The organism is Streptomyces sp. NPDC059852, from assembly GCF_042731455.1.
In the GTDB taxonomy this organism is placed as follows: Bacteria; Actinomycetota; Actinomycetes; order Streptomycetales; family Streptomycetaceae; genus Streptomyces.
Genome location: NZ_JBHWJK010000029.1, coordinates 1 through 57,269, shown reverse-complemented (window position 1 = coordinate 57,269; position 57,269 = coordinate 1). Strand labels below are relative to the sequence as shown.

The 57,269-nt window shown below is 73.1% G+C and carries 49 protein-coding genes (1 of these 49 running past the window's edge); 23 read left to right on the top strand and 26 right to left on the bottom strand.

Annotated features, from left to right (window positions below):
- A protein-coding gene (gene acnA, locus ACFV46_RS28660; RefSeq protein WP_376728987.1) for an aconitate hydratase AcnA crosses the window boundary here: on the bottom strand, positions 1-707 show its 5' portion. It extends 2,011 nt beyond the left edge of the window; the window shows 707 of its 2,718 coding nt (coding positions 1-707); the start codon lies at positions 705-707; its stop codon lies beyond the left edge, outside the window.
- 271 nt (positions 708-978) lie between these two features.
- On the opposite strand from acnA, the gene argG reads away from it, so the two are divergent.
- The 3 genes from argG to ACFV46_RS28645 all read left to right on the top strand — a co-directional run bounded on the left by argG (position 979) and on the right by ACFV46_RS28645 (position 4,397).
- Positions 979-2,433, top strand: coding sequence for an argininosuccinate synthase (argG, locus tag ACFV46_RS28655; protein WP_361927695.1), 1,455 nt, complete (start codon positions 979-981; stop codon positions 2,431-2,433).
- A gap of 171 nt (positions 2,434-2,604) precedes the next feature.
- Positions 2,605-2,802, top strand: coding sequence for a DUF4236 domain-containing protein (locus ACFV46_RS28650; RefSeq protein WP_361927692.1), 198 nt, complete (start codon positions 2,605-2,607; stop codon positions 2,800-2,802).
- Between the two features lie 65 nt (positions 2,803-2,867).
- Positions 2,868-4,397: a UDP-N-acetylglucosamine 1-carboxyvinyltransferase gene (locus tag ACFV46_RS28645; RefSeq protein ID WP_361927689.1), complete on the top strand. Its 1,530-nt coding sequence runs from the start codon at positions 2,868-2,870 to the stop codon at positions 4,395-4,397.
- A gap of 28 nt (positions 4,398-4,425) precedes the next feature.
- On the opposite strand, the gene ACFV46_RS28640 is transcribed toward ACFV46_RS28645, so the two are convergent.
- On the bottom strand, positions 4,426-4,629 hold the full coding sequence (locus tag ACFV46_RS28640) for a DUF6480 family protein (RefSeq protein ID WP_385500392.1): 204 nt from the start codon (positions 4,627-4,629) through the stop codon (positions 4,426-4,428).
- 444 nt (positions 4,630-5,073) lie between these two features.
- On the opposite strand from ACFV46_RS28640, the gene ACFV46_RS28635 reads away from it, so the two are divergent.
- Positions 5,074-5,913 (top strand): DUF4397 domain-containing protein, encoded by an 840-nt coding sequence (locus tag ACFV46_RS28635; protein WP_385500391.1) that lies wholly within the window; start codon positions 5,074-5,076, stop codon positions 5,911-5,913.
- On the top strand, positions 5,906-6,547 hold the full coding sequence (locus ACFV46_RS28630) for a class F sortase (protein WP_385500390.1): 642 nt from the start codon (positions 5,906-5,908) through the stop codon (positions 6,545-6,547). Before ACFV46_RS28635 ends, ACFV46_RS28630 begins: the two co-directional genes overlap by 8 nt.
- Positions 6,548-7,010: 463 nt before the next feature.
- Here the strand turns inward: ACFV46_RS28630 and ACFV46_RS28625 are convergent, their stop codons facing one another.
- The 4 genes from ACFV46_RS28625 to ACFV46_RS28610 form a co-directional block, all read right to left on the bottom strand.
- Positions 7,011-7,940: a hypothetical protein gene (locus ACFV46_RS28625; RefSeq protein WP_385500388.1), complete on the bottom strand. Its 930-nt coding sequence runs from the start codon at positions 7,938-7,940 to the stop codon at positions 7,011-7,013.
- A gap of 350 nt (positions 7,941-8,290) precedes the next feature.
- Positions 8,291-9,616, bottom strand: coding sequence for a hypothetical protein (locus tag ACFV46_RS28620; RefSeq protein ID WP_385500387.1), 1,326 nt, complete (start codon positions 9,614-9,616; stop codon positions 8,291-8,293).
- Positions 9,617-9,956: 340 nt separating this feature from the next.
- A complete protein-coding gene (locus tag ACFV46_RS28615) occupies positions 9,957-12,098 on the bottom strand; it encodes a SpoIIE family protein phosphatase (RefSeq protein ID WP_385500386.1) in 2,142 nt (713 codons plus the stop codon).
- Between the two features lie 385 nt (positions 12,099-12,483).
- Positions 12,484-12,939, bottom strand: a complete 456-nt coding sequence (locus ACFV46_RS28610; protein ID WP_361927672.1) for a DUF6299 family protein — start codon at positions 12,937-12,939, stop codon at positions 12,484-12,486.
- Positions 12,940-13,176: 237 nt separating this feature from the next.
- Between ACFV46_RS28610 and ACFV46_RS28605 the strand changes: the two genes are divergently transcribed.
- Positions 13,177-13,401: a DUF5999 family protein gene (locus tag ACFV46_RS28605; RefSeq protein WP_385500384.1), complete on the top strand. Its 225-nt coding sequence runs from the start codon at positions 13,177-13,179 to the stop codon at positions 13,399-13,401.
- Positions 13,402-13,471: 70 nt separating this feature from the next.
- On the opposite strand, the gene ACFV46_RS28600 is transcribed toward ACFV46_RS28605, so the two are convergent.
- Positions 13,472-13,870: a RidA family protein gene (locus ACFV46_RS28600; RefSeq protein ID WP_361927667.1), complete on the bottom strand. Its 399-nt coding sequence runs from the start codon at positions 13,868-13,870 to the stop codon at positions 13,472-13,474.
- Positions 13,867-15,048, bottom strand: coding sequence for an acyl-CoA dehydrogenase family protein (locus ACFV46_RS28595; protein WP_385500382.1), 1,182 nt, complete (start codon positions 15,046-15,048; stop codon positions 13,867-13,869). The genes ACFV46_RS28600 and ACFV46_RS28595 overlap by 4 nt, the downstream gene beginning before the upstream one ends.
- Positions 15,049-15,181: 133 nt before the next feature.
- On the opposite strand from ACFV46_RS28595, the gene ACFV46_RS28590 reads away from it, so the two are divergent.
- Positions 15,182-16,828 carry an AMP-binding protein gene (locus ACFV46_RS28590; protein ID WP_385500381.1) on the top strand — a complete coding sequence of 549 codons (1,647 nt, stop codon included), beginning with the start codon at positions 15,182-15,184 and terminating at the stop codon, positions 16,826-16,828.
- Between the two features lie 15 nt (positions 16,829-16,843).
- Positions 16,844-17,656 (top strand): PaaX family transcriptional regulator C-terminal domain-containing protein, encoded by an 813-nt coding sequence (locus tag ACFV46_RS28585; RefSeq protein ID WP_361927660.1) that lies wholly within the window; start codon positions 16,844-16,846, stop codon positions 17,654-17,656.
- Positions 17,657-17,668: 12 nt separating this feature from the next.
- Here the strand turns inward: ACFV46_RS28585 and ACFV46_RS28580 are convergent, their stop codons facing one another.
- Both ACFV46_RS28580 and ACFV46_RS28575 read right to left on the bottom strand, forming a co-directional pair.
- On the bottom strand, positions 17,669-20,011 hold the full coding sequence (locus tag ACFV46_RS28580) for a bifunctional salicylyl-CoA 5-hydroxylase/oxidoreductase (RefSeq protein WP_385500379.1): 2,343 nt from the start codon (positions 20,009-20,011) through the stop codon (positions 17,669-17,671).
- 2 nt (positions 20,012-20,013) lie between these two features.
- Complete coding sequence (locus ACFV46_RS28575) at positions 20,014-20,841, bottom strand: enoyl-CoA hydratase family protein (protein ID WP_361927654.1); 828 nt, start codon at positions 20,839-20,841, stop codon at positions 20,014-20,016.
- Between the two features lie 335 nt (positions 20,842-21,176).
- Between ACFV46_RS28575 and ACFV46_RS28570 the strand changes: the two genes are divergently transcribed.
- Positions 21,177-21,629 carry an ATP-binding protein gene (locus ACFV46_RS28570; protein WP_361927651.1) on the top strand — a complete coding sequence of 151 codons (453 nt, stop codon included), beginning with the start codon at positions 21,177-21,179 and terminating at the stop codon, positions 21,627-21,629.
- Between the two features lie 10 nt (positions 21,630-21,639).
- Here ACFV46_RS28570 and argF read toward each other — a convergent pair whose 3' ends face one another.
- Together argF and ACFV46_RS28560 are read right to left on the bottom strand one after the other, a co-directional pair.
- Positions 21,640-22,647 (bottom strand): ornithine carbamoyltransferase, encoded by a 1,008-nt coding sequence (gene argF, locus ACFV46_RS28565; protein WP_385500378.1) that lies wholly within the window; start codon positions 22,645-22,647, stop codon positions 21,640-21,642.
- A 133-nt stretch (positions 22,648-22,780) separates the two neighbouring features.
- Entirely contained in the window at positions 22,781-24,004 is a 1,224-nt protein-coding gene (locus ACFV46_RS28560) for an arginine deiminase (protein WP_361927646.1), read from the bottom strand.
- A gap of 135 nt (positions 24,005-24,139) precedes the next feature.
- Between ACFV46_RS28560 and ACFV46_RS28555 the strand changes: the two genes are divergently transcribed.
- Both ACFV46_RS28555 and ACFV46_RS28550 read left to right on the top strand, forming a co-directional pair.
- On the top strand, positions 24,140-25,204 hold the full coding sequence (locus ACFV46_RS28555) for an SPFH domain-containing protein (protein ID WP_361927644.1): 1,065 nt from the start codon (positions 24,140-24,142) through the stop codon (positions 25,202-25,204).
- Positions 25,201-26,100, top strand: coding sequence for a hypothetical protein (locus ACFV46_RS28550; protein ID WP_361927641.1), 900 nt, complete (start codon positions 25,201-25,203; stop codon positions 26,098-26,100). The genes ACFV46_RS28555 and ACFV46_RS28550 overlap by 4 nt, the downstream gene beginning before the upstream one ends.
- A 3-nt stretch (positions 26,101-26,103) precedes the next feature.
- Here ACFV46_RS28550 and ACFV46_RS28545 read toward each other — a convergent pair whose 3' ends face one another.
- The 3 genes from ACFV46_RS28545 to ACFV46_RS28535 all read right to left on the bottom strand — a co-directional run bounded on the left by ACFV46_RS28545 (position 26,104) and on the right by ACFV46_RS28535 (position 31,199).
- Positions 26,104-28,659, bottom strand: a complete 2,556-nt coding sequence (locus tag ACFV46_RS28545) for a polynucleotide kinase-phosphatase (RefSeq protein WP_385500375.1) — start codon at positions 28,657-28,659, stop codon at positions 26,104-26,106.
- On the bottom strand, positions 28,656-30,128 hold the full coding sequence (locus ACFV46_RS28540; RefSeq protein ID WP_385500374.1) for a 3' terminal RNA ribose 2'-O-methyltransferase Hen1: 1,473 nt from the start codon (positions 30,126-30,128) through the stop codon (positions 28,656-28,658). The genes ACFV46_RS28545 and ACFV46_RS28540 overlap by 4 nt, the downstream gene beginning before the upstream one ends.
- Before the next feature lie 147 nt (positions 30,129-30,275).
- Positions 30,276-31,199 (bottom strand): LLM class F420-dependent oxidoreductase, encoded by a 924-nt coding sequence (locus tag ACFV46_RS28535; protein ID WP_361927633.1) that lies wholly within the window; start codon positions 31,197-31,199, stop codon positions 30,276-30,278.
- A 241-nt stretch (positions 31,200-31,440) separates the two neighbouring features.
- Between ACFV46_RS28535 and ACFV46_RS28530 the strand changes: the two genes are divergently transcribed.
- The gene (locus ACFV46_RS28530; protein ID WP_361927630.1) at positions 31,441-31,623 is read left to right on the top strand and encodes a hypothetical protein; all 183 of its coding nucleotides are present in this window, start codon (positions 31,441-31,443) and stop codon (positions 31,621-31,623) included.
- Between the two features lie 101 nt (positions 31,624-31,724).
- Here ACFV46_RS28530 and ACFV46_RS28525 read toward each other — a convergent pair whose 3' ends face one another.
- From ACFV46_RS28525 to ACFV46_RS28510, 4 genes are all read right to left on the bottom strand, one after another.
- On the bottom strand, positions 31,725-32,195 hold the full coding sequence (locus tag ACFV46_RS28525) for a DUF6099 family protein (protein WP_062670367.1): 471 nt from the start codon (positions 32,193-32,195) through the stop codon (positions 31,725-31,727).
- Positions 32,196-32,367: 172 nt separating this feature from the next.
- Positions 32,368-32,721: a nucleotide pyrophosphohydrolase gene (locus ACFV46_RS28520; protein WP_361927628.1), complete on the bottom strand. Its 354-nt coding sequence runs from the start codon at positions 32,719-32,721 to the stop codon at positions 32,368-32,370.
- Positions 32,705-33,964 (bottom strand): ATP-binding protein, encoded by a 1,260-nt coding sequence (locus tag ACFV46_RS28515; RefSeq protein WP_385500372.1) that lies wholly within the window; start codon positions 33,962-33,964, stop codon positions 32,705-32,707. Before ACFV46_RS28515 ends, ACFV46_RS28520 begins: the two co-directional genes overlap by 17 nt.
- Before the next feature lie 95 nt (positions 33,965-34,059).
- Positions 34,060-34,449, bottom strand: coding sequence for a cell division protein SepF (locus ACFV46_RS28510; RefSeq protein ID WP_192806243.1), 390 nt, complete (start codon positions 34,447-34,449; stop codon positions 34,060-34,062).
- Positions 34,450-34,802: 353 nt separating this feature from the next.
- Here ACFV46_RS28510 and ACFV46_RS28505 point away from each other — a divergent pair, with 353 nt between their 5' ends.
- Both ACFV46_RS28505 and ACFV46_RS28500 read left to right on the top strand, forming a co-directional pair.
- A complete protein-coding gene (locus ACFV46_RS28505) occupies positions 34,803-35,567 on the top strand; it encodes an SDR family oxidoreductase (RefSeq protein WP_361927624.1) in 765 nt (254 codons plus the stop codon).
- A gap of 80 nt (positions 35,568-35,647) precedes the next feature.
- A complete protein-coding gene (locus tag ACFV46_RS28500; RefSeq protein WP_385500370.1) occupies positions 35,648-36,265 on the top strand; it encodes a VOC family protein in 618 nt (205 codons plus the stop codon).
- A 20-nt stretch (positions 36,266-36,285) separates the two neighbouring features.
- Here the strand turns inward: ACFV46_RS28500 and ACFV46_RS28495 are convergent, their stop codons facing one another.
- The 3 genes from ACFV46_RS28495 to ACFV46_RS28485 form a co-directional block, all read right to left on the bottom strand.
- Positions 36,286-37,296, bottom strand: a complete 1,011-nt coding sequence (locus ACFV46_RS28495) for a HEAT repeat domain-containing protein (RefSeq protein WP_385500369.1) — start codon at positions 37,294-37,296, stop codon at positions 36,286-36,288.
- Entirely contained in the window at positions 37,290-38,015 is a 726-nt protein-coding gene (locus ACFV46_RS28490) for a HEAT repeat domain-containing protein (RefSeq protein WP_385500367.1), read from the bottom strand. Before ACFV46_RS28490 ends, ACFV46_RS28495 begins: the two co-directional genes overlap by 7 nt.
- A 135-nt stretch (positions 38,016-38,150) precedes the next feature.
- Positions 38,151-39,077: a LysR family transcriptional regulator gene (locus ACFV46_RS28485; protein WP_385500365.1), complete on the bottom strand. Its 927-nt coding sequence runs from the start codon at positions 39,075-39,077 to the stop codon at positions 38,151-38,153.
- Between the two features lie 134 nt (positions 39,078-39,211).
- On the opposite strand from ACFV46_RS28485, the gene ACFV46_RS28480 reads away from it, so the two are divergent.
- The 7 genes from ACFV46_RS28480 to ACFV46_RS28450 all read left to right on the top strand — a co-directional run bounded on the left by ACFV46_RS28480 (position 39,212) and on the right by ACFV46_RS28450 (position 47,708).
- Complete coding sequence (locus ACFV46_RS28480) at positions 39,212-39,877, top strand: MSMEG_1061 family FMN-dependent PPOX-type flavoprotein (protein WP_385500364.1); 666 nt, start codon at positions 39,212-39,214, stop codon at positions 39,875-39,877.
- A gap of 191 nt (positions 39,878-40,068) precedes the next feature.
- Positions 40,069-40,977, top strand: a complete 909-nt coding sequence (locus tag ACFV46_RS28475; RefSeq protein ID WP_385500362.1) for a PDR/VanB family oxidoreductase — start codon at positions 40,069-40,071, stop codon at positions 40,975-40,977.
- 28 nt (positions 40,978-41,005) lie between these two features.
- A complete protein-coding gene (locus ACFV46_RS28470; RefSeq protein ID WP_385500360.1) occupies positions 41,006-41,269 on the top strand; it encodes a DUF3253 domain-containing protein in 264 nt (87 codons plus the stop codon).
- Between the two features lie 214 nt (positions 41,270-41,483).
- Positions 41,484-42,638 carry a DUF3103 family protein gene (locus tag ACFV46_RS28465; protein WP_385500359.1) on the top strand — a complete coding sequence of 385 codons (1,155 nt, stop codon included), beginning with the start codon at positions 41,484-41,486 and terminating at the stop codon, positions 42,636-42,638.
- A gap of 314 nt (positions 42,639-42,952) precedes the next feature.
- The gene (locus tag ACFV46_RS28460; protein WP_385500358.1) at positions 42,953-44,797 is read left to right on the top strand and encodes a thiamine pyrophosphate-requiring protein; all 1,845 of its coding nucleotides are present in this window, start codon (positions 42,953-42,955) and stop codon (positions 44,795-44,797) included.
- Positions 44,794-45,930, top strand: a complete 1,137-nt coding sequence (locus tag ACFV46_RS28455) for an enolase C-terminal domain-like protein (RefSeq protein ID WP_376729011.1) — start codon at positions 44,794-44,796, stop codon at positions 45,928-45,930. The genes ACFV46_RS28460 and ACFV46_RS28455 overlap by 4 nt, the downstream gene beginning before the upstream one ends.
- Positions 45,927-47,708, top strand: a complete 1,782-nt coding sequence (locus ACFV46_RS28450; protein WP_385500356.1) for a glycoside hydrolase family 15 protein — start codon at positions 45,927-45,929, stop codon at positions 47,706-47,708. Before ACFV46_RS28455 ends, ACFV46_RS28450 begins: the two co-directional genes overlap by 4 nt.
- A gap of 3 nt (positions 47,709-47,711) precedes the next feature.
- On the opposite strand, the gene ACFV46_RS28445 is transcribed toward ACFV46_RS28450, so the two are convergent.
- The 4 genes from ACFV46_RS28445 to ACFV46_RS28430 form a co-directional block, all read right to left on the bottom strand.
- A complete protein-coding gene (locus ACFV46_RS28445) occupies positions 47,712-50,762 on the bottom strand; it encodes an FAD-binding and (Fe-S)-binding domain-containing protein (RefSeq protein ID WP_385500355.1) in 3,051 nt (1,016 codons plus the stop codon).
- 106 nt (positions 50,763-50,868) lie between these two features.
- A complete protein-coding gene (locus ACFV46_RS28440; protein WP_385500353.1) occupies positions 50,869-51,879 on the bottom strand; it encodes an SDR family oxidoreductase in 1,011 nt (336 codons plus the stop codon).
- Positions 51,880-52,055: 176 nt separating this feature from the next.
- Positions 52,056-53,384 carry a class I SAM-dependent RNA methyltransferase gene (locus tag ACFV46_RS28435; protein WP_385500351.1) on the bottom strand — a complete coding sequence of 443 codons (1,329 nt, stop codon included), beginning with the start codon at positions 53,382-53,384 and terminating at the stop codon, positions 52,056-52,058.
- Between the two features lie 113 nt (positions 53,385-53,497).
- Complete coding sequence (locus ACFV46_RS28430) at positions 53,498-55,546, bottom strand: APC family permease (protein ID WP_361927580.1); 2,049 nt, start codon at positions 55,544-55,546, stop codon at positions 53,498-53,500.
- Positions 55,547-55,875: 329 nt separating this feature from the next.
- On the opposite strand from ACFV46_RS28430, the gene ACFV46_RS28425 reads away from it, so the two are divergent.
- Together ACFV46_RS28425 and ACFV46_RS28420 are read left to right on the top strand one after the other, a co-directional pair.
- Entirely contained in the window at positions 55,876-56,547 is a 672-nt protein-coding gene (locus ACFV46_RS28425) for a TrkA family potassium uptake protein (RefSeq protein ID WP_361927577.1), read from the top strand.
- Positions 56,547-57,224, top strand: a complete 678-nt coding sequence (locus ACFV46_RS28420; protein ID WP_151786317.1) for a TrkA family potassium uptake protein — start codon at positions 56,547-56,549, stop codon at positions 57,222-57,224. Before ACFV46_RS28425 ends, ACFV46_RS28420 begins: the two co-directional genes overlap by 1 nt.
- Positions 57,225-57,269: the final 45 nt, after the last annotated feature.

Below are 57,269 nucleotides of genomic sequence, written 5' to 3'. Positions count from 1 at the left end.
AGCATGGAGACCGGCTGGCCGAGCATGGCGGCCTCGGCCTCGATGCCGCCGACGCCCCAGCCGAGGACGCCGAGGCCGTTGACCATGGTGGTGTGCGAGTCGGTGCCGACGAGGGTGTCGGGGTACGCCTGGCCGCCTCGGACCATGACCGTACGGGCCAGGTGCTCGATGTTCACCTGGTGGACGATGCCGGTGCCCGGGGGGACGACCTTGAAGTCGTCGAAGGCGGTCTGGCCCCAGCGCAGGAACTGGTAGCGCTCCTTGTTGCGGCCGTACTCCAGGTCGACGTTCTGCTTGAAGGCGTCCGACGTGCCGAACTTGTCCGCGATGACGGAGTGGTCGATGACCATCTCGGCCGGCGAGAGCGGGTTGACCTTGGATGGGTCGCCACCGAGGGCCTTCACGGCCTCACGCATGGTCGCGAGGTCCACGACACAGGGCACGCCGGTGAAGTCCTGCATGATCACGCGGGCCGGCGTGAACTGGATCTCCTGCGACGGCTGGGCCTGGGAGTCCCAGCCGCCCAGGGCGCGGATGTGGTCGGCGGTGATGTTCGCGCCGTCCTCGGTGCGGAGGAGGTTCTCCAGCAGCACCTTCAGGCTGTAAGGGAGGCGCGCGGAGCCCTCGACCTTGTCCAGCCGGAAGATCTCGTACGACTCGTCGCCCACCTGCAGCGTGCTGCGGGCGTCGAAGCTGTTCGCCGACACGACAGTCTCCTTCATTGATGTGCGCGTACCACCACGATCCTGCCGCGACGGCCTACCGGCCGGTCCGCTAAGGTAAGGCTAAGTTAGGCAACCCTTACCGTCAGACCGGTCGCGCCGTACGGCTGCGGTGCACCTCGGCAGATATCTCGATGTCGAGATAACTCTAGTACATGAGGCCGGGATGGTCATGCCCGGGGCGCGGCGAGCCCGCGCGCCCCAGGTCACATGGGTCTGCATTGCATGATCATGCGAGATGATGCATACTCTTCCTATGTCCAAGGTCCTCACCTCCCTGCCCACCGGCGAACGGGTCGGCATCGCCTTCTCCGGCGGTCTCGACACCTCGGTCGCGGTCGCCTGGATGCGCGACAAGGGCGCCGTCCCGTGCACCTACACCGCCGACATCGGCCAGTACGACGAGCCCGACATCGCGTCGGTGCCCGGCCGCGCCAAGACCTACGGCGCCGAGGTCGCGCGCCTGGTCGACTGCCGTGCGGCCCTCGTCGAGGAGGGGCTGGCCGCGCTCACCTGCGGCGCGTTCCACATCCGCTCCGGCGGGCGCGCGTACTTCAACACGACGCCCCTGGGCCGTGCCGTCACCGGCACCCTGCTGGTGCGCGCGATGCTGGAGGACGACGTCCAGATCTGGGGCGACGGCTCGACCTACAAGGGCAACGACATCGAGCGGTTCTACCGCTACGGCCTGCTCGCCAACCCGCATCTGCGCATCTACAAGCCCTGGCTGGACGCGGACTTCGTGACCGAGCTCGGCGGCCGCAAGGAGATGTCGGAGTGGCTGGTCGCCCACGGCCTGCCGTACCGGGACGCGACCGAGAAGGCGTACTCCACCGACGCCAACATCTGGGGCGCCACCCACGAGGCCAAGACCCTGGAGCACCTGGACACCGGCATCGAGACGGTCGAGCCGATCATGGGCGTCCGGTTCTGGGACCCGTCGGTGGACATCGCCCCCGAGGACGTGACGATCGGCTTCGAGCAGGGCCGCCCGGTCACCGTCAACGGCAAGGAGTTCGCCTCCCCCGTCGACCTGGTGATGGAGGCCAACGCCATCGGCGGCCGCCACGGCCTGGGCATGTCCGACCAGATCGAGAACCGGATCATCGAGGCCAAGAGCCGCGGCATCTACGAGGCGCCGGGCATGGCCCTGCTGCACGCCGCCTACGAGCGCCTGGTCAACGCGATCCACAACGAGGACACCCTCGCCCAGTACCACAACGAGGGCCGGCGCCTCGGCCGGCTGATGTACGAGGGCCGCTGGCTGGACCCGCAGGCGCTGATGATCCGCGAGTCGCTCCAGCGCTGGGTCGGCGCCGCGATCACCGGCGAGGTGACGCTGCGGCTGCGGCGCGGCGAGGACTACTCGATCCTCGACACCACGGGCCCGGCGTTCTCCTACCACCCGGACAAGCTCTCCATGGAGCGCACCGAGGACTCGGCCTTCGGCCCCGTCGACCGCATCGGCCAGCTGACCATGCGCAACCTCGACATCGCCGACTCGCGCGCCAAGCTGGAGCAGTACGCGGGCCTCGGGCTGATCGGCACCGGCAGCCCCACCATCGGCGCCTCCCAGGCCGCCGCGACCGGCCTCATCGGCACCATGCCGGAGCTGCCCCAGGGCGGCGCCGAGGCCATCGCGTCGCGCGGCGAGGTGTCCGAGGAGGACGCGCTGCTGGACCGCGCGGCGATGGAGTCCGGCACGGACTGACGGCTTCACCGGAGGACGGACCTCGAAGGGGCCCGGTACGGCGCACGGCGCGTCGCACCGGGCCCCTTCGCGTGCGCGCCTTCTCCGCACTCGACATGCCTCAGCGCGCGGAGTCGGGGTAAGCGGATGAGCACCTGACCGACTGGAGACCGACTGGAAAGGGAGGCACGCATGCCCCTCACGTTCCGCAAGAGCTTCCGGATCCTCCCCGGCGTGACGCTCAACATCAACCGCCGCTCCTGGTCCATCACCACGGGTGGCAAGAACGGCCCGCGCCACACCCACAGCAGCACCGGACGTCGTACGACATCGATGGATTTGCCCGGGCCTTTCGGATGGCGGCGCACCCGTACCAGCAGGGGGCGTTGACAACCCGTCACCCGAATGGACCCCCCTGAGGGGCGCCATCTCATATGTGAGATAGCCTCAGCCTCATGGCAGACGACTACCTCGTACGTATCGGCAGGCTCATCCGTGACGCCCGGCAACACCGTGGCTGGACACAGACGCAGCTCGCCGAGGCGCTCGGCACCTCTCAGAGCGCCGTCAATCGCATCGAGCGCGGCAACCAGAACATCAGCCTTGAGATGATCGCCCGTATCGGCGAGGCCCTGGACAGCGAGATCGTGTCCCTGGGATACGCCGGTCCGATGCATCTCCGGGTCGTCGGCGGACGTCGGCTGTCGGGTTCCATCGACGTCAAGACGAGCAAGAACGCCTGTGTGGCGCTGCTGTGCGCCTCTCTGCTCAACAAGGGGCGCACAGTACTGCGCCGGGTCGCCCGGATCGAGGAGGTCTACCGCCTCCTCGAGGTCCTCAACTCCATCGGCGTCCGCACCCGTTGGATCAACGGCGGCGTCGACCTGGAGCTCGTGCCGCCCGCCGAGCTGGACATGGGCGCGATCGACGCCGAGGCCGCCGTGCGCACCCGGTCGATCATCATGTTCCTCGGCCCGCTGCTGCACCGCATGAACCACTTCAAGCTGCCCTACGCGGGCGGTTGCGACCTCGGTACGCGCACCATCGAGCCGCACATGATCGCGCTGCGCCGCTTCGGTCTGGACGTGGCGGCGACCGAGGGCCAGTACCACGCCGTGGTCGACCGGTCCGTACGGCCCGACCGGCCGATCGTGCTGACCGAGCGCGGAGACACCGTGACGGAGAACGCGCTGCTGGCCGCCGCGCGGCACGACGGCGTCACCGTCATCCGCAACGCCTCCTCCAACTACATGGTCCAGGACCTGTGTTTCTTCCTGGAGGCGCTCGGCGTCCGCGTGGAGGGCATCGGCACCACGACGCTGACCGTGCACGGCGTCCCGACGATCGACGTCGACGTCGACTACTCCCCCTCGGAGGACCCGGTCGAGGCGATGAGCCTGCTGGCCGCAGCCGTCGTCACCGAGTCCGAACTGACGGTGCGCCGGGTGCCGATCGAGTTCCTGGAGATCGAGCTGGCGGTCCTGGAGGAGATGGGCCTCGACCACGACCGCACCCCCGAGTACTTCGCCGACAACGGCCGTACCCGGCTGGTCGACCTGACGGTCCGTCCCTCCAAGCTGGAGGCGCCGATCGACAAGATCCACCCGATGCCGTTCCCCGGCCTGAACATCGACAACGTGCCGTTCTTCGCGGCCATCGCGGCGGCCGCGTCCGGCAAGACCCTCATCCACGACTGGGTCTACGACAACCGCGCCATCTACCTGACCGACCTCAACCGCCTCGGCGGCCGCCTCCAGCTCCTGGACCCGCACCGCGTCCTGGTGGAGGGCCCGACCCGCTGGCGCGCCGCCGAGATGATGTGCCCGCCGGCCCTGCGCCCCGCCGTGGTCGTCCTGCTGGCGATGATGGCGGCGGACGGCACGTCCGTGCTGCGGAACGTGTATGTCATCAACCGCGGTTACGAGGACCTGGCGGAGCGGCTGAACTCGATCGGGGCGCAGATCGAGATCTTCCGGGACATCTGAGCCCTCAGAACACCGGTGCCGTCAGATCTCAGAACACCGGTGCCGTCAGATCGAGGAAGCGGAGCAGGAAGAACACGGCGATGATCAGGGATCCGGCCACGACCAGCCCCAGCCAGAAGTAGGGGTGCTCCCAGACACCGCCGTCCGGACGTTCTTCGTGCGCCTCGGCAGTCGAGCCCTCCGCGGGAGGCGTCTCGGTCGGCCTGCTGAGTGGTTCGGTCACGTCGCTCATCGCTTCCTCTCGTGGGCGGGCGCCATGCGGGCGCCCGCCCGTCGCCGGCACCCTCGGGACGCCGCGTGACAGGCAGCGGGTGCCGCATCCGTCCGGAGTCCGGGAGGGCGGCGGCCGCCTCGCGTTCGCGTGCCGCCTGCTGCGGGTGCCGGCGCTGCCAGTACGGGTTGTCGTGGGACAGCTTGCTGGACAAGAGCGCGCCGACCGTCATGGTGAGGGCGGGCCGTTCGCCCTTGAGCTTCACAACCCTGTTTCGGCCGATATGTCGGCTTTGGATGCGGCGAGGGTCCTGCGGACCGGCGGATCTGTCCCTCGGCGGACGGCTCTCCTCGTCCCCGTACGCACGGCGGGGAAAGTGGTCGCGCCGGCGCATCCGGAGCACCCCCCGGCAGCGAAGCCCCTGTGAGACCCAGCAGACATAGGGCCCATGAAGGGATGATCCGCATGACCTCCCGGACCACCATCGCCGTCGCCGCTTCGGCCGGGGCCTGCGCTCTGGCCCTCGGTGTGACCGCACCCGCCGCCATGGCCGCTCCCCGACAGGCGCAGGACACCGGCATGGTGTCCGTCTTCCACGGCATTCCCGGCATGACGGTCGACGTCTACGCCAACGGCGACAAGCTGCTCGGCGACTTCAAGCCCGGCACGGTGACCGATCCACAGTCCCTGAAGGCGGGGACCTACGACATCAAGATCTTCGAAGCCGGTCAGAGCCCCGACGGCACCCCCGCCCTGGAGAAGCAGGTGAAGGTGTCCGAAGGCGGCAACGCCACGGTCGCAGCGCACCTCTCCTCCGACGGCACGCCGCAGTTGACGGCGTTCGCCAACGACGTCTCGAAGGTGGACGCGGGCAAGGCGCGCCTGACCGTTCGCCATGTCGCGGCCGCGCCCGCCGTCGACGTACGGGCCGGAGGACAGCCCGTCTTCACCGACCTGACCAACCCGAACCAGGACACCGCGGCCGTCGACGCGGGCACCGTGAACGCCGACGTCGTCCTCGCCGGCACGGACACCGTCGCCATCGGCCCGGCCGACCTCGACCTCAAGGAGGGCACGAGCAACGTCGTCTACGCCTGGGGCAGCGCCAAGGACAAGAACCTGGCCCTGGCGACCCAGACCTTCAGCGGTATGGAGACGATGCCCAACGGGGCGAGTGCCGGCGTCAGCGGTGCCGCCGTCACGCCGAACTCCTCCGACCAGTGGCTCGCCTGGGCCGCAGCCGCCGGAGCGATCACACTGACGGGCGTCATGGTGGCCCGCCGGGTGGCCGGCCGGCGTGGCTGACGCCCCGCGACGGCTGACCGCGCTGACGATGTCGGCTGCCGCTCTGACAGCCGTCCTCGCCGTATCGGGTACGCCGTCGGAGCAGGCGGCCGCGCCGCCCGACTTCGGGTCCGCACCCACGGGCCAGCGGGCGGTGACGGCCCCGGCGCCCCGCGGCACCGAGTCACCACCCGGCACCGCCGCGGCCGCGCCGCCCGAGCGCGTCCGGATTCGCGATGCGAGCCTCGACGCCCGCGTACGGCCGGTCGGTGTGACCGAGCGCGGAGACATGGCCGTCCCGGACGACCCCTCCGTGGCCGGGTGGTACCGCTTCGGCCCGGCGCCCGGCAGCCCCGAGGGGTCGGCCGTGCTCGTCGGGCACGTGGACGGCGAGACGGGCGCCCTCGGCGAGTTCGCCGCACTCTACGACGTACGGCGCGGCGATCGCGTCGAGGTCCGCCGGGCGAAGGCCGCGCCGGTCGTCTACCGCGTCGTCTCGCGCACCACCGTGCCCAAGGACGAGTTGCCGCCCTCGGCGTTCCGCCGAACCGGCGATCCCGTCCTCACCCTGATCACGTGTGCACCGCCGTTCGAGCCCGAGCGCGGAGGCTACCTGGCCAACCTCGTCGTCACGGCGGAGCCGGTGCGCGAGTGACGGCGTCGCCTCATGTGCGAAGGGCTCGTGTTGCGGCACGTCGTGTCGTGTCCAGGCTGTCGCCGTGAACTGAACCCGATGATCCGCGTGGTGGCCGCCGCGCGCGGTGCCCAGACCTCGGACCTGCCAGCGGCGCCGCCCGAGCGGGTGTGGGGGCACATCACGCGGGAGGTCCTGCACGAGTCCGACGGATTCCCGGCCCCCAGGTGGCACCCGGGCCGCCCGTCTCCCGTTCGGAGGGCATCCGTGCGACGAAGCGCCCGGTCGGCGCCGGAGCTCGCGACGGCTTCCTCGTGCTCGTCCTGGCCACCGGCGTCCCGCTCGTCTGGTGGTTGCGGGCAGGGCAGGCCGAGGGCCCGCCCTGCGGCGCCGGTCCGCCTACCACGCGTAACAGCCCCCATGCGCTCTGTACGGGGTCCGGCTCGTGCCTGAGCCCGTTCACGTCCGCCCTGGAGCGGGCCGTTCACTGGATCAGGTCGGTGTGCGGGTGCTCGGGGGAGGCCGGGCAGACGTAGAGCTGCATGTTGTCGGCGCTGCCCACCTCCACCCTCGTGGGCTGCGCGGGGGACAGACCGGCGATGTGGGCGCCTGCATGGGCGGCGGCCCGGTCCTCGTACGGGGCCCAGCCGCGCGTACTGCCGTCCCACTCGAAGGAGGCGATGGTCAGCAGCGGGACCATCCGCGCTTCGCAGACGGCACAGGACCGGGGGTACGGGTCGGTGCGGCCCCACGGCGGCCAGCCGCCGGCCTTCCAGCCGGGGGCGTCGGCCAGGTCGCTGTCGTAGAACTCCACCGGACACTCCTCGTAGGAGTCGTCCAGGTCCGCGCCGGCGGCCTGCCATCTGCTCCAGTCCCCCACCGCCTCCCTCAGCTCCGGGCTCAGATCGAGGCTGTCGGGATACTCGGTGATCGCCTCCGGTGCCAGCAGGCACGGCTCCGGCACGTAGCCCGGGTAGTTGGCCTCGTACGGTTCCGGTGGCGCGTCGAGGACGTCGACGACCGAGGCTGCGGACCGCCAGAACAGCGCGGTCGCGGGCTTCCAGTTCGGCTCGTGGTCATAGGGACACCAGAGGATTTGGAGCAGATCGGCCCCTGCGGGCGGCCGCAGCAGGGGCACGTCGCGCAGATACAGCTGGCCCAGGGGCAGCAGGGGGACCGGGCACTCCTCGGGCGCTGGCGGGCCGGCTTCCAGCCGCTCCGCGAGCCGCGCAGCCTTCCGCTCCAGGGCCGCCACCTCCTCGGGCGTGAACGAGGGACCGTAGGGGTCGTCATACCGCTGGGCCCGCCGGTACCTGTCGAGCCGTATCTCTGCCGGTGACTCGCGGAATCCGCTGTCACCGTGCAGGTGCGCGTCCTCGCAGTGCGGCCAGGGTTCCCCGGCCGGCCACAGCAACGGGCCCCCGACCGAGCTGTCCCGGACCGAAGGCGACCCCGGGCGGGGATGTAGCCGGACGGCGGGACGGGCCAGCGGAGCCAGTTCTGGAAAGACCGCGGTCACGTCGACAGGCCGGGGCGGAGTAGTCCGTTCGAACGCCATGCCGGTGATCCTGCCACCCACCACTGACAGCCCCCGCCCCTTCGCGTCTCCCGCCTCCACCGGCTCCACATCGAGGTCAGCGACGCCCTCCGCCTCCCTGCCGGGCGGAGCCCGACCCGCTCCCCACCGGCGGACGGAGCCTGCCCCTCGTCACCGCGCTCGCCGGCGGCAAGACCGTCCGGGCGGCCCTGTTCGACATCACGGGTCTACAGCTGGACGGGCAGCGCCGGGAACACCACCACCGAGCCGTCCCGCTCGCGGGCAATCTCGATCTCCAGGTCTGTCGGGCGGCCGTCGAGTGCGACGCCGTCGCCCAGGCTGCGGATCTGGTACGCCGCGCGCAGGAGCCGGTCGACCTCACCGGTCGTGAAAACGGGGCGCTTGCCGCTCGGGCGTGCCAGTTCCAGGGACGACAGGCGCAACAGGAGGCCGGCGATGCCGGTTTCCAGCTCGTTGAGACGCTGCTCGTCGTCCTTGAGGGCGCGAGTGAAGTTCTCGAACAGGTTGTCGGGCTCGCTCTGGGCTCGTTCAACTGCTTGGAGAACGTTGACGCGTCGCTTCAACGCAACGGCAAGTGAGGCGAGTTGCAGGTGCGTGCGGAAGATGCCGCCGGGCTCGTCCACGCCGGGGAACGACTCGCTCAGGGTGCCGATCTCGACGGATCCGCCGTCGGGCAGTTTGCCGAGCGCGGCGCGCCAACGGGTCAGACGGATGTCGGCCTTGCTGAGCGCCGTGTCGATGGTGTGCACCGCTGAGTCGAGTCCCAGTGAGACGCCGAGCCTGCCCTGGTCGAGCAGGATGGCCGTGGCCTTGTCGATGGCGGCACGGCAGCCGTTCAGCGCACTGTGCTCGTCGTCGAGCCTATCGGCCTGGATCTGCTCCAGCAGGTTGGTGATACGTTCGATGGCCTGCTGCTGTTTGCGGTCGGCGTGCGCGCTCACCCCGACGGCCACCGCCATCAGCACGAGCGGCGCGGCTACGGTGAGCAGCGTTCCACCGGCCGCCGCGGCACCGGCGGTCGCACCCGCACCGCCGACCGTGCCCGCCGCTGCCGCTCCGCTGACCGGCACGAGGATCGGTTTGGCGGCGATCTGGCCCGTCGTCGAGTGCACGAGAGCGCCGTAGAACCCGCTCCCCGTCGACGCCTTGGGCACCATCCAGCGAACCAGCCCCTGCCCGAACTCCTCGGCGACCTTGGCCGGGACCACCACGCGGCACAGGAACTCGCCGGAAGCCGTCGCCTTGGAGGCCACGGAGGAGGCCTTCGCCGACTCGGTGATGAGCTGCGACAGGTGCTGCGCCAACGGGCTGGCGGCGTCGAGCGGGATGCCCTGGCTGCGGTCGAGCCTGTCCGGCAGCGGGTGCGCCTCGAGCGTCGCGATTGGTTGCTCGGCCAACGCGGCCAGCGCGCCCCGGAGTTCGGCCAGCCGCTCGGCTGTCATCGGCCCGCCTCCGATCACCGCGGGCACCTGGACATCACGTGTCGCCAGCGTCCAGACCGGAATATGTGTTTTCTTGCGATAGTCGATCATCGTCCCCCCTCAATCAATCCACGCCAGCCCACGGCTGACGTCCAACAGAACGGTAGATCCTCGCGCTCTCACACCGCAGCATGCGCAGGCCACTCACGACACATCGGGCCGTGAGGGATTCGGGTACTCACTCCGCCCGCCGGCGATGGCGCCGGCTGTCGCGTCACCCTCTGCATCCACGCGTCCAGCCTCTCCAGGTGCCGCGGCATCCGGCTCCACTGTCGGCCCACGACCAGCCGCTCCCGCGCGCGGGTGATCATCACGTAGCAGGCCGTGCGCAGGGTCGCCGCCGTCAGGTCGGTGGCCGAGTCGGACGCCTCTGCGTGGCGCCTGATTTTGACTACAGGATCGGCAGCGGCAGTTCCGCCGACTCGCTCAGTTGGGCCCAGACCGTCTTGCCGCGGCGGGCGTGGCGGGTGCCCCACTGTTCGGCGAGTTGGGCGACCAGGAGCAGGCCGCGGCCCCCCTCGTCGAACACGCGGGCGCGGCGCAGGTGCGGGGTGGTGCTGCTGGCGTCGGAGACCTCGAGCAGCAGGGCGCGGTCGTGGATGAGGCGCAGGCTGATCGGGGGGCGGCCGTAGCGGATGGCGTTGGTGACCAGTTCGCTGACGACCAGTTCGGCGATGAAGTCGATGTCGCCCAGTCCCCAGGCGGCGAGTTGGCGTGAGACCTCTCCGCGTACGCGTCCGACCTCCGCGGGGTCGGGTTCGAGGTCCCAGGTGGCGACGCGGTCGGCGCCGAGGGCGCGCGTGCGGGCGAGGAGCAGGGCGATGTCGTCGTCCGGCTTGGTGGAGGGCAGCAGGGCCTCCAGGACGGTGTCGCAGGCCGCGTCCAGGCTGGGCGCGGGCCGGGCGAGGACCTCCCGCAGAGCGGTGAGCCCGCCCTCGATGTCGTGGGCGCGGGCCTCGATCAGGCCGTCGGTGTAGAGGGCGATGAGGCTGCCCTCCGGCAGGTCGATCTCGGCCGTCTCGAACGGCAGGCCGCCGAGGCCCAGCGGCGGGCCGGGCGGCAGGTCGAGCAGTTCCGCCCGGCCGTCGCGGACCACCACGGCTGGGGGCACATGGCCGGCCCGGGCCAGGGTGCAGCGGCGGGAGACCGGGTCGTAGACCGCGTACAGGCAGGTGGCGCCGATGTCGCCGTCGTTGGAGCCGTCGCCGGGGCCGTCCTGGTCGCCGGACTCCTCGGCGGACAGGCGCAGCACGACGTCGTCCAGATGCGTGAGAAGTTCGTCGGGCGGCAGGTCGATGTCGGCCAGGGTGCGCACGGCGGTCCGCAGCCGGCCCATGGTGGCGGCGGCGCGGATGCCGTGGCCGACCACGTCCCCGACGACCAGGGCCACCCGCGCGCCGGACAGCGGGATGACGTCGTACCAGTCGCCGCCGACCCCGGCGTCCGAGCCGGCCGGCAGATAGCGGTAGGCGACGTCCACGGCCGACTGCAGGGGCGCGTTGCGCGGGAGGAGGCTGCGCTGGAGCGTGAGGGCGGTGGCGCGGGCGTTGGTGTAGCGGCGGGCGTTGTCGACGGCGACGGCGGCCCGGGCGGCGATCTCCTCGGCGAGGAGGAGGTCCTCGTCGTCGTAGCGGGCGGGGGTGCCGCAGCGGTGGAACTCGGCGAGACCCAGCGTGGTGCCCCGGGCGCGCAGCGGCACCACCATCGTGGAGTGGATGCTCCGCGGGTCCTCGGACCGGTCGTGCTGCTGCCGGGAGGGCCGCCCCGTGACGAGGGCGCGCTCGGTGGCGGAGCCGTCGTGACAGCGGTGGACCTCCTGCGGCCGGACGGCCGGATCCGGGCCCTCGGCGTCGGAGGGCCCTTGGGCCATCCGGCGGAGCACGAAGGGCGTCTCCACGACGGCGTCCTCGCCGCGCAGCAGCGGGTCGAGGAGGTCCACGGTGACGAAGTCGGCGAAGCGTTCGGCGGCGAGGTCGGCCAGTTCCTGCGCGGTGCGGTCGATGTCGAGGGTGGTCCCGATGCGCATGCTCGCCTCGTTCACCATCCTCGCCCGCCAGCGCAGCCTGCGGTCGCGCTCCTCCTGGAACGCCTCCACACCCTGCTCGGAGACGCGGTCCACATAGGTGGTCGACACGACGATCAGTCCCCGGGCCGCCGCGCTGACCTGCTGGGCGTCGCCGCTGAGCCGGGGCAGCTCCTCCAGGAGACGGTCGTTGACGATGCCCTGGGCCAGGCGGAACGCGCGCAGGACGGCGCTCAGCGGGGTGCCGTGGCGGGCCAGTCCCAGCGAGCGGGCGGTGTCGGCGGCCGGCAGCTCGATGCGGCTCGGTGCGATCTCACGTTCGAGGCCGGAGAGGGCGGCGGAGATGTGGTCGATGACGTTCTGGGAGACGACGCGGGCGACGGCGGGCGCGTCGTACAGGGCGGGAAGTTCGCGTCGCAGGCACTGTTCCACCTCGGCGGAGAGCTCGCCGACGCGCCGCCTGAGCTCCTGTGCCGCTCGCGCGAGAAGTTGGCCGGCCGAGGAATCCACACTGACGACGGTACGCCGCTCGGGCCGCCGCCTCAGACCGGGGGGTGGCGCGCGGGTGGTCCGGTCGCCGGTCCGGGCGCCGCCCGATCGGCCGTACGGGGGCGTCGAGGGGAAGCCTGGGCCTCCCGGGGAGGGCTGGGCGCTCCGGGAGGGCTGGGCACCCCGGGGAGGGCTAGGCACCCCGGGGAGGGCTGGGCACTCCGGGGAGGGCTGGGCTCTCCCACGTCCTCGTGCCTCGCGGCCCGCGCCGCGCCCCCGGGTCGGCGGGGCGCTGCGCGGTGGGGCGGGCGTGGTGTGCGGTGAGCCGGGCGGGCGGGGCGGTGAGCCGGGCGGGCGGGGCGGGTGCCGTCGGGCTCCGCGAGCGCCGCGCCCGGCCGTCCGGGGCTCAGGCCTTCACGAGGGTCGCGTTCTTCTTCAGCTTCGCGTGGAAGTACGGCAGGGGCAGCCCGCCCAGCAGGTCCACGGGCCGCAGCTCCACGAGGGTGGCCTCGACGTCCGCCTTGCCGGCCTTGAGCGTGGTCGGGGTGGGGGTGCCCTCGTTCACCCAGCGGTGCTTCTCACCGTCGCACTCGGCGAGCGTGCCGCCGATGGCGTGGCGGGTGTCGGACTTCCGCCGGGCGACGGAGGCGCTGACGAAGACGGGGCCCTCGGCGTCGGCGCAGCGGTAGGTGCCGGAGACCGTGACGGTGCCGTCGGAGGCCAGGCGGATCTTCTTGTCGACGGTCACGGACTCCTTCACCCCGGTGGTGGAGTCGGTGTCGGCGGCGGGGGCCGAGGGCGCGGCGGCCAGCAGGAGCAGGACGGCGCCGGCGGTGGCGGCGAGCGCGGGGCGCAGGGGCATGGGATGACCTCCCGGTGGGCGGAGTGGGGCGCTCCACTCGTACCCGGCGGGCGGGTCCCGGGCCGTGATCGTCACCCCTTCGGTGGCGAGTCCGCCTCGACCGTCGCGGGGCGGTCAGGGAGTTGTCCGCGGGGTGTCACGGTTCGCGACGGGCCGTTCCGGCGGGGGCGCGACGGGAGCATGGTCGAACCACACGGACGGCCCCCACGGCTCGTCCGGTCCCTGTGGAGGTGCGCCATGTGTTCTCACCGGTCCTCGTGCCCGTCCCCCCAGGCCCTCACCGCACATATGGTCGCGGCACACGTGCCGGCCGCACATGTGGTCGCGGCACACCCCGAGCAGGGCTGGAGCCTGCTGTGCGACGGCTCGATCGTGTTCGACGACAGCGGTGCCCTGCTGGCCGACGGCAGTGTGGTGGCGCCCCACCGGGTACCGGCCGCCCGCCTCGCACAGGCGGCGTGATCCGGCGCTCCCGTGTGCTCCGGGGCTATGACCGTTGCGGCAGCCACGGCGGCCACGGCGGCTGCAACCGCTACGGCAGGACCGCGAAGCCGTCCAGTTCCACCAGCGCCCGTTCGTCCCAGAGACGGACGACCTGGACCACCGCCATCGCCGGGTAGTCGCGTCCGGCCAGGCGCCGCCAGATACGGCCCAGTTCGGGGGCCTGCTCCCGGTAGGACGCCACGTCGGTGGCGTAGACGGTGACGCGGGCGAGGTCGGCCGGGGTGCCGCCGGACGCCGCGAGTGCCGTCAGGAGATTGGTGAGCGCCCGCTCGAACTGCTCCGGCAGGGTCTCGCCGGTCACCTTGCCGTCGGCGTCGAGCGCGGTCTGGCCGGCCAGGAACACCACCCGTGAGCCGGTGGCGACGACCGCGTGCGAGAAGCCCGTGGGCGGCGAGAGGTCGGGCGGGTTGACGCGCTCGGTGGTCACTGGGCGGCCTCCCTGCCGGCGTAGAGCTCCTTGGCGATGATGCCGCGCTGCACCTCGCTGGCGCCCTCGTAGACGCGTGGGGCGCGCACCTCACGGTAGAGGTGTTCGAGCAGGTGGCCGCGGCGCAGGGCGCGGGCGCCGTGCAGCTGGACGGCCTGGTCGACGACGTACTGCGCGGTCTCGGTGGCGAGGAGTTTCGCCATCGCCGCCCGCTTCGGGACGTCCTCGGCGCCCTCGTCGTACGCCGTGGCGGCCGCGTACACCATGAGGCGGGCCGCCTCGGTGCGCAGGGCCATCTCGGCCACCTGGTGGGCGACGGTCTGGAGGTCCTTCAACTTGCCGCCGAAGGCGTCCCGTTCGGCGGTGTGGGCGAGCGTCGCGTCGAGGGCGGCGCGGGCCATGCCGACGGCGAAGGCGCCGACGCTGGGCCGGAACAGGTTGAGGGTGCCCATGGCGACCCGGAAGCCGCGGTCGACCTCGCCGAGCACGTCGTCGGCGGTGACGGGCACGGCGTCGAAGGTGAGGGCGCCGATGGGGTGCGGGGACAGCATGTCGAGGCTGGTCCCGCCGAGGCCGGGGCGGTCGGCGGGGACCAGGAACGCGGTGACGCCGCGGGCGCCGGCGCCGGGCGTGGTGCGGGCGAAGACGGTGTAGAAGTCGGCCTCGGGGGCGTTGGAGATCCAGCACTTCTCGCCGGTGAGCCGCCAGCGGGCGGTGCCGTCGGGTTCGGCGGCCGGTGCGGGATCGGCCGGGGGCGGGTCCGTCACCGGCCCTTCCTCCGCCCGTAGTTCCAGGGCCGCGGCGTCCGAGCCGGCCGCGGGCTCGCTCAGGGCGAAGGCGGCGATCGCGGTGCCCTCGGCCACCCGGGGCAGCCAGCGGTCCCGCTGGGCCGGGGTGCCGTGGGCGTACACCGGGTGGGCGCCCAGGCCCTGGAGGGCGAGCGCGGTCTCGGCCTCGGTGCAGGCGTGGGCGAGGGACTCGCGCATCAGGCACAGGTCGACGGCGCCGGAGGTGAACAGCCGCTCCAGCAGCCCGAGCTGTCCGAGTTCGGCGACGAGCGCGCGGTTGACGTGCCCGGGTTCGCCCTTCTCCGCGAGGGGGCGCAGCCGTTCGGCGGCCAGGGCGCGCAGTTCGGCGCACCGGGCGGTCTGTGGTGGATCGAGCGAGAATGCGGGCATTGCCGACCTCCTGCGGGCCGCCCCTGCGGACCGTTCTCGACGGGCCCGGCGAACCCTCTCGATGGACCCCTCGACGATATCGCGCCCCATTGACTGCCGTCACCAAGACGATACGCTCCTGGTGCGAGCCCACATGAAGCCCACGAGGCAAGGGGGCGAAACCGCCATGGCCGGTCTGCACCGCTCCGCGCACGTCGACACCTTCGCCAGGGACCATCTGCCCCCGCCCGACCAGTGGCCGGAGCTCGTCTTCGACCTGCCGGAGCTGCACTACCCCGACCGGCTCAACGCCGCCGCGGAGCTGCTGGCGGGGCCCGACGACGACCGGCCCGTGTTCCACACCCCGGCCGGTGACACATGGACGTACGCCACACTGCGCGACCGTGTCGACCGGCTGGCCCATGTGCTCACCGATGACCTCGGCGTGGTCCCCGGCAACCGGGTCCTGCTGCGCGGCCCCACCACGCCCTGGCTCGCGGCGTGCTGGCTGGCCGTGCTCAAGGCGGGCGCGGTGGCCGTCACGGTCCTGGCCCAGCAGCGGCCGCACGAGCTGCGGACCATGTGCGAGATCGCCGAGGTACGGCACGCGCTGTGCGACGTCCGGGCCGTCGACGACCTCGCCAAGGCCGAGGTGCCGGGGCTGCGCATCACGACGTACGGCGGTGACGGGCCCGACGACCTGCTGCGCCGGCCCGCGCCCGGCACACCGTTCCGCGCCGCCGACACCGCCGCGGACGACGTGGCGCTCATCGCCTTCACCTCCGGGACCACCGGACGCCCCAAGGGCTGTCTGCACTTCCACCGGGATGTGCTCGCGATCGCCGACACCTTCTCCGCACATGTGCTCCGGCCCCATGAGGACGACGTCTTCGCGGGCAGTCCCCCGCTCGGGTTCACGTTCGGGCTGGGCGGGCTCGTGGTCTTCCCGCTGCGGGCGGGTGCCAGCGCCCTGCTGCTGGAACAGGCGGGACCCAAGCAGTTGTTGCCGGCGATCGCCGAGCACCGGGTGTCCGTGCTGTTCACCGCGCCGACCGCGTACCGGGCGATGCTGGACGCGCTCGACGGGCACGACGTCTCCTCGCTGCGCCGCTGTGTCTCGGCGGGCGAGAACCTGCCCGCCGCCACCTGGCGGGCCTGGCACGAGCGGACCGGGCTGCGTGTCATCAACGGCATCGGCGCCACCGAGCTGCTGCACATCTTCATCTCGGCGGCCGACGAGCGGATCAGGCCCGGGACGACCGGGGTCGCGGTGCCCGGCTGGCAGGCGCGGGTCGTCGACGCCGAGGGCCGTGAGGTGCCGGACGGGGAGCCGGGGCTGCTGGCCGTGCGCGGGCCGGTGGGGTGCCGCTATCTCGGCGACCCCCGTCAGCGCGACTATGTGCGCCACGGCTGGAACATCACGGGCGACACGTATGTCCGCGACACCGACGGCTCCTTCCGGTACGTCGCCCGCGCCGACGACATGATCATCTCGGCCGGGTACAACATCGCCGGACCGGAGGTCGAGGAGGCCCTGCTGCGGCACCCGGACGTGCTGGAGACGGCCGTCGTGGGGCGCGCCGACGAGGCACGCGGCCAGGTCGTCGTGGCGTACGCCGTGCTCAGGGAGGGGGCGCGCCGGGACGCGGAGGCGCTGCGCGCGTTCGTCAAGGCCGAGCTGGCGCCGTACAAGTGCCCTCGGGAGATCGTCTTCCTGGACGCGCTGCCGCGCACCGCGACCGGCAAGCTCCAGCGGTTCCGGTTGCGCGGGGCCGGTGACCCGCCCGGCGACCGGCGGTGATCCGCACGACCTAAGATGATCAACGTGTCCGACCAGCATGCACCACGGTCTCTGATCGTCACGCTCTACGGCGCCTACGGCCGCCATATGCCCGGCCCCGTACCGGTGGCCGAGCTGATCAGACTGCTGGCGGCGGTGGGCGTCGACGCGCCCTCCGTCCGCTCGTCGGTGTCGCGGCTGAAGCGGCGCGGCCTGCTGCTGCCGGCCCGGACGGACCGGGGCGCGGCGGGCTACGAACTCTCACCCGAGGCACGCCAGTTGCTCGACGACGGCGACCGCCGTATCTACGCCACCGCGCCACCCGAGGACGAGGGCTGGGTGCTCGCCGTGTTCTCGGTGCCGGAGTCGGAGCGGCAGAGACGGCATGTGCTGCGCTCCCGGCTGTCCGGCCTCGGCTTCGGGACGGCGGCGCCGGGCGTGTGGATCGCGCCCGCCCGGCTGCACGAGGAGGCCCGGCACAGCCTGGAGCGGCTGCGGCTCGACGCGTACGTGGACTTCTTCCGCGGGGAGCATCTCGGTTTCACGCCGACCGCCGAGGCCGTCGCCCGCTGGTGGGACCTGGCCGCGATCGCCGAGGAGCACGAGGCGTTCCTCGACCGGCACGCGCGTGTGCTGCACGCCTGGGAGCGGCGGGCGGACACCGATCCGCAGGAGGCGTACCGCGACTATCTGCTCGCGCTGGACTCCTGGCGGCACCTGCCGTACACCGATCCGGGGCTGCCCGCGCGGCTGCTGCCGCCGGACTGGCCGGGCGCGCGGTCGGCCGCCGTCTTCCGCGGGCTGCACGAGCGACTGCGGGACGCGGGGGCCGTGTTCGCCGGTCTGTGAACCTCCCGGGGATCAGCCGCCGAGCGTGAGGCGGGGTTTCGGGGCGTCGGTGCGGCCGGTCTGCGGGCGGCGGCTGCCCGCCCGGTAGGGGGCCGGCCAGACGGCGCCCGGACCGGCGTACCCCTGCTCGGCGGCCGCGTGCAAAGTCCAGTGCGGGTCGTAGAGGTGGGGCCGGGCGAGGGCGCACAGGTCGGTGCGGCCCGCGAGGATCAGCGAGTTGACGTCGTCCCAGGAGGAGATGGCGCCGACGGCGATCACCGGGCGGCCGGTGGCGTGCCGGATCCGGTCGGCGTACGGCGTCTGGTAGGACCGCCCGTACTCGGGGCGTTCGTCGGCGACGACCTGCCCGGTGGAGACGTCGATGGCGTCGGCGCCGTGCTCGGCGAAGGCGCGGGCGATGTCCACGGCGTCGTCGGCGCCGGTGCCGCCCTCGGCCCAGTCGGTGGCGGAGATCCGGACGGTCATGGGCCGTTCCTCGGGCCAGACGGCGCGTACGGCGTCGAAGACCTCCAGCGGGAAGCGGAGCCGCCGCTCCAGGGAGCCGCCGTAGGCGTCGGTGCGCCGGTTGGTGAGCGGGGAGAGGAAGCCGGAGAGCAGATAGCCGTGCGCGCAGTGCAGTTCGAGGAGGTCGAAGCCGGCGCGGGCGGCCCGCCAGGCGGCGGCCGTGAACTGCTCGCGGATGTCGGTGAGCTGGGAGCGGGTGAGTTCGCGCGGGGTCTGGGAGTCCGGCCGGTACGGGATCGGGGAGGCGGCGACGAGCGGCCAGTTGCCCTCTTCCAGCGGCTCGTCCATGCCCTCCCACATCAGCTTGGTGGAGCCCTTGCGGCCGCTGTGGCCGAGCTGTACGCCGATGGCGGTGCCGGGGGCCTGGGTGTGCACGAACCGGACGACGCGTTTCCACGCCTCGGCCTGCCGGCCGGTGTAGAGGCCCGCGCAGCCGGGGGTGATGCGGCCCTCGGGGCTGACGCACACCATCTCGGTCATCACCAGGCCGGCGCCGCCGAGGGCACGGGCGCCGAGGTGGACGAGGTGGAAGTCGCCGGGGACGCCGTCGGTGGCGGAGTACATGTCCATCGGGGACACCACGACGCGGTTGCGCAGGGTCAGTCCGCGCAGCCGGAACGGGGTGAACATGGGGGGTGTGCCGGGCGGGCAGCCGAAGTCGCGTTCCACGGCCCCGGTGAAGGAGGCGTCGCGCAGCCGCAGGTTGTCGTGGGTGACGCGGCGGCTGCGGGTGAGCAGGTTGAACGCGAACTGGCGGGGCGGCTGGTCGAGATAGAGGCCGATGTTCTCGAACCATTCGAGGCTGGCGCGGGCGGCGCGCTGCGTGGACGCGACGACGGGTTTGCGTTCGGCCTCGTAGGCGGCGAGTGCGGCGGGGACGTCGGGCTGTTCGGTCAGGCAGGCGGCGAGCGCGAGGGCGTCCTCGACGGCGAGTTTGGTGCCGGAGCCGATGGAGAAGTGGGCGGTGTGGGCGGCGTCCCCGAGGAGGACGACGTTGCCGTGCGACCAGTGCTCGTTGACGACGGTGCGGAAGCTGGTCCAGGCCGACTTGTTGGACCTCAGGGGGCGCCCGCCGAGGGCGTCGGCGAAGGTCTTGGCGCAGCGCGCGAGGGACTCCTGCTCGTCGAGTTCGTCGAACCCGGCGGCCCGCCAGACCTCTTCGCGCATCTCGACGATGACGGTGGAGGCGCCGCCTTGGTTCTGCGGCCCGGAGCGCGTCGGCGAGGGGTGGTGGTCGGGTGACGGGCGGGAGTACGGGTAGCCGTGCAGTTGCATCACGCCGTGCTCGGTCTCGGCGATCTCGAAGCGGAAGGCGTCGAAGGCGAAGTCGGCGGCGAGCCAGATGTAGCGGCAGCGGTGCGTGACCACATGGGGGCGGAACACATGGCTGTAGGTGTCGCGGGTGGTGCTGTGCACACCGTCGGCGGCGACGACGAGGTCGTGGGTGGCGGCCAGCCGGTCCACGTCCGGCGCCTCGGAGCGGAACCGGAGATCGACGCCGAGGTCGTGGCACCGGTCGTGCAGGATCTGCAGGAGGCGTTTCCGGCCGAGGGCGGCGAAGCCGTGGCCGCCGGAGGTCTGGCGGGTGCCGGCGTGCACGATGTCGATGTCGTCCCAGCGGACGAAGTGCCGCTGGAGCGCGGCGTACACGACGGGGTCGGCGTGCTCGATGCCGCCGAGGGTCTCGTCGGAGAGGACCACGCCGAAGCCGAAGGTGTCGTCGGGGGCGTTGCGCTCCCAGACGGTCACCTGGCGGGCGGGGTCGAGGCGCTTGAGGAGCGCTGCCGCGTAGAGGCCGCCGGGGCCGCCGCCGACGACGGCGACGCGCAGGGGGCTGTTCTGGGCGGTCATGGTCACCGCCCCCGCCACTTGGGGGGCCGCTTCTCGGTGAAGGCGGCGTGGAACTCGGCGTAGTCCTCGCCGTTCATGAGGAGGGCCTGGGTCGAGGCGTCCATCTCGACGGCCGCCGCGAGCGGCATGTCCAGTTCGGCGGTGAGGAGCGCCTTGGTCTGGGCGTACGCGAGGGCGGGGCCGTCGGCCAGCCGGCGGGCCAGGGCCTGGGCGGCCTCGTCGGCCCGCCCCTCCTCGGTCAGCTCGCTGATCAGGCCGATCCGCTCGGCCTCGGGGGCGCGGACGGTGTCGCCGAGCATCAGCAGGCGGGTGGCGTGGCCGAGGCCGACGACGCGGGGCAGCAGATAGGCGGCGCCCATGTCGCCGCCGGAGAGACCGACCCGGGTGAAGAGGAAGGCGAACCGGGCGCTGGGGTCGGCGACCCGGAAGTCGGCGGCCAGCGCGAGGACGGCGCCGGCTCCGGCGGCCACGCCGTGCAGGGCGGCGATCACCGGGAACGGGCACTCCCGTACGGCCCGGACGACCTGGCCGGTCATCCGGTTGAAGTCGAGGAGCTGGGCGGTGTCCATGGACAGGGTCGCGCCGATGATGTCGTCGACGTCGCCGCCGGAGCAGAAGCCGCGGCCCTCGCCGGCCAGGACGAGGGCGCGGACCGCCCGCTCCCGCGAGAGTTCGGCGAGCAGGTCGCGCAGGTCGGCGTAGGCGCCGAAGGTGAGCGCGTTCAGCCTGTCGGGGCGGGCCAGGGTGACGGTGGCGACTCCGTCGGCGTGCTCGACCCGCAGATGCTCCCAGTCGGAGGTGCGGGCGGCGGAGCCGGTGAAGGGACTCATGACGTGCGGCCTCCCCAGGGCGGACGGCGGGCACTGCCTCGGTGAGCTCACCCCTTCGAGCTCTCCCCCGAAGTTATCACCTGTCTTTGACCGTCGTCACGACCGCGCGATAAGCCTTTCGGTGCGCTGCGTGCCGACGGGGCGTGACCTGCGGCTGTCACATCCGTCACGGCTCGTCGACGCGCGTGTAACGGCGGGGCTCCCCCGCGCGGGACCGGACGCCGGCCTGGGTATGCCGCCCAGCAGTCGGGGCGATGGCCCCGGACGATGCCCGCCGGACGCTCGGACGGACGGCGCCGTACCATTCATACGGTTGAAAGCAGGACAGCCTGCTCATGAACGGACCCGCCTTGCACGATCGCCCGATGTCCTCCGCCTCCTGGCGCGTCGCGCTGCCGCACACCGCCGCGGCCGTGCCGGTCGCGCGCGCCCTGGTCCGTACGGCGCTGGCGGATCTGGAGCACGCCGCGGACTGCGACACCGCGGAGCTGCTGACGGCGGAGCTGGTCGCGAACGCCGTGGAGCACACGCCCGGGGACGGCCCGATAGAGCTGGTGGTGGATCTGCACCCGTCGGGCTGCCAGGTCGAGGTCCACGACCCGGACCCGGCGCCGCCGGGCCATCTGACGCGGCCCGTGGTGGAGGAACCCGACCCGTGGCAGGAGCACGGCCGGGGCCTGCTGCTGATCCGGGCGCTCAGCTCGTCGTGCGGCCACCGCCCGACGGCGTCCGGCAAGGCGGTCTGGTTCCGCCTGCCGGTCGTGCCGGCCCAGCGCCGGCCGCACTGACCGGGGGCGCTCAGCCCAGCGTCGCCACCAGGACCGCCTTGATCGTGTGCAGGCGGTTCTCCGCCTCGTCGAAGACCACCGAGTGCTCCGACTCGAAGACCTCGTCGGTGACCTCCAGAGACGTCAGGCCGTGGGACGCGAAGATCTCCTGGCCGACCTTCGTGCCGAGGTCGTGGAAGGCCGGCAGGCAGTGCAGGAACTTCACGTCCGGGTTGCCGGTGGCCCGCAGCACGTCCATGGTCACGGCGTAGGGGCCGAGGGCGGCGATCCGCTCGTCCCACACCCCCTTGGGTTCCCCCATGGACACCCAGACGTCGGTGACGACGAAGTCGGCGCCGAGGACGCCCTCGTCGACCTTCTCGGTGAGGGTGACGCGGGCGCCGCTGGCCGCGGCGAGCTGCTGCGCGCGCTCGACGACCGACGCGGCCGGCCAGTACGCCTGCGGGGCGACGATCCGCACGTCCATGCCCAGCAGGGCGCCGGTGATCAGGTAGGAGTTGCCCATGTTGAAGCGGGCGTCGCCCAGGTAGGCGAAGGCGATGCCGGTGACGGGCTCGGCGGAGTGCTCGGTCATGGTGAGCACGTCGGCCAGCATCTGGGTGGGGTGCCAGTCGTCGGTGAGGCCGTTGAAGACGGGCACGCCCGCGAACGCGGCCAGCTCCTCGACCTTGCCCTGGCTGTCCCCCCGGTACTCGATCCCGTCGTACATCCGCCCGAGCACCCGCGCGGTGTCCTTCACGGACTCCTTGTGGCCGATCTGGGAGCCCGTGGGGTCGAGGTAGGTCGTGGAGGCGCCCTGGTCGGCGGCGGCGACCTCGAAGGCGCACCGGGTCCGCGTCGACGTCTTCTCGAAGATCAGGGCGATGTTCCGGCCGCGCAGATACTGGGTCTCGTCCCCGGCCTTCTTGGCCGCCTTCAGCTCGGCGGCCAGCTCGACGAGCCCGAGGAACTCCTCCTGGGTGAAGTCGAGCTCCTTGAGGAAGTGGCGGCCGGCGAGGGCGGTCGGGACAGTCGCCATGGGGGCGCTCCAGGGGTGCGGGAAACGAAGACGGTGGAAGTCTATACGACCTTCAGAATTTATATACGGCGCCTCCGCCCCGTACGGCCGCCACGACCGCCCTGCCCCACCTGCCCGTCCCGCCCCTCCCCGGCTAGACGGCGTCGCGCTCGATCGGGCAGCTCATGCAGCGCGGCCCGCCCCTGCCCCGGCCCAGCTCGCTGCCCGGGATCTCTATCACCTCGACGCCCTGCTTGCGCAGATGCGTGTTGGTGGTGGCGTTGCGCTCGTAGGCGACGACGACGCCGGGCTCGACGGCCAGGACGTTGCAGCCGTCGTCCCATTGCTCCCGCTCGGCGGAGTGGACGTCCTGGGTGGCGGTCAGCACGCGGATCTCGCTCAGGCCGAGGGCGGCGGCGATCGCACGGTGCATGTGCTCGGGCGGATGGTCGGTGACCTTCAGCTCCTTGTCGCCGGCGCCCGGTTCGATCGTGTACGAGCGGAGCATGCCGAGCCCGGCGTACTGGGTGAAGACGTCGCCGTCGACCTGGGTCATCACGGTGTCGAGGTGCATCAGGGCCCGCCGCTTGGGCATGTCGAGGGCGACGATCGTACGGGCCGATCCGGCGGCGAACAGCTTGTGGGCGAGCATCTCGACGGCCTGCGGGGTGGTGCGCTCGCTCATGCCGATGAGGACGGCACCCCTGCCGATCACGAGGACGTCCCCGCCCTCGATGGTGGACGGGTAGTCGGCCTGCCCCTCGGACCAGACGTGGAAGTCCTCGTCGCGGAAGAGCGGGTGGTGCCGGTAGATCGCCTCGAAGTGCACGGTCTCGCGCTGCCGGGCCGGCCAGCGCATCGCGTTGACGGAGACGCCGTCGTAGATCCAGGCGGAGGTGTCCCGCGTGAAGAGGTGGTTGGGCAGCGGCGCGAGGAGGAAGTCGTCGAGCTCCATGACGTGGAAGCGCACCGAGATCGGCTCGGTGTGCGCGTCCAGGAACTCGCGCTTGGTCATGCCGCCGACTAGCGCCTCGGCGAGCTCGGGCGCGGGCAGCCCCTCGAAGGCGGCACGGAGGTGGTCGGTGGCGAGCACCCCGTACTCCTTCTCGTCGAAGACCCGGTCGAGGACGAGCTTCCGGGCCGCCGGGATCTCCAGGGCCTCGGTGAGCAGGTCGCCGAACAGATGGACCTCGACCCCGCGGTCACGCAGGACGTCCGCGAACCCGTCGTGCTCGGCGCGCGCCCGGCGCACCCAGAGCACGTCGTCGAAGAGCAGGGCGTCCTTGTTGCTGGGGGTGAGCCTTTTGAGCTCCAGATCGGGCCGGTGAAGGATGACGCGGCGCAGCCGCCCGGCCTCGGAGTCGACATGCAGTCCCATGCCTCCATCCTGACCAAAGGGGGGCGCCTTCACCCCCTCCTTGCGGACGACAGCCGACGACTTCTTTTCGTCCCCTTGACGACAAGCGGCACGGGCCATTATCGTCGTCATGACGAGAAAGAGGGGGCAGGCTCCATGGCCGACATCACCCGGCGCCTCGGCTGGCGCCATCTGCGCGGTGCGCCCACCACGCACATCCGCCACCACCGCGGCGGCAAGCTGCTGCACGACGGCCCCGGCCTCAGCTTCTGGTACCGGGCACTCACCGCCGCGCTCTCCGAGGTCCCCGTCGACGACCGCGAGCTGGCGATGACGTTCCACGCCCGCACCTCCGACTTCCAGGACGTGGCCGTGCAGGCGACCGTCACCTACCGGATCAGCGACCCCGCGCTCGCCGCGGCCCGCCTGGACTTCTCCATCGACCCGGACACGGGCGTCTGGCGGGGCGCTCCGCTGGAGCAGCTCGGGACGCTCCTGACGGAGACGGCCCAGCAGCACGCCCTGGACGTCCTGGCCCGTACGCCGCTGGCGGCGGCGCTGGCCGACGGGGTGACCGCGGTGCGGGAGCGGATCGCGGCCGGCCTGGCCGGTGAGCCCCGCCTCCCGGGGACGGGCATCGAGGTGGTCGCCGTACGGGTGGTGGCCCTGCGCCCCGAGCCCGAGGTGGAGCGGGCGCTGCGCACCCCGGCCCGGGAGCAGATCCAGCAGGAGGCCGACCGGGCGACGTACGAACGGCGGGCGGTGGCCGTCGAGCGGGAGCGGGCGATCGCCGAGAACGAGCTGGCCAGCCAGATCGAACTGGCCCGCCGCGAGGAGCAGCTGGTCGACCAGCGCGGCACCAACGCGCGCCGCGAGGCCGAGGAGGGCGCCGCCGCGGACGCCGTGCGCGCCGAGGCGGAGGCCGCCCGCACGGTACGGCTCGCGGAGGCGGAGGCGGCCCGGACCGTACGGCTCGCCGAGGCGGAGGCCACCCGGTCCGTGCGGCTCGCGCGGGCCGAGGCCGAGGGGGCGCGCGAGGTCGGCGAGGCGAAGGCGCAGGCCCAGGCGGCCTGGCTGCGGGTGCACGCCGACGTGGACGTGGCGACCCTGCACGCGCTCACCGGCACCCGGCTGGCGGAGAACCTGCCCCGCATCGACAGCGTGACCGTGACGCCGGACGTGCTGACCGGGCTGCTCAGCCGGCTGGGGGCGCGGGAGTGAGCCTCGCCCCGCGCGTGGTCCTCGTCCACCGCACCACCGAGTACCAGGAGCTGGTGGCCCGGCACGGCACCCACGGCCAGGCCGCCTTCTTCCTCTCCTCCCGGGGCCGGGACATCGAGGAGATCGCGGACCGTCACCACCGCACCCGCCGGGCGCTGGCCGAGGTGGCCGCCGCGGTCCCGCTGACCTGGCGGCAGGCCCGGGTCGAACGGGCCGACCTGGACCGCTTCCTCTTCGCGCCGGAGGACGTGGTGGTCGTCGTCGGGCAGGACGGGCTCGTCGCGAACGTCGCCAAGTACCTGGCCGGGCAGCCCGTGGTGGGCATCGACACCGACCCCGGCCGCAACCCCGGCGTGCTGGTGCGGCACCGCCCGAAGGACGCGGCCGCCCTGCTGGCGGCCACCCAGGCCCGCACGGCCCGCTGCGACGAGCTGACCATGGTCGAGGCCGTCACCGACGACACACAGCGCCTGGTCGCGCTGAACGAGATCTACCTGGGCGCCGCCGGACACCAGACGGCCCGCTACCGCCTGGGCCTGGAGGACGACGGGGGTGTCGTCGAGGCCCAGGCCTCGTCCGGGGTGATCGTCGGGACCGGCACGGGGGCGACCGGCTGGCTCCGGTCGGTGTGGCAGGAGCGGGGAGGGCGGGCGGCGCTGCCCTCCCCGACGGAGGAGCGCCTGCTGTGGTTCGTGCGGGAGGCCTGGCCGTCCCCCGCCACCGGGACGTCCCTGGTGGCGGGGGAACTGGCCGCCGCGGGGCGGCTCACCCTGACCGTCGAGTCCGAGCGGCTGGTGGCGTTCGGGGACGGCATGGAGTCCGACGCCGTGGAGCTGACGTGGGGGCAGACGGTCCGGGTCGGGGTGTGCCCGGACCGGCTGCGCCTCGCCGGCTGAGCGTCACAGCCGCGGGTCGACCGGCTCCGACTCCAGCGCCAGCACACCGAATACCGCCTCGTGGACCCGCCACAGCGGCTCGCCACCGGCCAGCCGGTCCAGGGCCTCCAGGCCGAGCGCGTACTCGCGCAGGGCGAGGGAGCGCTTGTGGTTCAGGAACCGCTTGCGCAGCCGCTCCAGGTTCTCCGGGCGCGTGTACTCCGGGCCGTAGATGATCCGCAGGTACTCGCGTCCGCGGCACTTGATGCCGGGCTGCACCAGCCGGCCCCGCCCGTCGCGCACCACCGCGCCGAGCGGTTTGACGACCATGCCCTCGCCGCCCCGGCCGGTCATCTCCAGCCACCAGTCGACGCCCGCCCGGACCGACTCCGGGTCACCGGTGTCGACGTACAGGCGCCGGGTGGTCCCCAGCAGGCCGCTGCCGTCGTGCTCCACGAGGCGGTCGAGGAGCGCGAGCTGCTCGTCGTGCGGGAGCGCGGCGAGGCTGCGGCCCTGGACCGCGAGCAGCTGGAAGGGCGCGAGGCGTACGCCGTCCAGGCCGTCCGTCGTCCAGCAGTAGCGGCGGTACGCCTCGGTGAACGCGGCCGCGTCCGACGCCCGTTCCCGCTGGCGCGCCAGCAGCGCGGAGACGTCGACGCCCCGTCCGGCGGCGCCCTCCAGCGCGGCGAGGGCACCGGGGAACACCGCTCCGGCCGCGGCGCCGACCGCCGCGTACTGCGAGCGCAGCAGCCCGGCGGCCTTCAGCGACCACGGCATCAGCTCGGCGTCGAGCAGCAGCCAGTCCGTCTCCAGCTCGCTCCACAGACCGGCCTCGCCGGCCGCCGTGCGGAGCCGGTCCAGGATCGCCTCCGTGACCGCCGGGTCGTCGAAGAACGGGCGGCCCGTGCGGGTGTACAGGGAGCCGGTCACGCCGTCCGCCACGCCGAAGTGCCGGCGCGCCGCCTCGGCGTCGCGGCACACCAGGGCCACAGCCCGCGAGCCCATGTGCTTCTCCTCGCACACGACCCGCTCGACGCCGTCCGCCGCGTACTGCGCGAACGCCTCCGCCGGGTGCTCGAGGAAGCCCTCGTTCGCCGAGGTCGCCGTCGGCGCCATGGTCGGCGGCAGGTACGGCAGCAGCCGGGGGTCGACCGCGAAGCGGCTCATGACCTCCAGGGCCGCCGCCGCGTTCTCCTCGCGGATCGCGACCCGCCCGTGGTGACGGGTCTCCACCACACGGCGTCCGTGCACGTCCGCCAGGTCCAGCGGCCGGCCGTCCTGCCCGCCCGGCGCCTCCGTGCGCAGCGGCCGGGCCGGCTCGTACCAGACCTGCTCGGCGGGCACGTCGACCAGCTCGCGCTCCGGCCAGCGCAGCGCGGTCAGCTTGCCGCCGAAGACGGCACCGGTGTCCAGGCAGATGGTGTTGTTGAGCCACGTGGCCTCGGGGACCGGGGTGTGGCCGTACACCACGGCCGCGCGGCCCCGGTAGTCCTCCGCCCACGGGTAGCGCACCGGCAGCCCGAACTCGTCGGTCTCGCCGGTGGTGTCGCCGTACAGGGCGTGGCTGCGGACCCGGCCGGAGGTGCGGCCGTGGTACTTCTCCGGCAGACCGGCGTGGCAGACGACCAGTCTGCCGCCGTCGAGCACGTAGTGGCTGACGAGTCCGTCGATGAACTCCCGCACCTCGGCGCGGAACTCCTCGCTCTCGCCCTCCATCTGCGCGATCGTCTCGGCGAGTCCGTGCGTGTGCTGGACGTTGCGGCCCTTGAGGAAACGGCCGTACTTGTTCTCGTGGTTGCCGGGCACGCACAGCGCCTGGCCCGACTTCACCATGCCCATCACGCGCCGCAGGACGCCCGGGCTGTCCGGGCCGCGGTCGACGAGGTCGCCGACGAAGACGGCGGTGCGGCCCTCGGGGTGCACGCCGTCCACGTAGCCCAGCTTGCCGAGCAGTGCGTCCAGTTCAGACGCGCAGCCGTGCACGTCACCGATGATGTCGAACGGACCGGTGAGGTGGGTGAGGTCGTTGAAACGCTTCTCGGTGACGACGGTGGCGTGCTCCACCTCGTCGGTGCCGCGCAGGACGTGCACCTTGCGGAAGCCCTCGCGCTCCAGGTGCCGCAGGGAGCGGCGCAGTTCGCGGATGTGCCGCTGGATGACGCGGCGCGGCATGTCGGCGCGGTCCGTGCGGGCCGCGTTGCGCTCGGCGCACACCTCCTCGGGCACGTCGAGCACGATGGCTATGGGCAGGACGTCGTACCGCTTGGCGAGCTCGATGAGCTGCCGGCGCGCGTCCTGCTGCACGTTGGTGGCGTCGACGACGGTGCGGCGGCCGGCCGCCAGGCGCTTGCCCGCGATGTAGTGCAGGACGTCGAAGGCGTCCCGGCTGGCGCTCTGGTCGTTCTCGTCGTCGGCGACCAGTCCCCGGCAGAAGTCGGAGGAGATCACCTCGGTGGGCTTGAAGTGCCGGCGGGCGAACGTCGACTTGCCGGAGCCGGAGGCGCCGACGAGGACGACGAGGGAGAGGTCGGTGACGGGCAGGACCCGCCCGTTCGCGGTCTCGGTCCGGATCTCGGTCATGCGGCCTTCGCCTCCTTCTTCCCCTCGGTCACGTCACGTGCGAACACGGCCATCTGCGTCGGCGGCCCCACCTCGGGGTCGTCGGGTCCCACCGGTACGAACTCCACGCCGTAGCCGTGCCGTTCGGCGACGGCGCCGGCCCAGGCGCGGAACTCCTCGCGCGTCCACTCGAAGCGGTGGTCGCCGTGCCGGACGTGCCCGGCGGGCAGGCTCTCCCAGCGGACGTTGTACTCGACGTTCGGCGTGGTCACGAGGACGGTGCGGGGGCGGGCCGCGCCGAACACCGCGTACTCCAGGGCGGGCAGCCGGGGCGGGTCGACGTGCTCGACGACCTCGCTGAGCACGGCCGCGTCGTACCCCTTGAGCCGGCTGTCGGTGTAGGCGAGGGAGCCCTGGAGGAGCTTCACGCGCGCGGCCTGCCGCTCCCCCATCCGGTCCAGCTTCAGCCGCCGCCCGGCGATGGTGAGCGCCCGCACGGAGACGTCGACGCCGACGATCTCGGTGTACGCCGGGTCCTTGAGCAGCGCCTGCACCAACTGGCCCTGCCCGCACCCGAGGTCGAGCACGCGGGTGGCGCCGGCCGCGCGCAGCGCGGTGAGGATGGCCTCGCGGCGCTGCACGGCGAGCGGGGCAGGCTTCTCCTCGGTCTCCGTCTCCTCGGCGACCGCGTTGTCGATCTCCTCGACCTCGCTGTCGTCGGTCTCGGCGAGGCGGACCAGCTCCAGCCGCTCCATGGCCGCTCGGGTCAGCGACCAGCGGCGCGCGAGGTAGCGGCTGGTGATCAGCTTCTGCTCGGGGTGGTCCGGCAGCCAGCCCTCACCGGCGCGCAGCAGCTTGTCGACCTCGTCGGGAGCCACCCAGTAGTGCTTGGCGTCGTCGAGGACGGGGAGCAGCACGTACAGGTGCCGCAGGGCCTCGGCGAGGGTCAGGGTGGCCGACTCCAGGACGAGCCGGACATAGCGCGAGTCGCCCCACTCGGGGAACCGCTCGTCCAGGGGCACCGGCTCGGCACTGACGTCCCAGCCGAGCGGCTCGAACAGACGCCGTACGAGGGCGGCGCCGCCCCGCGCCGGCAGCGACGGCACCTCGATACGCAGCGGCAGGGGCCGGGCGGCCAGCTCCGGGCGGGCGGTGCACACGCCCCGCATCGCACTGGAGAACACCGCGCTCAGCGCCACGGCCAGCAGCGAGGAGGCCGCGTACGGACGGTCGTTGACGTACTGCGCGAGCGCCGCGTCGGGGGCGCCGCCCCGTCCCTTGCCCTTGCCGCGCCGGACCAGCGCCACCGCGTCGACCTCCAGCAGCAGCGCCGCGGTGCAGCGCTCGGCGTCCGCCTCGGGGTAGAGGACGTGGGCCGTGCCGAAGGAGGTGGAGAACGCCTGCGACTTCTCGGGATGCTTGTGCAGCAGGTAGCCGAGATCGGTGGCCGGGCGCTCCGGGGTGCCGGTGGTGGTGAGGGTCAGGAACACGTGGAAGACCTTGACGTAGTGGTCTGAACTGCGGATACGCACACCGTATCGAGCGGGCGCCGGTGGCACCCGGGAATTTCGGGCGCACGACGACGCCCCGGGGAACCGTCCTTCCCCGGGGCGTGCGGACGCGGCGGTGCGTGGCCGTTACGACAGCTGCGACTGGACCTCGGCGGAGATCAGCTCCAGGTGGTCCAGGTCGTGCAGGTCGAGCATCTGCAGGTAGATCCGCTGGGAGCCGGCCTCCTGGTAGCGGCCGATCTTCTCCACGACCTCGGCGGGCGAACCGGCCAGCCCGTTCTCCTTGAGCTCGTCGACCTCGCGGCCGATGGCGGCGGCGCGGCGGGCGACCTCCTGGTCGTCCTTGCCGACGCAGACGACGAGGGCGTTCGAGTAGACGAGGTCCTCGGGGCGGCGGCCGGCCGCGCGGACGGCTTCGCGCACCCGGCCGAACTGCCGCGCCGAGTCGTCGACGCCGGAGAAGGGCATGTTGAACTCATCGGCGTACCGGCCCGCGAGGCGGGGGGTGCGGGTGGCGCCGTGGCCTCCGATGAGCACCGGGATCCGGTCCTGGGCCGGCTTGGGCAGGGCGGGCGAGTCGGTGAGCGTGTAGTACTCGCCCTGGAAGTCGAAGGTCTCGCCGAGCTTGGTCTCCCACAGTCCCGTGACGATGGCGAGCTGCTCCTCCAGACGCCCGAACTTCTCCTTCGGGAAGGGGATGCCGTACGCCTTGTGCTCCTCGTCGTACCAGCCCGCGCCCAGGCCGAGTTCGACGCGTCCGCCGGACATCTGGTCGACCTGGGCGACCTGGATGGCGAGCACACCGGGCAGCCGGAAGGTGGCGGCGGTCATCAGGGTGCCGAGGCGGATGCGCCGGGTCTCGCGCGCGAGGCCGGCCAGGGTGATCCAGGCGTCGGTGGGGCCGGGCAGGCCGTCCACGGAGCCCATCTTCAGATAGTGGTCGGAGCGGAAGAAGGCGTCGAACCCGAGGTCCTCGGTGGCCTTCGCCACGGTGAGCAGCGTCTCGTAGGTCGCCCCCTGCTGGGGCTCGGTGAAGATGCGGAGATCCATGTCTCCATCCTGCATGCCCGGGCGCGCTCCGGCCGCCCGGGGCCCCGCGCCCTCCCCTGCCACGGTCGGGTGAAAGCCGTCGGCGCCATGGACGTCCACCGCCGGGCCGGTGACCGGCCCGGACGATGATCGTTGGCCCGGTCGGAGCCGGACCACCCGGCTCTCTCCCCGGCCGGTCAGGGCCGGGGTGTCCTGTGTCGGCCCACTGCCGTTGGGGGGCCGCGGGCCGGAGGAGGCCGTCGTGTCCGAGGAGTTCGAGCCCCCGGTGGGTGGCGGGGGGACCGGTCGCCCGAAGGGGCTGCTGGAGCAGATGGAGGAACTGATGGCGGCACTGAACGCGGACCTGTCGGCGCTGGACGCCGATCTCCAGTCGCCCGGGGGCGCACGGAGTGGGCCGCCGGGGGCGGAGGGCGGGGCCGCCTGACGGAGTCACAGGGCGGGGTGCCCGGTCCGGGCCGTCGGCCCGAGGGGGTCGGTTTGAAAAGGGCGGTCCGAGGAGGCCGGGCGAGGGGGCCGCGCCGGAGGTCAGCCCGCCTCCCGTTCCGCCAGGACCTCGTCGCGGTCCGCGAGTCTGCGGAGCATTTCCAGGACGCGGTCGCGGGATTCGTCGGCTGCGTCGATGGCCTCCATGCAGCGCCAGTACGTCGTCTCGTCGTCGGCGGAGCTGGCCACGCCGACCAGGGCGATCCCGGCCTCGCCCAGGAGGCTGCCCAGGTTCATCAGGGCCTGCCGCGCGTCGCCCAGCTCGGTGAGCTGGGCGGCGCGTAACGCGCCCTCCGCGAGGTCCGGGATCTCCAGGACGCCGCAGCCGCGCCCCGCGAGCTCGGTCAACCCGATGGCCTCCCCGCGCAGTTCGGGCGGTCCGTAGACGGCGAGCCGGCTCCCGATGGCCTGCGCGAGCGCCTGGGCCTGCCACACCTCGGTCATGATGTCCGGCGCGCCGCCGCTTCCGGCCAGCGCTCGCCTGCTGTTCACGATCAGCCGCACCGCGTCCATCGCAGTCCCCGTCCGCCTGGACGCGCTGCCCACACGTCCACCTGAACTCCGAACTCCCTTGTCCACTACCCAGAGTGAAGGGCCTTGAGACGAAAAGCCAGAGGAAGACGGAAATCTGCGGACAACTTTTCGGATACGGACCGCCGATCCACCACGGAGAGTGAAAGTGGAACTATTCACTCAGCGGTCGGGGGCGCTCGCCGGGGCGCGGGAACCTCCGCTCGTTCCGGTCGATCTTCGCGTCCAGCGCGGCGAGCGGGTCGACGCCGAGCACCTCGCACAGCTGGAGCAGATACGCCAGTACGTCCGCGACCTCGTCCCGCACCCTGGCCGCCGTATCGGCGTCGTCCATGACCCGGGCGGACTGCTCCGGGGTCAGCCACTGGAAGATCTCCTGGAGTTCGGCGGCCTCCACACCGAGCGCGGAGACGAGGTTCTTCGGCGTGTGGTACGGCTGCCAGTCGCGCGCGGCGGCGAACTCCGCGAGCCTGCGCTGGAGTCCGGCCACATCAAGGGGTTCGGTCACGCCCCAGGTGTACCACCGTCACCCCGTCCGTCTCCGCCAGGCCCGAGGGGTCGCTGACCGAGCCGACCAGCCGGATGTGCCCCCGCGCCCCCATGCGCGCCGCGAGCCCCGTCAACTCCGCCCGCTGCACGGGGTCCAGGCCCCGGTCGAGGCCGTCCGCGAGGACGCCGAGGGTCTGCAGGGCGGCGGGCACCTCGCGCACCGGGTCGACCTCCAGGACACCGGGCCCGGTCAGCAGTACCAGCGACAGCGCGAGATAGCGCAGTTCGCCGTACCCGAGCCGGCCGAGCGCGGTGCGGACGCCGTCGCCCCGGTCGAGCAGTGCGCGGACCGTCCCGTCCGCCAGCAGTTCGGCGGCGACGTCCGTCACCGGGCCGGCGCATCCGGCGCGGGCGGCGGCGACCAGCCGGGCGTGCCGCCGTGTGCACTCGGAGCGCGTGCGCCACAGAACGTCGGCGAGGTTGTCGCAGGCGCCGAGCAGCCGGCCGGAGCCGACCGGGACCTCGGCCCGCATCCGCTCGGGCACGGGATCGCAGGCGAACACCGAGCGCAGGGCCACCACCAGTTGCTCGGCCGCCGCGAGGACCCGCCGCTGCCCGTCCGTGGTGCCGGCCACCCGCAGCGGCAGCAGCGCGGTGCCGAGCCGGTCGTCGGGGAGCGGGGCCCGTGTCACCGGGGTCTGCCCGGCCGTGTGCCAGGCGGCCTGCACACTGCGCCGGCCCGGGTCGCGCAGGGCCGTCTCCAGCAGGACGACGCCGCCCGCGGTCAGCCTCTCCCCCACGACGCGCAGTTCGGGCTCCGCCTGCACGGCCACGTCGAGCCGCACCGGGCCCTCCGGGCCGTCGGCGGTGCAGCCGATACGGAAGCCGCGCCGCCGCTGGGCGTCCGGGCGCGCCCGCTCCGGGACACAGGCCGCGGGGTCGGGGAACGCCTCCCCGACGGTCCGGCCGCCGGCGAGCCCGGCCAGTGCCTCGTAGGCCCGCAGCGCTGTCGTCTTGCCGGATCCGCTGGGTCCCGCGAGGAACGTGCACGGGCCGAGCGGGAACACGGCGCGGCGGTGCCCGGCGAACGCGGACAGCCGCAGTTCGACGACATGCGGCCGGGGCGGGTCGGGCGGAGCGTCGCCCGGACGCCCCTCGGCGGGTTCGTCCGCCGAGGCCGGTTCCGGCGGGTGTGCCGCGACCCCCGCCCGACGGTCCGGGGATGGCACGGACACGGCACCGAAGACAGAGGAAAGGCCCATGTCGGGGACCGTAGAGCCGTGCTCCTCAGGCGAACCGTTCCACCCTCGCGGGCTTCCTACGAACGGGGTACGGCACCGCGCGCGGGCGCCCCATGTCAGGCGCCGGGGACGCCGGCCGTCTCCATCAGTCCGCTCACCTCGGTGCCGGGCGGGGTCAGCAGGAACACGTTCCGGTCGACGCGGTGCATACCGCTGCCCAGGCCGAAGACCACGCCCGTGCTGAAGTCGAGCACCCGCTTGGCGACCTCGTTCTCGGCGCCCGTCAGGTCCAGCAGCACCGGGATGCCGGCCATCAGGGTCTCCGCGACCTCGCGGGCGTCCCCGAACACGTTGACCCGCAGGACGACGAAACGCCGGCGCGGCTCCGTCACCGCCTCCGGCATCGCACGGTGGTCCACCGCCGACGGCCAGGCGTCACGCCCCCGCAAAGGCACGACCTGGGCGAGCCCCTCCCACTGTTCATCGGTGACGTCGTAGCTGTTCACCGGCTCACCCCGACCTGACTCGCCCTCAATGCCTGCACCAGCCAATTCTTACGCCAAGTCACCCGTTCGGCCCAACACCGACACGGCCCGCGACCGCATCGGACGCGTCGTCGCCGGGCGCGGACGGCGTGGGCGGCGGTGCCGGGACGGGTGGCAGGGCACGGGTACCGGGTGGCCGGACCCTTGCCCGGCCCGCGTGCGACTCCGCCGGACGGGTGACAGACTGATGGCTCGGGCCGGGCAGTCCGTGGCGGAGAGCCCGGATACGGGCGGGAAGGTCCAGCGCACACATGGACGGCTGGTACGCCCCTGCCCCAGGCTCGTGTCGGACGTGCGGACGGCGGTGAGTTCCGGTGACAGCGAGCGACGAGGCGGAAGCGGTTGCCCCGGTGTCGGGCGGGCCCGCCGGACAGACGGTCGTGGTCGTGGGCGGCAGTTCGGGCATCGGTCTGGAGACCGCCCGGCAGGTGCGGGCGGCCGGCGGTGACGTGATCCTCACGGCCCGCGACCCCGGGCGTCTGGAGCGGGCGGCCGAGGAGCTGAAGCCGTTGAGCACGGCCGCGTTCGACGCCATGGACGCCGACCGTCTGGAGGGGTTCCTGCGGGAGCTGCCCGGTCAGGTCGACCACGTTCTGGTGACGGCGGGCAGCCCTTCGTACACGCCGCTCGCCGACCTCGATCTGACCGCGGGCGGGCGGGACTTCGGCGGGCGCCTGGCGATGCTGCTCGCGGCGGGGCGGGCCTGCCGCGACAAGGTCAGGCCCGGTGGGACGCTGCTGTTCATCGGCGGGACCGGTGCCCGCCGGCCCGCCCCCGGCATGGCCGTGATCGGCGCGCTCACCGCGGCCCTGCCCGCGCTGGCCGCGAACCTGGCCGTGGAGATCGCCCCGGTGCGGGTGAACCTCCTCGCGGCGGGCTTCGTGGACACGCCCCTTTCAGCGTCCCTCCTCGGGGAGCAACTGGAGGCGCGCCGCGAGGAGTTGCGCCGCACACTGCCCATCGGGCGGGTCGTCGGACCCGGCGACGTCGCCTCCCTCGCGCTGCACATCATGGCCAACGGCGCCCTCACCGGCGCCACCTACGACATCGACGGCGGACAGCAGCTCGTCGCGCACTGAGCGCCCGACGTACCGGCGTACGGCCGCACACCGCCGTCGTCCGCCGCGCCGCCGCCCTCCGAGACGGGAGCCACACAACCATGGACATGAAACTCGAGGTCGTCGTGGTGCCGGTGTCCGACGTCGACCGGGCGAAGGACTTCTACACGGCGCTGGGCTGGCGGCTGGACGCGGACGTCCCCACGGACGACACGTTCCGGGTGGTGCAGGTGACCCCTCCGGGCTCACCGGCGTCGGTCATCTTCGGCACCCATGTGACCGAGCAGGCGCCGGGCACGGCACGGGGTCTGCACCTGGTGGTCGACGACATCGAGGCGGCCCACAGCGAGCTGAAACGGAACGGCGCCGACCCGAGCGAGATCTTCCACGACGCTGGGGGCGTCTTCCACCACGGCGGCACGGACGCGCGGGTGCCGGGCCCCGACCCGGAGCGCGGCAGCTACGGCTCGTTCCTGTCGTTCAGCGACCCGGACGGGAACGGGTACGTGCTCCAGGAGATCACCACCCGGCTGCCGGGCCGCCTGGACCCCTCGGCCACGGCGTTCGCGTCGGCCGACGACCTGGCGGGCGCCCTGCGCCGGGCCGCCGCCGCACACGGCGAGCACGAGGCCCGCACCGGCGCGGAGGACCCCGACTGGCCGGACTGGTACGCCCGGTACATGGTCGCCGAGCAGTCGGGAGCGGAACTCCCGCAGTGACGTGACCACGAATCCCGCGCTCAGGACCGTCCGTCGAGCAGGCCGGCGAAGGCCGCGGCGACGCGGGCGACGGCGGGGTCGTCGTCCCGGGACAGGCGGTCCAGCACCTGGCGCACACCGGGGCCGGGCAGTTCGACCAGCGCCTGCGTGAGACGGATCCGGGTCGCGGAGTCGGCCCCGGGAGCGGTGAGTTCGCCGGTCAGGGCGGTCAGGACGCCGTCGGCGCGGGCCGGGTCCGCGGACAGCGCGCCGAGGACCTCCGCCGCGTCGACGTCGTTCACGCCGTCGACCACCATGCCGACGAGCACGGGTACGGCCGCGGTCGTGCCCCGCCGGCCCAGCGCGAGGGCGGCCGGGCGGCGGACCGCCGGGTCCGGGTCCGCGAGCGCGTCCTCCAGCGCGGCCGCCGCCGCGGGGACCTCGGCCAGATCGGCGAGCGCCCGCGCGGCCCGCAGCCGGACGGCGGGGTCCTCGTCGTGCACCCCCGCGGCCAGCGCGGTCACGCCGGAATCCCCGGACCGCGCGAGCGCCCAGCGCAGGGCGCCCGACACGACCGGGTCCGGCTCGGCCAGTACGGCTTTGGCCAGGAGCTCGGCGGGGACGGGTACGTCGTCCTGCCGGGCGAGCACGGCCTGTTGCCGGCGCGCGGCATGGGGCGAGTCCAGGCCCTGCATGAGGGCGACGACCCGCAGGACGTCCTGCCAGTCCGCGGGGGCCGACGCGTCGATGGCGCGGAGCCGTTCGAGCAGCTCCCGTTCCCGGTCCAGCCGCTCCTGGGTCCACCGGATGAGGTCGCCGACCAGGGCGTCCGGCGTGAAGGCCGGGTCGCCCAGCGCCTGCGCGACCTGGTGGAGCGAGAGGCCGAGGGACCGCAGGCTCTCCACGTGGAAGATCCGGCGGACGTCCTCGGCGGAGTACTCGCGGTAGCCGCCGACGGTGCGGCCGGTGGGCCGTACCAGACCGAGGGCGTCGTAGTGCCGGAGCATCCGGGCGCTGACCCCGGAGCGCCGGGCGACCTCACCGATCAGCATGGGCCGGTCCCCGTCGGAGCGGGCGCGGGCGGCGCGGCCCGCTCCGGCCCGAGTGCGACGATCCGCCTGGCCTCGTCCACCGCCGCGTCGAAGCCGGTCTCCGGCCGCTCGCGGAGCAGTTCCGTGGCGGCGGCGTGTGTGGCCACGGCCGGGTCGGGGCCGGTGGCGGCCCGCTCCAGGACGGGCCGGGTGACGTCCCCGAGATCGATGAGCGCCCGGCTCAGGCTCAGCCGTACGGCCCGGTCGCCGCGGCCCAGCTGCCGGACCAGTTCACCGGCCAGGTCGGCGCGGGTCTCCTCGTCGTCCGGCGCGAGGGCGACCGTGACACGCCAGGCCGTCCGGGCCACCTCGTCGTCCCGGTCGTGCAGCAGGGCGCGCGGGATCCATGTCCAGGCGCTCCTGTCGCCGATCTTGGAGAGCGTGTGCAGGGCCTGGGCGCGCGCCTGGGCCCGGTCGGCGTCGAGTTCCCGCCGGATCCGGGCCAGGGCCGGCGCGGAGGGCAGGCGGGTCAGGGCCCAGGACAGCATGTCCCGTACGAAGAAGTCCGGTTCGACCGCGCAGCGCTCGACCAGGGCGTCCAGCAGGCCGGGGTCGGGGGACGAGCCGGCCGCCAGGGCCGCCTTGAGCCGGACCGACGGGTCGTCGGCGCCCAGGGCAGCGGTCAGGCGGGCGGTGTGCGGGGTCGTGTGTGTCGGGTTGATCGGGACCACCTCCTGCACCCAGGGGACACCTTGCCACCGTGTCAAGGTCAAGGCGCGCGGTCCTCGCGACGGCGGTGGCCGGACCACGGTCCTCGCGACGGCGGTGGCCGGACCACGGTCCTCGCGACGGCGGTGGCCGGGTCGCGGTCCGGCTCAGGGCGCGACACCTCCGGGCCCGTCCAGCACCGTCGTCATGATGTGGCGGATGCGGTCGCGCAGCAGCCGGTGGGTGCGGTCGTGGTCGTTGCGGGGGTGCCACGCCATGCCGACGGTCAGGGGCGGCAGTTCCAGCGGGATCGGGAAGGTGTGCAGCCCGAGCGTGCGCAGCATGGAGCGTCCGAGGCCGGCCGGGGCCACGCCGACGACGTCGGTCTCGCGGGTCAGGAACAGGGCGGTCGCCACGCTGGGGACCACCGCGACCACGCGCCGGCTCAGCCCGGCCTCGGCGAGCCGCTCGTCGATGGGGCCGTGCGCCCGGCCGCGCCGGGACACCACGACGTGGTCGGCGGCGGCGAACCGCCGCGGTGTCACCGTCCGCGCCTCGGCGAGGGGGTGGTCCGGGCGTACGACACCGGTCAGCGTCTCCGTGAGCAGGGTCTCGGAGCGGATCTCCGGGTGCCCCTGCCGGACGATCCCGACCTCCAGGTCCACCAGTCCCTCGCGCAGGGCCGGGGTGTCCTCCAGGCTCTCCGGGCGCAGCCGCAGGGAGATGCCAGGCGCCTCGGCCCGCAGGTCGTCGAGGAGGCGCGGGATGAACGTCGTGGACAGCATGTCGCCGACCTGCAGGTCGAAGGTGCGGACGGAGGTGCGCGGGTCGGCGGTGCCCGACGGCGCGAACAGGGCGCGGGCCCGGCCGGTGACCGCCTGCACCTCGCCGCGCAGCTCCAGGGCCCGGGGCGTCGGCACGAGGTCGCGTCCGGCCCGTACGAGGAGCGGGTCGCCGAAGGCGCGTCGCAGCCGGGCCAGGGCGCGGCTCATCGCGGGGGGCGAGGTGTGCAGCCGTTCCGCCGCCTTGGTCACGCTGTTCTCGGCGAGCAGGGCGTCCAGCGCCTCGATGAGGTTCAGATCGACATGGTCCACGCCGCCGATTATCGGGAGCGGAAAGACTCCGTATCAAGGTTGCACTGGTCGGAATCGCGGTCCGTTCCTACGGTCGTAGACGCCCCCTTCCGCACGGGCGGGGGCGTGTCGGGAGCGACTGGAAGGCGGACTTGATGATCACTCGTGACGTCCCGGCGGCGGGCGGAGGTCCCGTCGCCGGGGAGCGCCGCCCGCGGCGCATGACCTTCGCGGAGGTGCGCGCCCGGATCGGCGAGCCCGGAGAACTGGTGAAGCGCAAGAACCACGACCGGCTCGACCACCACGCGCGCCGTTTCATCGCCCACTCCCCCTTCGCGGCCCTGGCCACCTCGGACGCGGCCGGGCTGCCCGACAGTTCGCCGCGCGGCGACCACCCGGGGTTCGTCAAGGTGCTGGACGAGCGCACGCTCGCGATCCCCGACCGGCCGGGCAACAACCTCGCCGACTCCTTCCGCAATCTCGCCGAGAACGACGGGATCGGACTGATGTTCGTCGTCCCCGGGGTGCGGGAGGTGTTGCGGGTCAACGGCCGCGCCTACCCCACCGACGACCCGGAGGTCCTCGCCCGGATGCGCGTCGACGGGAAGGAGGCCCGGCTGGCGATCGTGGTGGACGTGGAGGAGGTCTTCTTCCACTGCGGCCGGGCGCTGATCCGCTCCCGGATGTGGGATCCGGCGAGCCAGGCCCTGGCGGATGAACTGCCGTCGATCGGGGAGATCGCCGCCGACCAGATGCAGGTCGACGCCGACCCGGCGGTGCTGACGGAGATGCTCGAACACGACTACCGGCGCCTGTACTAGGTCGTGTCCGCAAAGTCCCGTCGTCCGCCCGTAGGGCGGGCCGAGCGGTGTCCGGTGCGTGCTCTCGGTGTGCCGGACGGGCTCCCGCGTACTGGTTGTACGCGGGTGGCCGGCCGGTGCGCCGAGAGTGCGTGCCGGGCGCCGGGCGGCAGGCAGGACTTTGCGGACACGACCTAGGGGGGATTCCGTCCGTGCAACGCACTGTTCTCGACAAGGCCGAACCCGTCGCCCGGGGTGTACTCTCGCTGCGTCTGCGGGGCGCCGACGGCCCGCTGGCCCCCTGGGAGCCCGGCGCGCACATCGACCTGTCCCTGCCGAACTGGCTGACCCGGCAGTACTCGCTGTGCGGGGACCCGGACGATCCCGAGACATACCGCGTCGCCGTCCGGCACGACCGGCTGAGCCGGGGCGGCTCGGAGTACATCCACCTGTACCTCGACGAGGGGCACGCGCTCGACGTCTCCCTGCCCCGGAACACCTTTCCCCTCCTGCCCCCGCCGGAGTACCTGTTCGTGGCGGGCGGCATCGGCGTGACGCCCCTCATGCCCATGCTGGCGGCGGCCGTCGCGGCGGGGGCCTCGGCGCGGCTGCTGTACGTGGGCCGGTCGCGGGCCACCATGCCGTTCGCCGGCGAACTACGGGCGGCGCACGGCGACCGGGTCCGCGTCCACGCCACGGAGGAGTGCGGCCGCCCGGACCTCGCCGCGCAGGCGGCGGCCCTGGGCCCGCGGGCCCTCGTGTACTGCTGCGGCCCGGCGCCGATGCTCGACGCGGCGGAAGCGGTGTTCCCGCCGGAGCGCCTGCAGGTCGAGCGGTTCCGGCCCGCGCCGAAGGAGTTCGCGCCGGACGAGCCCTTCGACGTGCGCTGCGCCCGCTCGGGACGCGAGGTGCGCGTCGAGGCCGAGGACTCCCTGCTGGACGCGCTGAACCACGCCGGGTTCCCCGTGCCGTCCGGGTGCCGTGAGGGGGTGTGCGGCAGTTGCGAGGTCGTCCTCCTGGACGGCGAACCGGAGCACCGGGACGACATCGGCGCATCGCCGGGCCGGATGTACGCCTGCGTCTCGCGGGCGCGGTCGGCCACGCTCACCCTCGATCTGTGACGCACGGGCCGGTGCCACACTGGAGGGCGTGACGCGGACGGACCGGCGGCTCGAGCGGGCCATCATCGGCCTGCTGGAGCGCCGTGCGGCCACGTCCTCGATCTGCCCGTCCGACGCCGCGCGCGCCGTGTACGACGGGGACGACGACGGCTGGCGGGCCCTGATGGAACCGGCCCGCCGGGCGGCCTGGCGTCTGGTGGCGCAGGGCAGGGTCGAGGTCACCCAGGGCGGCCGGCCCGTCAGGGAGGACGAGGCCCGCGGCCCCCTCCGCATCCGCCGCGCGGGCTGGTGACGGGCTCCCCCGCAGCCCTGTCCGCAACCTGCCGGCCGGAATCTTCCCGGCACTCGGCCACCTTTGGCCATGAATCGCTCCCCGGCCGTCTATCCGCGTAGACGAACAGCCGCCACACTGAAGCCGCACTCGCACGAGCACGGCCGTCGTGCGCCGCACGGCGGTACTTCCGGCATGCCCCCCACTCGGGCAACGCCCATGCATGGAGGACAAGTTGTTCGCTGAGAGACGGCTCCGCGCGGCTCTGACCGCGCTCGCGCTGAGCGGGCTGGCCCTGACCACCCTTCAGGGAACCGCGGGGGCGGCGGCCACCCCCGCCGCACCGGCCTCCGCCCCCGCCAAGAGTTCGCCCGTCGCCGAGATCGAGGCCACGACGGCCCGCGCGTTCGCCCGTACGCTCGCCGAGCCCGCCTGGCGCAAGCAGGTCGCCGCGGCGACGCCGGCCGGCGAGGACGTGGACCTGCTGTCCCTGACGGCGACGTCCCGTACCGGGTCCGTCAAGGACTTCCGGAGCACCCTCGCCGAGGCCGAGACGGCCGTGGCCCGCGCGAAGGGGCTCGGCAAGGAGGCGCCGCCCCTGCTCCGGGTGAGCCTCGCCGGCCCGTCGGCGAACGCGGCCGACCTCGCACGCACCGCCCCGCTGGTCGCGTCGGCACCGTCCGAGGACGCCGAGGTCGTCGTCGCCTACGACAGCGCGGGCAGGGCGCACGAGCTGGACGCGACGAAGGCGCCGGACCGGCCCGTCTACGTCGTCGGCGTCGACGGGCAGACGGCGCTGGACGCCGGTCTGAAGGTCATCGGCAAGGAGCTGGCCGCCCGGGGCCTGTCCCGCCCGGAGGCGACCACCGCCCCGTCGGCCTCGGCGTCGGCCGCGGCCTCCGGCTTCTGGACGACCCGCATCAAGTCGATCAGCGTGGCGGACGTCGAGGAGCCGTGGTTCAAGGGCGACGCGGAGATGTTCGGCCTCGTCACCGGCTTCGGCACGGACGGGAAGGTCCGCGTCGACACGGTCACCATGCCGTACATCGACGACGAGGGCACGACCTACTACCCGGGCCAGATCCTGGTCAACTGGTCGAACTACAAGTACAACCTGGCCGACGTCGTGCTCATGGAGGACGACGGGGACACCAACTACTCCTCGCTGGCCACGGCACTCGCCGCGGTCCTGCTGACCATCACCGACCAGGGCGCGTACATCCCGCTGGTCGACGCGGTCATCGACGCGATGCCCACCTCCTGGTGGACCGACGACCCGGACTACGTCGACGCGTTCTACACCCTGGCCCGCGAGACCACGGGCAGCCGCGTAGGCGCCTCGGCGAACGCGCGGATGACGGTGGAGCGTTACTTCGTGTCGGAACTCTGACACCCCGGACCCGGCCTCTTCGGGGGCCGGGTCACTGAGCGAACTGGCCACGGCCCTCGGCCAGGACCGCACCCGCCTCTCCCACCAGCTCACCCGCATGGCCGAGCGCGACCTCGTCGCCCGGGAACGCGGCGGCTGTGTCACCTTGACCCCGGCCGTCCATCCCGGGCACCTCGTAGCCCACGCCGGCCGGTGCCCCACTGACGTTTCGCGGGTAGCCGCGCGGTTACCCAGGAAGCGTCCCTCGCGCCCCCTGTGCACGGTCCGGGCGCGCGGGACCCCCGTCCGGCGTCGGAATCGAAACGGAGCGCGGCATGGCCAGCACCAAAGTGTCCGACCACGTCCTGCAGCGGCTGCGGGAGTGGGACGTCCAGCATGTCTTCGCCTACGCGGGCGACGGCATCAACGGCCTGCTCGCGGCCTGGGGGCGGGCGGACGACCGGCCGAAGTTCGTCCAGGCCCGGCACGAGGAGATGGCCGCGTTCCAGGCCGTGGGCTACGCCAAGTCCTCCGGCAAGGTCGGGGTCTGCGCGGCCACCTCCGGCCCCGGTGCCATCCACCTGCTGAACGGCCTCTACGACGCCAAGCTGGACCACGTGCCGGTGGTGGCCCTGGTCGGGCAGACCAACCGCAGCGCCATGGGCGGCTCGTACCAGCAGGAAGTGGACCTCGCGAACCTGTACAAGGACGTCGCCTCCGCGTTCTGCGAGACGGCCACGGTCCCCGAGCAGCTGCCCAACCTGATCGACCGGGCCTTCCGCACCGCCTACGCCGAGCGCACGGTCACCGCGGTCATCATCCCGGGCGATGTGCAGGAGCTGGACTACAGCCCGCCCACGCACGCCTTCAAGATGGTGCCCTCCAGCCTCGGTCTGGGCCGCTACGCGCCGGTCCCGGACGAGGAGGACGTGCAGCGGGCGGCCGACGTGCTGAACGCCGGCGAGAAGGTCGCCGTGCTGATCGGGCAGGGCGCCCGCGGCGCGCGGGAGGAGGTCGAGCGGCTGGCGGACGTGCTGGGCGCGGGCGTGGCCAAGGCCCTGCTCGGCAAGGACGCCCTGCCCGACGACCTGCCCTACGTCACCGGCTCCATCGGGCTGCTGGGCACGCGGCCCTCGTACGAGCTGATGCAGGAGTGCGACACCCTGCTGATGATCGGCTCCAGTTTCCCCTACACCCAGTTCCTGCCCGAGCTGGACCAGGCACGGGCCGTGCAGATCGACATCGACCCGCACATGATCGGTCTGCGCTACCCCAACGAGGTCAACCTGGTCGGGGACGCCCGCGAGACCCTGCGCCGGCTGCTGCCCAAGCTGCACCGCAAGCAGGACCGCAAGTGGCGGGAGCAGATCGAGAAGAACGTCGCACGCTGGTGGGAGGTCATGCAGCGGCGGGCCGCGGTGAGCGCCGATCCGGTCAACCCGGAGTACGTCGTGCACGCCCTGGACGGCCGGCTCCCCGACGACGCGATCATCTCCGCGGACTCCGGCTCGGCCGCCAACTGGTACGCCCGCCATCTGCGGTTGCGCGGCCGGATGCGCGGTTCCCTCTCCGGCACCCTGGCGACGATGGGCCCGGGTGTGCCGTACTCGATCGGCGCGAAGTTCGCCCACCCGGACCGGCCCGCGATCGCGCTGGTCGGGGACGGGGCGATGCAGATGAACGGCATGATGGAGATGGTGACCGCCGCGAAGTACTGGCGGGAGTGGGCCGATCCGCGGCTGATCGTGGCCGTGCTGAACAACGGCGACCTGAACCAGGTCACCTGGGAGATGCGCGCCATGTCCGGCGCCCCCCAGTTCGAGGAGTCCCAGCACATCCCCGATCTGCCGTACGCGGACATCGCCCGGAACATCGGCCTGGACGGAGTCCGGGTGGAGAAGCCCGAGGAGGTGGAGGCCGCCTGGGACCGGGCCCTCGCCGCCGACCGGCCGTTCGTCATCGACTTCCGCACCGATCCGGCGGTGCCGCCGATCCCGCCGCACGCCTCCCTGGACCAGATCGAGGCCGCCGCCCTCGCGGTCCTCAAGGGCGACAGCGATCGCGGGTCCATGGTGAAGCAGGGGCTCAAGGCCAAGGTGCAGGAGATGCTGCCGGGCAGCCGGCACCGCGACGACCGCCCCGGCGCCGGCGAACAGGACAGCGGCGCCGGGACCCCGTGACCAGGGCGGTGCCGCCGGACCGGGCGCGCCGGGACGGGCCCCGGGTGGAGCGGCTGGCCGTCTCCGTGTACCGGGTCCCCACGGATCTGCCGGGCGGCGACGCCACCCTGAGCTGGGACGCGACGACGCTGGTGCTGGTCGAGGCGGACGCGGAGGGCCGGACGGGGATCGGCTTCACCTACGGCTCCCCGGCCACCGCGTCCGTCGTCGAGCACGAACTGGCCGGTCTCGTCGTGGGGCACGACGCCTTCGCCGTACCCGCCGCCAACGACCGGATGAGCCGGGCCCTGCGCAACGCCGGCCGCCCCGGGATCGCCGCCGGTGCCGTCTCCGCCGTCGACACGGCCCTGTGGGACCTGAAGGCACGCCTGCTGGACCTCCCCCTGGTCCGGCTGCTCGGCGCGGCCCGCGAGGAGGTCGCGGTGTACGGCAGCGGCGGCCTCACGCCGTACGACGACGCACAGCTCGAACGGCAGCTGCGCGGCTGGAGCGAGCAGGGCATCGACCGCGTGAAGATCAAGGTCGCCGAGTCCTGGGGGCGGCGCGAGACCCGCGACCTGCACCGCGTCGCGCTGACCCGGCGGACCGTGGGCGACGCCGCCGAGGTGTACGTCGACGCCAACGGCGGCTACACGCGCAAGCAGGCGGTCCGCATGGCGTCCGCGATGGCCGGCCTCGGCGTCGGCTGGCTGGAGGAGCCGGTCTCCTCCGACGACCTGACCGGGCTGCGCGCGGTCCGCGAGGCCGTCAGCGCCGACGTCGCCGCCGGCGAGTACGGGTACGACCTGCCGTACCTGACGCGGATGGCGGCCTCGGGGGCCGTCGACTGTCTGCAGGCCGACGTCACACGCTGCGGGGGCGTCACGGTCTGGCTCCGCGCGGCGGCCGTGGCCGAGGGTCTCGGGCTGCACATCTCGGGGCACTGCGCCCCGCACCTGCACGCGCACGTCGCCGCGGCCGTGCCCAACACCCGCCATCTGGAGTGGTTCCACGACCACGTCCGCATCGAGAACCTGCTGTTCCACGGCACGCTCGACCCCGGCGGCGGCACCGTGGCCCCCGGCGCCTCCGGCGAGCCCGGCCACGGCCTCACCCTGGACCGGACGGCCGCCGACCGCTTCCGCACCGCATGAACCGCCCCGTCGACCCCGACCCGCGCGCGGACAGCCCGTGGGCGCTGCGCGACTACGCCCTGATCGCGGACGGCGAGCGCGGGGCCCTCGTGGATCCCCGCGGCGGCATCGCGTGGCTGTGCGCGCCGGCCTGGCACGACGACGCCGTCTTCAGCGGTCTCCTGGGCGGCCCTGGCCGGTACGGGGTCCGTCCCGCCGACCGCTGGAACGTGTGGGGCGGCTCCTACGAGGACGGCACGCTCGTCCGGGTCGGCCGATGGGTCACCTCGGACGGGATCGTCACCTGCCGGGAGGCGCTGGCGGCGCCGGCCGGGCCCGGGCGCCTGGTGCTGCTCCGGCAGGTCCGCGCCGTCCGCGGGACCGCCCTCGTCGACGTCGACCTCGACGTGCGCGCCGGGCACGGAAAGCACCCCATGACGCAGGTGCGGCAGGAGGACGCCATCTGGCGGGCCCGGTCCGGCCCGCTGCACGTGCGGTTCTCCGGCGCGCGGGACGCCCGCCCGGACCCGGACGGCGGACTGCGCGCCCGGCTGCGCCTGCCGCAGGGCGAGGCGCGCGACCTCGTCCTGGAGCTGTCCACGGAGCGGCGCGACGACCCTCTCGACGCGGCCTCTCTGTGGAGTTCCACCGAACGCTGGTGGAGCCGGGCCGTGCCTGACTGCGCGGACACCGCAGCGCCTCGCGACACGCGGATGGCGTACGCCGTGCTCAACGGACTGACCAGCACCGCCGGGGGCATGGTCGCCGCGGTCACCACCTCGCTGCCCGAACGTGCCGACACCGGCCGCGACTACGACTACCGGTACGCGTGGGTGCGCGACCAGTGCTACGCCGGTGTCGCGGTCGCCGCGCACGGCCCGCACCCGCTGCTGGAGCGTGCGGTCGGCTTCGTCGCCGACCGCCTTCTGGAGGACGGCGCCGGTCTGCGTCCGGCCTACACGGTGGACGGCGGGCCGCTGCCGCCGGAACGTGAACTGCCGCTCGTCGGCTATCCCGGTGGCGGCGACCGGACCGGCAACCGCGCGGGCCGGCAGTTCCAGCTCGACGTCTTCGGGGAGGCGCTCCAGCTGTTCGCGGCGGCCGCCCGGCACGACGTCCTGGACGCCCGGGCGGCCCGCGCCGCCGCCGTGGCCGCGGACGCCGTGGCGGAGACCTGGACACGGCCGGACGCGGGCCTGTGGGAGCTGGAGGACCGGTGGTGGACCCACTCCCGCCTCTGCTGCGTGGTCGGCCTGCGCGACCTGTCGCGGGAGCTGCGCACCCCGGCTTCGGCGGACTGGGCGCGCCTCGCCGACCGTGTCCTGGCCACCACCCGGTCCCGCTGCCTGCACCCCGACGGCCACTGGCGGCGCGCTGCCGACGACGACGGGCCGGAGGCAGCCCTGCTGCTGCCGCTGGCCCGGGGGGCGGTGCCGTCCGACGACCCGGCCTTCTCCGCGACGCGCGCCCTGGTGGTGCGCCGGCTGGCCGCGGACGGCCATGTGTACCGGTTCCGGCACGGGGACGAGCCGCTGGGTGACGCGGAGGGCGCCTTCCTGCTGTGCGGCTTCACGATGGCGATGGCCGCCCACGCTCAGGGCCGGCACGCGGAGGCGGCGCGGTGGTTCGAGCGGACCCGTTCGGCGTGCGGGCCGGCCGGGCTGTTCGCCGAGGAGTACGACGTGGCACAGCGTCAGCTGCGGGGCAACCTGCCCCAGGCCTTCGTGCACGCCCTGCTGCTGGAGTGCTCGGCGCGGTTCGGCGGCGCGTCGGACGGGGTGCCGTCCGACGGCTGGTGATCGTTATCGGCGCCGGGCGGCGGTGCGGCGCAGGCACCACAGCGCCACAGCGACCGCCGCCGCGCCGGCGGCTCCCGGCCGCAGCAGGGCCCGTGCGCCGGGTGCCTTCGGGCGCTCGGGAACGGCCCGCTCGCCGGTCAGCCCGGCCGCCAGCACCTCCGCGAGGTGCAGCGGCGTACGCCCCACGTCCGCCTGGTCGACCTGGGTACGGCAGCTGAAGCCGTCCGCGAGGACCAGGGTCCCGGCGTCCGCGTCCCGCACGGCGGGCAGCAGTCCCGCCTCGGCGCAGGCCATGGAGACGTCGTAGTGGCCCTTCGTGAAGCCGAAGTCGCCGGCCAGGCCGCAGCAGCCGGCGTCGAGGACGTCGGCGTCGACGCCGGCGCGTTCCAGGATCTCCCGGTCGGCGTCGAAGCCCATGACGGCGTACTGGTGGCAGTGGCGCTGCACCACCGCGCGGGCGTCGACCCTGGGCGGGCGCCAGTCCCCGGCGCGTTCGACGAGCAGTTCCGCCAGGGTGCGCGTCTGCTCGCGCAGCCGGTCCACGTCGGGGTCCTTCGGCAGGAGTTCGGAGGCGTCCGCGCGGAAGACCGCCGTGCAGCTCGGTTCGAGACCCACCACGGGGGTGCCCCGGCGCAGATCGTCACGGAGCACGTCGACGGTGTGCGCGAGGACCCGCCTGGCGATGTCCAGCTGCCCGGTGGAGATCCACGTCAGCCCGCAGCACACCGCCGCCCGCGGCACCTTGACCCGGAAGCCGGCCGCCTCCAGGACCTCCACGGCCGCTTTTCCCACCGCCGGGTGGAAGTGGTCGGTGAAGGTGTCGGGCCACAGGACGACCTCGCCGCGATGCCCTTCGCCACGCGGCCCGCCCCGCTCCCGCCACCAGTCCGTGAAGCGCTGCTCGGCGAAGAGCGGCACGTCGCGTTCCGGGGCGACACCGCCGAGCGCCTTGGCCGCGCGGGCCACCCATGGCACCCGCGTCAGCGCGTTGACGGTGCGCGGCGCGAGGGCCGCCGCCCGTGCGACGGCGGGCAGCCAGCCCATGGAGTAGTGCGCGAGGGGCCGCGGCCGCCGCTTGTAGTGGTGGTGCAGGAACTCCGCCTTGTAGGTGGCCATGTCCACGTTGACGGGGCAGTCCGTCTTGCAGCCCTTGCAGGCGAGGCAGAGGTCGAGCGCGTCGCGCACCTCCGCGGACCGCCAGCCGTCCGTGATCGGGGAGTCGGCGTGGTTGTCGACCATCTCGTACAGCAGCCGGGCCCGGCCGCGGGTGGAGTGCTCCTCCTCGCGGGTGGCCCGGTAGCTGGGGCACATGACGCCGCCCTGGGAGGAGCGGCACTTGCCGACTCCGACGCAGCGGGTGGCGGCCCTGCTGAACCGTCCGTCGTCGTGCGGGTAGGAGAAGGCGGTCTCCGGTTCCCAGGGGAGGTGGTCCGCGCCGAGGCGCAGGTTCTCGTCGAGGCGGTACGGCAGGACGATCTTCCCCGGGTTCATGTGGTTGCCCGGGTCGAACAGGCCCTTCAGCCTCTCGAAGCCCTCGATCAGCTCCGGCCCGAACATCTTGACGAGCAGTTCGCCCCGCGACTGGCCGTCGCCGTGCTCCCCGGACAGCGATCCGCCGTAGGACACGACCAGGTCGGCGGCCCTCTCCACGAAGGCGCGCATCCGGGCGACGCCCTCCTCGGACTCCAGGTCGAAGGGGATGCGGGTGTGGACGCAGCCGTGGCCGAAGTGCCCGTACACGGAGGGGTGCCCGTAGTCGAACTCCTCGTACAGCCGCTTGAGGTCGCGAAGGTAGTCGCCGAGCCGGTCGACGGGGACGGCCGAGTCCTCCCAGCCCTCCCAGGTGTCGGGTTTCCCCGGTACGTGCGCGGTGGCCCCGAGGCCGGACTCGCGGACCTGCCACAGCTCCCGCACGTGCCGTTCGTCGTCGTACCAGGTGTGGTCGACGTCGGCGGGCTTGGCGTCGATCAGCGCGCGTGCCTTGGCGTCGGCGTCCTCGCGGGTGTCGCCGGCGAACTGCACCATCAGATACGCCCGGCCCTCGGGCAGTTCGTCGAGGGCGTCCGTGTTGAGGTGCTTGACCTGCTCGAAGTGGATCAGCTGGTGGTCCACGCCCTCCAGGGCGGCCGGTTCGTGCCGGAGCACCGCCGGCACATGGTCGGCGGCCTGGCAGATGTCCTCGTAGCCGAGCACGACGAGGGCGCTGTGCCGCGGCACGGGCACCAGGTCGAGTTCCGCGCGCAGGACGGTGACGAGCGTGGACTCGGAGCCGGTCAGGAGCCCGGCGACGTCGAAGCCGTGCTCGGGCAGCAGCGAGTCGAGGTTGTAGCCGGACACCCGGCGCGGGATGTCGGGGTAGCGGTCGCGCACCAGGCCCGCGTACCGGTCGCGCAGGGCCACCAGCCCCCGGTACAGGTCGCCTTGCCGGCCCTCGGCGGCGGTCAGCCGCCGGAGTTCGCCGTCGTCGGTCCGTCCCACCCACATGCGTGTGCCGTCGTAGGTGAGGACCTCCAGGCGGTGCAGGTTGTCGACGACCTTGCCGTATGCCTGCGCGGTCGACCCGCACGAGTTGTTGCCGATCATCCCACCGATCGTGCAGTTCGGGTGCGTCGCCGGTTTCGGCCCGTACATGAGCCCGTACCCGGCGAGTTGCCGGTTCAGGTCGTCCAGGACGATGCCCGGCTCGACGACGCAGCGCCGGTGTTCCGGGTCGACCGACAGCAGACGGTTGCCGTACTTGCTCCAGTCCAGGACGACGGCCGTGTTGCAGCACTCGCCCGCCAGACTCGTGCCGCCGCCGCGCGACAGCAGGGGCGCCCCGTGCTCCCGGCACACGGCCACCGCCTCGACGGCCGCCTCCACGGTCCGCGGGACGACCACGCCGATGGGGACCTGCCGGTAGTTGGAGCCGTCCGTGGAGTACGCGGCCCGCGAGCCCGCGTCGAACCGCACTTCCCCGTCGACGCGTTCCGACAGCTCACGTTCCAGAGCGTGTACGTCGGTCTCCGGCTGGGGGCGCCGGACGACGGGAAGGGGCAGGTCCACGGGGTTCATGAACGGCACTCCGCTCTGTCGGCACGGTCGGGCGGCGCGCCGACCGGAACGCCACGCCCGTGTATCCACGCCGGGCACCGGCAAACGGCCGGAGGATTCCCGGGCTTCAGCGCCCGGCACGGCGGCGCAGCAGCGCGTATCCCGCGCCGGCGAGTCCGGCCAGGGCCGCCGTCCTGCCCAGGTGCCGCGAGGCCCAGATCTGCGGGTCGGCGGTGTGGGCCTGGGCGTCGAAGACGCCGTGGGCTCCGTAGTCCCGTTTCTCGTCGGCCGGTTCGAAGAGGTTGCCGTGCCCGCCGGGCTGCGGGTGGGCGTCGGTCTGCTGGGCGTCGAACCCGGTACGGGCCAGATAGCGGTCGAGCAGGCCGGGCACGACGGCGTTGGCCAGCAGCGTGAGTGCCGTGGACGTCCCGACCCAGTACTCACGGCGCTGGGGGTGGTCGGCGGCCCGCAGCACGGCACGGGCCGCGACCTCGGGCTGGTAGATCGGCGGGACCGGCTGGGCGTGGCGGGGCAGGTGGGTGCGCAGCCAGGTGAACTGCGGGGTGTTGACGGCCGGCATCTGCACCATGGTGATCCGCACCGCCGACCTGTCGTGGAGCAGTTCGCAGCGCACGGACTCGGTGAAGCCCTGGATGGCGTGCTTGGCGCCGCAGTACGCGCTCTGCAGGGGGATGCCCCGGTAGGCGAGGGCGGAGCCCACCTGCACCACGGCCCCGCGGTCCCGGGGCACCATGCGATCCAGCGCGGCCCGGGTGCCGTGCACATAGCCGAGGTACGTCGACCTGGTGGCCTGCAGGAATTCCTCCGGGGACAGGGCGTCGAACCTGCCGAAGGCGGCGGTGAAGGCGTTGTTCACCCAGACGTCGACGGGTCCGAACTCCTCGTCGACCCGGCGGGCGGCCGCCTCGACGTGGTCCCACTCGGCCATGTCGGTGACGAGGGGCAGCGCCTCCCCGCCGGCCGCCCGCACGTCGGCCGCGGCCGCCTCCAGGCCCGCGCGTCCCCGGGCGAGCAGGGCGACCCGGTCACCGCGGGCCCCGAACATCCTGGCCGCCGCCCGCCCGATCCCTGCGCTCGCCCCGGTCACCACGACCGTCTGCCGCGCGGTTCCGTCCATCGATCCTCCCAGCCGCGATGCGTACGCCCTGCGTCCCGCGTGGCCGGCACCGGAAGCGGGGCCGGAGCACCTGGGTCGGGTACCCAGGTGCGGCGGGATCGAGCGGGTGCGTCCGTCTCACCGGGAGGACGTGTGGGTGAGCGGACCTCGTGGCTCTCGGACGGGACGCGACCGGTTCAGGACCGCTTGCCCGCCGGCTCCAGGATCGCCACGCACTCCACATGATGCGTCATCGGGAACAGATCGAACGCCCGCAGCGTCCGCACCCGGTACCCCCCGTCCCGGAAGTACGCCAGGTCCCGGGCGAGGGCGGCCGGGTCGCAGGCCACGTAGGCGATGCGGCGGGCGCCCAGGGACGCCAGGTGCTCGACGGTCTTGCGGCCGGCGCCCGCGCGCGGCGGGTCCAGGACGATGAGGTCGACCTCGGTGATGCCGGTGCGGGGCAGGACCGACTCGACCTTGCCCTGCTCGATGCGGACCCGCTCGAAGTCGGCCAGGTTGTGCCGGGCGTCCTCCACCGCGCGCTTGCCGGACTCGATGCCGAGGACCGCGCCGTTGTCACCGAGGCGGTCGGCGAGGGCGCCCGCGAAAAGGCCCACGCCGCAGTACAGGTCCAGGGCCATCTCGCCCTTGCGGGGCAGCAGGCCCTGCATGACGGCCGTCACCAGGGTGTCCGCGGCCTTCGGGTGGACCTGCCAGAAGCCGCCGCTGCCGACGCGGTGCGTACGGCCGTCGGCGCGCTCGCGGACGAAGGGGCGGCCGTGCACCCGGTGCGTGCCGCCGTCCTTCTCGCCGACGCGCATCACCGAGACCGGGCGGTCGAGCTCGACGATCGGGAGGCGCGCTCCCGGCCGGGGCGTCAGGATGACCTGCCGGTCCTGGGAGCCGGTCGCCGCGATGGCCTCCACCGACGCCATGCCGGACCAGTCCCGCTTCTCGATGCCCAGCTCGCTGACGCCCTCGGCGGCGATCATGCAGTGGTCGATCCGCTCCACCTCGTGCGAGCGGTGCCGGCGCAGTCCGGCGTGCCCGTCGGCGTCGACGGCGTACTGCACGCGGGTGCGCCACTGGGGCACCTGTCCGGCGGGCAGCTTGTCGCCCTCGGCCGGCATCACCGTGCCGTCCCAGCCGACGTCCTCCGGGGAGAGCCCGGCGAGCCGCTGGAGCTGCTCGGCGACGACCTCGCCCTTGAGCCGGCGCTGGGCGCCGGGCTTGGCGTGCTGCCAGTCGCAGCCGCCACAGCGGCCGGGGCCGGCGAACGGGCAGGGCGCCTCGATGCGGTCCTTGGACGCGGAGAGGATCTCCACGGCGTCCGCGCGCAGGAAGCGGTCGCCCTCCTCGCCCTCGGTGACCCGGGCCACGACGCGTTCGCCGGGCAGGGTGTGCCGGACGAACAGGACCTGGCCGGCGTCGGTGCGGGCGATGCAGTGCCCGCCGTGGGCGACGGGGCCGATCTCGACCTCGTACTCCTCCCCCACCAGCGACTTCTTCTCTTCTGCCTGCATGGTGGGGTGACTCCAGATCGAGTGGGGGTGAGGGTCCGGGCGCGCGGCTCCCGCCGGGCCCGACAACAGCCCACCAGTCTACGTGCGTCCGCGGGCTCCTCGTCCCGGCCCGGTCACTTCCGGGTCTCGGGCTCCTTCGGCCGCTCCTGCGCCGGTCCGCGCCGCACCGAACCGGGGGCGTTCCACTCGCCGCGCCTGCGGGCGCGCAGCTTGGCCGCCTCGGAGGACTGCAACTGGTAGGGCACCGAGGTGACCATGACGCCGGGGGTGAACAGCAGCCGCCCCTTCAGGCGCAGCGCGCTCTGGTTGTGCAGCAGATGCTCGTACCAGTGGCCGACGACGTACTCGGGGATGATCACGGACACCGCGTCGCGCGGGGACTCCTTGCGCAGCCCCTTCACGTACTCGATGATCGGCCGGGTGATCTCGCGGTAGGGCGAGTCGAGGACCTTCAGCGGTACGTCGATGCCGCGCCGCTCCCACTCCTCGCGCAGCGCCTTGGTCTCGGCCGGGTCGACGTTGACGCTGAGCGCCTCCAGGGTGTCCGAGCGCAGGAGCTTGGCGTAGGCCAGGGCGCGCAGCGCGGGACGGTGGATCTTGGAGACCAGGACGATCGAGTGCACGCGGGACGGCCGTGCGCTGTCGTCACTGGGCTCCTCGGGGGCGGCGAGTTCCGCGGAGACGCGGTCGTAGTGGCGTCGGATCGCGGTCATCGTGCCGTAGAAGATGACCATGCCGAGCAGGGCCACCCAGGCGCCGTGGGTGAACTTGGTGAGGAGGACGACGATGAGCACCAGGCCGGTGAAGAAGGCGCCGAAGGTGTTGATCGCGCGGGAGCGGACCATGTGGCGCCGCTTGGCCTGGTCCTTCTCCGTGGCGAGCAGCCGGTTCCAGTGCCGGACCATGCCGATCTGGCTGAGCGTGAACGACACGAACACGCCGACGATGTACAGCTGGATCAGCCGGGTGGAGTCGGCCCCGTAGACGCAGACGAGGAGGGCGGCGGCGCCGGCGAGGAGGACGATGCCGTTGGAGAAGGCGAGCCGGTCGCCGCGGGTGTGCAGCTGGCGCGGCAGGTAGCGGTCCTGGGCGAGGATCGAGCCGAGCACCGGGAAGCCGTTGTAGGCGGTGTTGGCGGCCAGGAACAGCACGAGGGCGGTGGCGGCGGCGAGCACCACGAAGAAGAAGGTGCCCTTGCCGAAGACGGCCTCGGCGACCTGGGTGATGACCGGGTTCTGGACGTAGCCGGAGCCGACCGCGGCGCCGTCCTTGACCAGGTCGACGGCCGGGTTCTCGGCCATGCGGACCTTGGTGACCATGGCGAGGGCGATGATGCCGCAAAACATGGTGACGGCGAGCAGGCCCATCATCGCGAGCGTGGTCGCGGCGTTCTTCGACTTGGGCTTGCGGAAGGCCGGGACGCCGTTGGAGATCGCCTCGACACCGGTGAGCGCGGCACAGCCGGAGGAGAAGGCGCGCAGCAGCAGGAAGACGAGCGCGAAGCCCGCGAGGCCCTGGTGCTCGGGCTTGATCTCGAACGAGGAGGTGGGTGCCCGCATGGTGTCGCCGAGGACGATCCCGCGGAACGCGCCCCACGCGATCATGAGGAAGACGCCCGCGACGAACACGTACGTCGGGATGGCGAACAGCCCGCCGGACTCCTTCACGCCGCGCAGGTTCATCACGGTGAGCAGCAGGATCACGCCGACCGCGCACTCGACCTTGTGCTCGACGACGAACGGGATCGCGGAGCCGAGGTTCTCGATGCCGGAGGAGATGGACACGGCCACGGTGAGGACGTAGTCGACGAGCAGGGCGCTCGCGACCGTGAGCCCGGCCTTGGGGCCGAGGTTGGTGGTGGCCACCTCGTAGTCGCCGCCGCCGCTCGGGTAGGCGTGGACGTTCTGCCGGTAGGAGGCGACCACCGTGAACATCAGCACGACGACCGCGACGGCGATCCAGGGGCTGAAGTGGTAGGCCGACACACCCGCGATGGAGAGGACCAGCAGCACCTCGCCGGGCGCGTACGCCACGGAGGACAGCGGGTCGGATGCGAACACGGGCAGGGCGATGCGCTTCGGCAGGAGCGTTTCCGCCAGCCGGTCGCTGCGCAGGGCGCGCCCGATGAGGATCCGCTTGGGCACGTCGGTCAGTTTGGACACAACAGAGAATCGTATGCCCACGGCCCGGGGCGGAGCACATCCGGGGGGACTGCCGTGCGCGGCGCACCGCCGTGACCTGCGTCCGCGCCGTCGTCCGGGGCGGCCGGATCCGGACGTTACCTTGGACCGTGGGTGCGCGCGGGACCCCGGCACGGGTGCCGCCGGGCCCACGATGCGAACCGCGGGGGATCATCGGCGGGAAAGCCCGGCATGATGTTGCCCAGCGGTCTGCGACCGGACCGCGCCTGTTGCCCGGCGATTCGAGAGAAGAGATATGAGCGCCACGTTCACGCAAGTCGGACGCCTATCGAGGAGTGCGGGGTAGGACCGTGCACATCGTCATCATGGGTTGCGGCAGGGTGGGCTCCGCTCTGGCGCAGACCCTGGAGCAGCAAGGGCACACGGTCGCAGTGATCGACCAGGACCCCACCGCGTTCCGCCGGCTGGGCCCGGGCTTCGGAGGCCGCCGGGTCACCGGCGTCGGCTTCGACCAGGACACGCTGCGCGAGGCCGGCATCGAGGAGGCGGGCGCCTTCGCGGCCGTCTCCAGCGGGGACAACTCCAACATCATCTCCGCGCGCGTGGCCCGCGAGATGTTCGGCGTGGAGAACGTCGCGGCGCGGATCTACGACCCGCGGCGCGCCGAGGTCTACCAGCGCCTCGGCATCCCGACCGTGGCGACGGTCCGCTGGACGGCCGACCAGATGCTGCGGCGGCTGCTGCCCTCGGGCGCCGAGCCGCTGTGGCGGGACCCTACCGGCGGGGTGCAGCTCGCCGAGGTGCACACCTCCCCGGAGTGGGTGGGTCACAAGATCAGCCGGCTCCAGGAGGAGACGGGCGTGCGGGTGGCGTTCCTGACCCGTCTCGGTGAGGCGATCCTGCCCACCTCGCAGACGGTGCTGCAGGACGGCGACCTGGTGCACGTGATGATGCGCACCGACGAGATCGACAAGGTCGAGGCGGCGTTCGCCAAGGGTCCTGATGAGGAGGGCGGTCACTGATGAGGGTCGCCATTGCCGGTGCCGGTGCGGTGGGCCGCTCCATCGCGGGCGAACTGCTGGAGAACGGGCACGAGGTCCTGCTCGTCGACAAGGCGCCGACCGCCATCTCGGTCGAGCGCGTCCCGCAGGCGGAGTGGCTGCTGGCCGACGCCTGCGAGATCACGTCGCTGGACGAGGCGGCGCTGCAGCGCTGCAACGTGGTGATCGCCGCGACGGGCGACGACAAGGTCAACCTGGTCGTCTCCCTGCTGGCGAAGACGGAGTACGGCGTCCCGCGGGTCGTCGCCCGGGTGAACAACCCGAAGAACGAGTGGCTGTTCAACGAGGCCTGGGGTGTGGACGTGGCGGTCTCCACGCCGCGTCTGATGTCGGCCCTGGTCGAGGAGGCGGTGAGCGTCGGCGACCTGGTGCGTCTGCTGCGCTTCAGCCACGGCGACGCCAACCTCGTGGAGCTGACGCTGCCCGAGGAGTCGGCCCTGGCCGGCACGCAGGTCGGTGACGTGGAGTGGCCTCAGGACACGTCCCTGGTCACGATCATCCGCGGCACCCGGGTGCTGACCCCGTCCCGGGAGGACTCCCTGGAGGCGGGCGACGAGCTCCTCTTCGTGGCCGCGCAGGCGCGTGAGGAGCAGCTGGAGGACCTGCTGTCGGTCCGCCGGGAGGACACGGCCGGCTGACCGGCCACGACTCCTACGACGGCGGAGGGCGCCCCGCGTGTGCGG

Coding starts and splice junctions, on each gene's coding strand:
- argG (WP_361927695.1), top strand. CDS start 979: ATGTCCAAGGTCCTCACCTCCCTGCCCACCGGCGAACGGGTCGGCATC.
- ACFV46_RS28650 (WP_361927692.1), top strand. CDS start 2,605: ATGCCCCTCACGTTCCGCAAGAGCTTCCGGATCCTCCCCGGCGTGACG.
- ACFV46_RS28645 (WP_361927689.1), top strand. CDS start 2,868: ATGGCAGACGACTACCTCGTACGTATCGGCAGGCTCATCCGTGACGCC.
- ACFV46_RS28640 (WP_385500392.1), bottom strand. CDS start 4,629: ATGAGCGACGTGACCGAACCACTCAGCAGGCCGACCGAGACGCCTCCC.
- ACFV46_RS28635 (WP_385500391.1), top strand. CDS start 5,074: ATGACCTCCCGGACCACCATCGCCGTCGCCGCTTCGGCCGGGGCCTGC.
- ACFV46_RS28620 (WP_385500387.1), bottom strand. CDS start 9,616: ATGATCGACTATCGCAAGAAAACACATATTCCGGTCTGGACGCTGGCG.
- ACFV46_RS28610 (WP_361927672.1), bottom strand. CDS start 12,939: ATGCCCCTGCGCCCCGCGCTCGCCGCCACCGCCGGCGCCGTCCTGCTC.
- ACFV46_RS28605 (WP_385500384.1), top strand. CDS start 13,177: ATGTGTTCTCACCGGTCCTCGTGCCCGTCCCCCCAGGCCCTCACCGCA.
- ACFV46_RS28595 (WP_385500382.1), bottom strand. CDS start 15,048: ATGCCCGCATTCTCGCTCGATCCACCACAGACCGCCCGGTGCGCCGAA.
- ACFV46_RS28590 (WP_385500381.1), top strand. CDS start 15,182: ATGAAGCCCACGAGGCAAGGGGGCGAAACCGCCATGGCCGGTCTGCAC.
- ACFV46_RS28585 (WP_361927660.1), top strand. CDS start 16,844: ATGATCAACGTGTCCGACCAGCATGCACCACGGTCTCTGATCGTCACG.
- ACFV46_RS28580 (WP_385500379.1), bottom strand. CDS start 20,011: ATGACCGCCCAGAACAGCCCCCTGCGCGTCGCCGTCGTCGGCGGCGGC.
- ACFV46_RS28575 (WP_361927654.1), bottom strand. CDS start 20,841: ATGAGTCCCTTCACCGGCTCCGCCGCCCGCACCTCCGACTGGGAGCAT.
- ACFV46_RS28570 (WP_361927651.1), top strand. CDS start 21,177: ATGAACGGACCCGCCTTGCACGATCGCCCGATGTCCTCCGCCTCCTGG.
- argF (WP_385500378.1), bottom strand. CDS start 22,647: ATGGCGACTGTCCCGACCGCCCTCGCCGGCCGCCACTTCCTCAAGGAG.
- ACFV46_RS28560 (WP_361927646.1), bottom strand. CDS start 24,004: ATGGGACTGCATGTCGACTCCGAGGCCGGGCGGCTGCGCCGCGTCATC.
- ACFV46_RS28555 (WP_361927644.1), top strand. CDS start 24,140: ATGGCCGACATCACCCGGCGCCTCGGCTGGCGCCATCTGCGCGGTGCG.
- ACFV46_RS28545 (WP_385500375.1), bottom strand. CDS start 28,659: ATGACCGAGATCCGGACCGAGACCGCGAACGGGCGGGTCCTGCCCGTC.
- ACFV46_RS28535 (WP_361927633.1), bottom strand. CDS start 31,199: ATGGATCTCCGCATCTTCACCGAGCCCCAGCAGGGGGCGACCTACGAG.
- ACFV46_RS28525 (WP_062670367.1), bottom strand. CDS start 32,195: ATGGACGCGGTGCGGCTGATCGTGAACAGCAGGCGAGCGCTGGCCGGA.
- ACFV46_RS28515 (WP_385500372.1), bottom strand. CDS start 33,964: ATGGGCCTTTCCTCTGTCTTCGGTGCCGTGTCCGTGCCATCCCCGGAC.
- ACFV46_RS28500 (WP_385500370.1), top strand. CDS start 35,648: ATGGACATGAAACTCGAGGTCGTCGTGGTGCCGGTGTCCGACGTCGAC.
- ACFV46_RS28495 (WP_385500369.1), bottom strand. CDS start 37,296: ATGCTGATCGGTGAGGTCGCCCGGCGCTCCGGGGTCAGCGCCCGGATG.
- ACFV46_RS28480 (WP_385500364.1), top strand. CDS start 39,212: ATGATCACTCGTGACGTCCCGGCGGCGGGCGGAGGTCCCGTCGCCGGG.
- ACFV46_RS28460 (WP_385500358.1), top strand. CDS start 42,953: ATGGCCAGCACCAAAGTGTCCGACCACGTCCTGCAGCGGCTGCGGGAG.
- ACFV46_RS28450 (WP_385500356.1), top strand. CDS start 45,927: ATGAACCGCCCCGTCGACCCCGACCCGCGCGCGGACAGCCCGTGGGCG.
- ACFV46_RS28445 (WP_385500355.1), bottom strand. CDS start 50,762: ATGAACCCCGTGGACCTGCCCCTTCCCGTCGTCCGGCGCCCCCAGCCG.
- ACFV46_RS28440 (WP_385500353.1), bottom strand. CDS start 51,879: ATGGACGGAACCGCGCGGCAGACGGTCGTGGTGACCGGGGCGAGCGCA.
- ACFV46_RS28435 (WP_385500351.1), bottom strand. CDS start 53,384: ATGCAGGCAGAAGAGAAGAAGTCGCTGGTGGGGGAGGAGTACGAGGTC.
- ACFV46_RS28420 (WP_151786317.1), top strand. CDS start 56,547: ATGAGGGTCGCCATTGCCGGTGCCGGTGCGGTGGGCCGCTCCATCGCG.